Source organism: Monashia sp. NPDC004114 (assembly GCF_053603855.1).
The window spans coordinates 57,672-98,230 of record NZ_JBSGGK010000020.1 but is presented as its reverse complement, the minus strand read 5'-3'; the positions used below and the strand labels follow the sequence as shown (position 1 = coordinate 98,230).

Here is a 40,559-nt window from a genome sequence, read left to right as displayed (position 1 = left end):
TAACCCTACTGCGCCCGTGCTGACACGCTTCGCGGTGTCAGCACGGCCTCAGTCGGTTTCGTGCCCCCGAGGGATTCGGGAGGAGCGAGGTACGAGCGACGGCTCCTGCCGGCGCACCGACGGGGCGCGGTAGCGCGAGGTCCGCTGCTGCTCAGGGGGTTTCGGGGGCGACCTCGCGCCCGTCGGCTGCCTCGACCGGCCGGTTCTGCTCGATCCACGTGTCGATCTGCTCCCACCACGTGAAGAGCCAGTCGATCCGCTCCTCGCGTCCGGCCGGGATCTCCGCCCGGGGCACCCGCCACCATCGCATCACGATCTGCTTGTCCATCGGCAGCTCACGCCAGACATCGCTGACGGTGTCGAGGTGGTCCAGGCCGGTGTGGGCCACGAGCATGACGTCGGCGTCCGGTGCGGCGTCGAGCGCGGCGAGCACGCCACCGGGCCGGGGAGCGATGACGCTGGTCATCCGCTCAGCACGGTCGGCCATGGAGGCGAGCCCGAGCTTGCGCAACGACGCGATGGCCCTCTCGCGCCGGGCCTGGGTGAAGTTGCCGCCCTCGGGGAAGATGACGAACGCGTCGTTGTCGTCGAGGCTGGATGCCAGCTCGGCGATCTCCGACTCGACCTCGACGCGCGCGTCCTTCGAGCCCGGGTTCGGCGAGATGAAGCGTGCGGGAAGCCGGTGCAGGACAAGCCCGATGCCAGGGTCGAGGGCCATGGTGTTCTTGAGCACGACGCGCGGCTCGCGGCCGTACCACTGCAGCAGGGCATACATCACGGTGAAGGAGTCGCCCGGCCCGGCGTGCCGCGACAGGACCAGCACCGGCCCGGGGGCGCCCTGGTTGGGCGCCTGACCCTCGAGCACGACCTTGAGGTGGAGCACGCGAGAGGCCTCGTGGAACATCACCGCGAGGTAGGCGCGCACGAGCGCGTAGTGAGCCCTGGCGAACCATGGCCGCCGGATCGCCCACCCGAACCCGGAGAAGACCCAGAGGTCGAGCATCACGAGGATCATGATCGCCTCGAGGAAGATGTGCAGCAGCGCGATCCACATGACGCGCAGGGGCCGCAGACGCCCGGGCACCAAAGGCGACAGGGCCGCAGCGAGGACGACGATCAACGGCAGCCCGATGATGGCGAGGGCGGCCAGCGTGAGCATCGCCACGGCCAGGGCCATGCGACGCAGGAAGGCGATCACGCCGGCCCCTCGAGCCGCGAGAGGTATGCCGCCGAGGCCACGTGCGCCTGTTCGATCCGCCGGCGGACGGCACTGAAACTGCGGTACGCGAACAGCGAGTCCTCTTGGGCCTCAGCGGATCCTGTTGGCATCACGTGCATCTCGACCTCCGGGGGGACGGCAGCGAGCTCCCGCAGGTAGCGGTGCCGCCTCGAGATCTCGAACGAGACCCGCGCGACGTCCCAGGGCCGCGTCGGCACCGACAGGGGCTTGTCCACCCGGCCCACCTGCAGCACGAAGATCCGGCCGGCGCCGAGCTCCACCGCGCGCCCGAGCGGGATGGAGTTGACGATGCCGCCATCGAGGAAGTGCTCGTCGCCGACCTTGGCGGGCGGCAGCAGCCCCGGCACGGCGGCTGAAGCGACCACGGCGTCGACGACGCTGCCCGTGGTGAACCAGTGCTCGGTGGCCCGCTCGATGGACGCGGCACAGCACTGGAAAGGCACGACGAGGTCCTCGAAGGTGCGGTCGCCGAGCTCCTCGCGGATCCGGTCGCGCAGGGGCACGGCCGAGTGCAGGTGCGTGCCGGTCCGGAAGGCGCGGGCCGCCTGCCTCATCGGGCTGTCGCCGTAGATCTCCCGACCCTCGGACGCGCTGTGCCACAGCTCGACCAACCGCTCGACGACACCGGGGCCCGGGTCCGCGGCGACGAGCGCGCCGTTGAGCGCCCCGACCGACGTGCCGACCACCAGGTCCGGACGGATGCCCCGCTCGAACAGGGCGCGCAGCATTCCCACCTCGACAGCGCCGAGCAGGCCACCGCCGCCGAGCACGAAGGCGGTCCGTCGCTCCTCCACGTCCTGACGCTACCGCGCTGCGACTGCGACCGTATGCCGCCGTGCCGCTGGGTGCCCCCGTATGCCGTCGCGCCGCCGGGTGCGCCGTATGCCGTCGCACCGCGGAGCCGCGTGCCACGATGGGCCGGTGCTCATCTCGAAGCCGGTCGCCGATGCCATCCGGGCCGGTACGGTCACGCAGGCCTTCCGTCGGTGGGACGTGCCCCGGGTCAAGGTCGGCGCCACCCAGCTCACCCCAGCCGGCCTGGTGCGCTTCGACGCCGTGAGCCAGGTCCGCGACCCGTCGAAGCTGACCGAGCGAGATGCACGCAAGGCCGGGGTGAAGGACCTCGCGACACTGCAGAAGTTCCTCGCGCCGACGACCCGCAAGCCGTCGGCCCGTGGCGGGAAGGGAGGCGACAAGGTCTACCGCGTCCGGCTCAGCTGGGCCGGCGAGGACCCACGAGTCGCCCTGCGCAACAACCTCCCCGACGATGACGAGCTGGCCGACATCGGGGCCCGGCTCGCGCGGCTCGACGCCGCGAAGCCCTCGGGCCCATGGACCCGGCAGATCCTGGAGTGGATCCGTGACAACCCGCACGTCGTGTCCAAGGAGCTGGCGGTCCTCCTCGACCGCGACCTGCTCCCGATGAAGGTGGACATCCGCAAGCTGAAGGCGCACGGCCTGACCATCAGCCACGAGGTCGGCTACGAGCTCTCACCGCGCGGTGCGGCATACCTCGACTGGCTGGACCGCCAGCCCACCGCCTGACTCCAACCCGCTATGCCGTTGCGCCCCAAGGGCGCTCATCGCTGGGTAGTGTCCGTCACCTCACCGACGAGCTCCTCGAGGACGTCCTCGAGGAAGACGACACCCGAGACCTCGGCGTCGGCGTCGATGACGCGTGCGAGGTGGGCTCCGGTCAGCTGCATCGTGGCCAGGACATCCTCGATCTCGTCGTCCTCGCGGACCGTCGCGAGACGGCGGACGCGCTTGGGCGGGATGGGCTGCTCATGGCGGTGGTCGTCGGCATAGAGGATGTCCTTGAGGTGGATGTAGCCGGCGATCTCCCCAGCCGCGTCACGGACGGGGTAGCGCGAGAAGCCTTGTTTCGCAACGAGCCTCTCGATATCGGCCGGGGTTGCTCCCAGCTGGACGGTGGTCAGGGAGTCGACCCCGACGGCCACCTCGCGTGCCCTCTTGTCGGAGAACTCGAGGGTCTTGGCGACCAGCCCGTGCCGCTCCTCCTCGATGAGCCCCTCGCGGCGGGACTCGCCGACGATGTGCGCAACCTCCTCCGCGGTGAACGCCGAGGCGATCTCATCCTTCGGCTCGACCCGGAAGAGGCGCACGATCGCCTTGGCGATCGTCTCCATCGCGTGGACGATCGGTCGCAGGGTCGTGGCGATGACATAGAGCGGCGGGACGAGCACGAGCGCCGCGCGGTCGGGGCCGGCGATGGCGAGGTTCTTCGGGATCATCTCGCCGACGACGACGTGCAGGTAGCTGACGATGAGCAGCGCGACGGCCAGCGCGGCGCCGCGCGCCCACGCCTCCGACAGGCCCCACCCCGCGAAGACGGGCTCGAAGAGATGCTCGAGGGACGCCTCGGCGAGCGCACCCAGCCCGACCGAGCACAGCGTGATGCCGAGCTGCGCGGTCGCGAGCATCGACCCGAGCCGCTCCAGAGCCAGCAGGCACGAGGCCGCCCGCTTGCTCCCGGCGTCGGCGAGCGGCTCGAGCGTGGACCGGCGCACGGCCATCGCGGCGAACTCGGCGCCGACGAAGAAGGCGTTGCCGAACAGGAGCAGGACCGATACGAGGTACACCCACGCGCCGCTCATGCCCGGGACTCCCGTGGCTCGTCGGGCTCGCTGGAGGGCCGTCGCGGCGCCGTCTCGGGATCGGGCACGAAGCGCAGCCGGTCGACCCGGCGGCCCTCCATCCCGAGGACCCGGATGCGCCAGCCCGGCACGCGCACGACGTCGCCGACCACGGGCACCCGCCCGAGGCGGGCCATCACGTAGCCACCCATCGTCTCGTACTCCGGCCCGTCGGGGACGTCGGCGTCGAGCGCGTCGCGCACCTCGTCGGGCCGCCACAGGCCGGGGACGGTCCAGGAGCCGTCGAGCAGCTCGCGACCGCTCTGGCGGGTGCGGTCGTGCTCGTCGGCGACCTCGCCGACGATCTCCTCCACGACGTCCTCCAGGGTCACGATGCCGGAGGTGCCGCCGTACTCGTCGACGACCACGGCCATCTGGAACCCGCCCTCGCGCAGCTGTCGCAGCAGCGGGTCGAGGCGGATCGTCTCCGGGACCACGAGCCGGTCGGACATCAGGGCCGAGACCGGGACGTCCTTGCGGCGCTCGTGCGGCACGGCCATCGCCTTCTTCACGTGGACGACGCCGTCGATGTCGTCCCAGTCCTCACCGAGGACCGGGAAGCGCGAGTGACCGGTGCGGCGCGAAAGGCGCAGCACGTCGTCGGCCGTCTCGTCGCGGTGGATGCCGGTGCAGCGCACTCGCGGCGTCATGACATCGTCGGCCGTGCGCTCGCCGAAACCGAGCGACCGCGTGAGCATCCGGGCCGTGCTGACGTCGAGCGTGCCCGCCTCGGCCGAACGCCGGACCAGGCTCGAGAGCTCCTGTGGCGTCCGAGCCCCGGACAGCTCCTCCTGCGGCTCGATGCCGACCGATCGCAGGAACCAGTTGGCCGAGCCGTTGAGCACGACGATGAGCGGCTTGACCACCACGGCGAAGACCCGGACCGGCAGCGCGACGACCTTGGCCGCGGCGAGCGGCACGGAGATCCCGAGGAACTGCGGCACGAGCTCGCCGAAAACCATCGAGAACACCGTCGCGATCACGAGCGCCAGCGCGCTCGACAGGGCATCGACCGCGGACTGCCCCAGCCCGAGGGAGGCGAGCGGCCCCGACAGCAGGGCACCGATCGACGGCTGGGCCAGGTAGCCGACGACGAGCGTCGTGATCGTGATGCCCACCTGGGCCGCGGACAGCTGCGTCGAGAGCTGCTTGAGCGACTGGAGCACCACTCGCGCCCGTGAGTCGCCCTCGTCGATGGCCCGCTGGACGGTCGGGCGGTCGAGTGCGACGAGCGAGAACTCGGCCGCGACGAAGACCGCCGTGCCGACGGTGAGGATGACGGCACCGAGGACGAGCAGCCACTCGGTCATCGGAGCCGGCACCGCCGGTGGTCGCACAGGTCGCAGTGGGTGGTCATGGTGGGCCCAACTATAGGGAGCAGGACGAGCACCCGCCGGGGTGGACGAGCCCTGTTCGCCGACGGTATGCCGTGTGGTTGAGTTGGCCCCGACAGGGCGCAGTCGGGCAGCCGGCCGAGGGAGGGACCACATGGTGAGCGAGCGACCGGAGTTCACCGGACGGATCGAGGTGCGGGGGCTGACCAAGCGGTTCGGCTCGCTCGTCGCCGTCGACCACCTCGACTTCGACGTGGAGCCGGGCCGGATCACCGGCTTCCTCGGCCCGAACGGTGCCGGCAAGACGACCACCCTGCGGATGCTGCTCGGGCTGATCCACCCGACCGCGGGGACGGGCACGATCGACGGCCACCGCTACGCCGACATCCACAACCCGCTGACCGTCGTCGGCTCGGCCCTCGAGGCGACGAACTTCCACCCCGGCCGCACCGGACGCAACCACCTGCGCGTGCTGGCCTCCGTGGCCGGGATCCCCGACCAGCGCGTCGACGAGCTGCTCGAGCTGGTCGGCATCCCGGCGGCCGCCCGCAAGCGCGCAGGCGGCTACTCGATGGGCATGCGCCAGCGGCTCGGGCTCGCAGCCGCGCTGCTCGGCGACCCGAAGGTCCTCATCCTCGACGAGCCCGCCAACGGGCTAGACCCGGAGGGCATCCGCTGGCTGCGCGGCTTCCTGCGGCACCTGGCCGGCGAGGGCCGCACCCTGCTCATCTCGAGCCACATGCTCTCCGAGGTCGAGCAGACCGTCGACGACGTCGTCATCATCGCCAACGGCAAGCGCGTCGCCCAGGGCACCGTCGAGGAGCTCCGCGGCGACCCCACGGCATACGTCCGCACGTCCGACCCCGACCGCCTCTCCGAGGCACTCCGCCGGCGTGGCCTCCAGGTCACGACGAAGGACCGCGGCCTGCGCGTCACGACGGAGGACCTCGCCGTCGTCGGCGACGTCGCTCACGCCAACGACGTCGCAATCCACGAGCTGCGCACGGAGCAGACGCACCTCGAGGAGCTCTTCTTCAACCTGACCGAGAGCGAGGAGCACCGCAACCGCAACCGCGGCGACCTTGCCGGCCAGCCGCCGACCGGGGCACCTGCGGAGCTCCCGCCACCGAGCGGGCCGCCCCTCGACCCGGCCTTGCTGGCCGACCCGACGACCTCCGGCGACGCCGGGCGTGAGGACGGTGCCCGATGACCCCGGCGATCCGGTCGGAGTTCCGCAAGTTCTTCACGACACGACTCTGGTGGGGGATGGCCATCGCCATCGTCGTCGTCGGCGCCGCCTTCGCCGTGCTCTTCGCGTTCATCTTCACCAGCGACAACGTCCAGGGCGCCGCTGCGGGCGTGGCGCCGCGCACCGACGTGGCGCTCGCCAAGTCGGTCTTCACGAGCGGCATCCAGGTCGGCTACCTGCTGACCCTGGCCATCGGCATCATGACCATCGGCTCCGAGTACCGCCACAAGACCATCAGCGCGACGTTCCTCGGCACGCCACGCCGAGGCCGCGTCATGGGCGCCAAGGTCGTCTCGCTGCTCGTCATCGGCGCCTTCTACGGCGTCCTGTCGCTCGCCGGGGCCGTCGCCGCCGGCACGATCGTGCTCCAGTCCAAGGGTCACCACCCGTTCGCCGACCCGTCGATCTGGCGGACGCTGGCGCTGGCGCTGCTCGCTCTGGGCCTCTGGGGCCTGATCGGCCTGGGCGCCGGCATCCTCATCCCGAACCAGGTCGCCGCGCTGCTCATCGCGGTCGGTGTCGCCTGGATCGTCGAGCCGATCCTCAGCATCGTGCTCACCCTCACCGACGTGGGCGAGAACATCTCGCCCTACCTGCCGAGCCGCGCCACCGGCGCGATGCTCGACACCGCCGCGGGCGGCTTCAACGGCGAGGCGCTCCAGCAGCTGTCCTGGTGGGCGGGTGCGCTCGTTCTCGCCGGCTACGCGGCCTTCATGGCCGGCCTCGGCACGGTCCGCACCATCCGCGCCGACATCTCCTGACCCGCCAGGCCGGGTCGCCCAGCCACAGTCGAGTGAGCGTGATGAACACCTCGTCCCGTCGCCGGCTCGACATCCGGCGGCGTGTCGGGTAAGGGTCCGTTCGGGGCTACGCTTGGGCGCGTATAGGCATCGACGCACCCAAGCCAACGAAAGAGGCGCATTCGCCGTGTCCGATCAGTCCACGTCCGGTGACCCGATGGCAGCATTCGGGCCGAACGAATGGCTCGTCGACGAGCTCTACCAGCGGTTCCTGACCGACAAGCAGTCGGTCGACAAGGCCTGGTGGGGGTTCTTCGAGGACTACGGGAAGGGTGACGCGGACGCGAACGGTGCCACGATGGCCCCGGCCCGCACGCAGACGGCTACCGCGACCCAGACGCCTGGCTCCAACGCTGCTCCCGCCCCGGCGACGACCCCGGCTCCCGGCGGCACCAACGGCTCCCCCGCCCCAACGACGCCCACGACCCCCACGATCCCTCCAGCCCCAGCCGCCACGGCTCCCGCCGCCTCCGCCCCTGCTCCCGCGGCCCCCGCGGCCGCTCCTGCGGCACCTGCCCCGGCCGCCCCGGCACCTGCCCCGACCGCCCCGGCACCTGCCCCTGCTGCCGCCGAGGCGCCCAAGCCGCGCGACATCCCGGCCGTCAAGGAGACCGGACCGGTCAACGACGACATCGTGACGCCGCTGCGCGGCGCGCCCTCGCGCGTCGTGGCCAACATGGAGACCTCGCTGACGGTCCCGACCGCCACCAGCGTCCGTGCGGTCCCCGCCAAGCTGCTCATCGACAACCGCGTCGTCATCAACAACCACCTGGCCCGCTCGCGCGGCGGCAAGGTCAGCTTCACGCACATCATCGGCTACGCCATGGTCAAGGCCCTGGCGATCATGCCGGAGATGAACAACGGCTTCACCGAGCAGGACGGCAAGCCCGCGCTGATCCGGCCGGCGCACGTCAACTTCGGCCTCGCCATCGATCTGCAGAAGGACGACGGCACCCGCACCCTCGTGGTGCCCTCGATCAAGTCGGCCGAGGAGATGGACTTCGTCCACTTCTGGACCGCCTACGAGGACATGGTCAAGAAGGCCCGCACCAACAAGCTCACCGTCGAGGACTTCCAGGGCACGACGATCTCGCTGACCAACCCCGGCGGCATCGGCACCGTCCACTCGGTGCCGCGGCTCATGCGGGGCCAGGGCGCGATCATCGGCGTGGGGGCCCTCGACTACCCCGCCGAGTGGCAGGGCGCGAGCAACGAGACCCTCAACCGCAACGCGGTGAGCAAGATCCTCACGCTCACCTCGACCTACGACCACCGGATCATCCAGGGCGCCCAGAGCGGCGACTTCCTCCGGATCATCCACGAGCTGCTGCTCGGCAAGAACAACTTCTTCGACGAGATCTTCGAGTCGCTGCGCATCCCTTACGAGCCGGTCCGGTGGATCCAGGACATCGACAGCTCGCACGACGACGACATCAACAAGGTCGCGCGCGTCCAGGAGCTCATCCACGCCTACCGGGTGCGCGGCCACCTCATGGCCGACACCGACCCGCTGGAGTACAAGCAGCGCCGGCACCACGACCTCGACGTCACCACGCACGGCCTGACCCTGTGGGACCTCGACCGGACCTTCGCCACGGGCGGGTTCGGCGGCCAGCCGTTCCTCAAGCTCCGCAAGATCCTCGGTATCCTGCGCGACTCGTACTGCCGCACCGTCGGTATCGAGTACATGCACATCCAGGACCCCGAGCAGCGCAAGTGGATCCAGGACAAGGTCGAGAAGCCCTACGAGAAGGCCAACCGCGAGGAGCAGCTGCGCATCATGCGCCGGCTCAACGCGGCCGAGGCCTTCGAGACCTTCCTGCAGACCAAGTTTGTCGGCCAGAAGCGTTTCTCCCTCGAAGGTGGCGAGTCGGTCATCGCGCTGCTCGACCGGATCCTGTGCCGGGCCGCGGGCGAGGGCCTCGACGAGGTCTGCATCGGTATGCCGCACCGCGGGCGCCTCAACGTGCTGGCCAACATCGCCGGCAAGTCCTACGGCCAGATCTTCCGTGAGTTCGAGGGCACCCAGGACCCCAAGTCGGTCCAGGGCTCGGGCGATGTGAAGTACCACCTCGGCACCGAGGGTGAGTTCGTGTCGGAGGACGGCAGCAAGACCAAGGTCTACCTCGCGGCCAACCCGTCGCACCTCGAGGCGGTCAACCCGGTTCTCGAGGGCATCGTCCGGGCCAAGCAGGACCGCCTCAACCTCGCCGGCGAGTCCTTCACCGTGCTCCCGGTCCTCATGCACGGGGACGCCGCGTTCGCCGGGCAGGGTGTGGTCGCCGAGACGCTGAACCTGTCACAGCTGCGTGGCTACCGCACCGGCGGCACGATCCATGTCGTCATCAACAACCAGGTCGGCTTCACCACGTCGCCGAGCTCCTCGCGCTCCTCGGTCTACTCGACGGACGTCGCCCGGATGATCCAGGCGCCGATCTTCCACGTGAACGGCGACGACCCGGAGGCCTGCGTCCGCGTGGCCGAGCTCGCCTACGAGTTCCGCCAGGAGTTCAACAAGGACGTCGTCGTCGACATGGTGTGCTACCGGCGGCGCGGTCACAACGAGGGTGACGACCCCTCGATGACGCAGCCGCTCATGTACAACCTCATCGAGGCCAAGCGCTCGGTCCGCAAGCTCTACACCGAGTCGCTCATCGGCCGCGGGGACATCTCGGTCGAGGACGCCGAGGCGGCGCTGCGGGACTACCAGCAGCAGCTCGAGCGGGTCTTCGTCGAGACGCGCGAGGCCAAGAAGGCCGCCGCGGCTCCCGTCGCGACCACCTACGACCACGAGTCCGACGCTCCCGACAATGCCGGCCTCGAGCGACCGACCGCACAGGTCCAGGACGACAAGGCTCCCGCCACGCGCTCGGCCACGCAGACGGGCGTTCCGGCGAGCGAGCTGGTGCACATCGGCGACACCTTCGCCAGCCCGCCGGAGGGCTTCACGATCCACCCGAAGCTCAAGCAGCTCATGGACCGTCGCGCCCAGATGGTCCGCGAGGGCGGGATCGACTGGCCGATGGCCGAGCTCCTCGCGTTCGGCACCCTCCTCAAGGAGGGCACCCCCGTCCGGCTGGCCGGTCAGGACAGCCGCCGCGGCACGTTCGTCCAGCGCCACGCGGTGCTCATCGACAAGAACAACGCCGAGGAATGGACCCCGTTGCTGTACCTCGGTGAGGGCCAGGCGCGGTTCTGGGTCTACGACTCGCTCCTGTCCGAGTACGCCGCGATGGGCTTCGAGTACGGCTACTCCGTCGAGCGCCCGGACGCCCTCGTGCTGTGGGAGGCCCAGTTCGGTGACTTCGCCAACGGTGCCCAGACGATCGTCGACGAGTTCATCAGCAGCTCCGAGCAGAAGTGGGGCCAGCGCAGCTCGGTCGTGCTCCTGCTCCCCCACGGCTTCGAGGGCCAGGGTCCCGACCACAGCTCGGCGCGTATCGAGCGCTACCTGCAGCTGTGCGCGGAGAACAACATGACCGTCGCCTACCCTTCGACCGCGGCGAGCTACTTCCACCTGCTGCGCCGGCAGGCCATCCAGCGGCCGCGCACGCCGCTGATCGTCTTCACCCCGAAGTCGATGCTGCGCAGCAAGGCCGCCGCCAGCGACGTCGAGGCGTTCACGCAGGGCGGCTTCCGTCCGGTCCTGCCCGACCACGAGGGCGTGACGACCAACGTCGACCGCGTCATCCTCGCCTCGGGCAAGGTCGTGCACGAGCTCGACGCCGAGCGCGAGAAGCGCGGCGACACCTCGACGGCGATCATCCGCGTGGAGCAGCTGTACCCGATCCCGGAGCAGGAGATCCGCGACGCGGTGGCGAAGTACCCCGGCGCCGAGCTCGTCTGGGTCCAGGACGAGCCGCGCAACCAGGGTGCGTGGCCGCTCATGGCCCAGTGGCTGCACGAGGACCTGTGCGAGATGGGCGAGACCCGGCCGTGGCGCGTCCTGGCCCGCAAGGCGTCGGCGTCGCCGGCGACCGGGTCCTCCAAGAAGCACGCGGCAGAGCAGGCCGAGCTCATGGAGCGCGCCTTCACGCGCTGACCGCCGAACACCGCTCGAGGGCCCTGTCACGCTGCGTGGCGGGGCCCTCGCGCTGCCTGACGGCCCGCCTCCGCAGCCCGGCCCGGCGCACGCGGTAACCTCCCCACGTGTACTTCACCGACCGGGGAATCGAGGAGCTCGCAGCCCGTCGCGGCGAGGAAGAGGTCACCCTCGAGTGGCTTGCCGAGCAGCTGCGCACCTTCGTCGACCTCAACCCGGAGTTCGAGGTGCCGGTCGAGCGCTTCGCTACGTGGCTCGCCCGGCTGGACGACGACGAGGACTGAGCACGTGAACAACGGCACCGACAGCGCTGACCGCCCCCGACCGCCCTACGGCGTCGGCCCGGCATATCCCTCGTCCCACACGCAGTTCACCGACGACGCGACGCGGTATGCCGCAGCGCCTCCCCCCGAGGTGAGCTCGGACTCGGTCGAGGAGCCCTACTTCGCCCCCTCGACGGAGTTCACCGTCGCGGACGGGGTGCGCGACGTGGGCATGGTCTTCATCGGCGCGTCCATGACCGCCGGCTACGGTGACCCCAAGGGCCTGGGCTGGGTCGGTCGCGTCGTGGCCCGCACCCAGCACCCCGACCTCGACCTGACGGCATACAACCTCGGGGTGCGGGGCAACACCTCCGGTGACATCGTCACCCGCTGGGGAGCCGAGTGCTACCCGCGCTGGAAGGGCCGCTCGGAGCGCCGCCTCGTCGTCTCCGTGGGGATGAACGACGTCGTGTCCGGGATGACGATGGCTCGCTCGCGGCTCAACCTGGCGAACGTCCTCGACGAGGCGACCAACGCCGGCATCGGGGTGTTCGTCGTCGGCCTCACCCCGACCCTCGACGACGACCTCAACCGGCGGGTCGCCGCGCTGGCCGAGGCCCAGGCCGACGTGTGCGCCCGGCGGGGCATCACCTACGTCGACTGCTTCCGGCCGCTGGCCACGCACGACCAGTGGATGGCGGACCTCGCGGCAAGCCCAGACCGCGCCCACCCCGGGCAGGCCGGCTACGGCCTGATCGCCTGGCTCGTGCTGCACAACGGCTGGAACGACTGGCTGGCGCTCAGCTGACGTCCCGCACGTGCCGCTCCCCTGCGTCGGTCAGGCGACCGGTCGGTCGACGCGGCGTCCGGGGGCCGCCACGGCCGCGACGATCGTCGCCACGGCAACCACCGCTATCGGCAGCGCCAGGTCCGTGCGGCCGGCGTCGTGCAGGGACCACGCGACCGGGACCAGGAGCGCGTTGAGCAGGATCGTCGGCGTCCGGGGCCAGGTCGCACCGCGCCACCACCCGAAGGCCAGCGCAGCGAAGCCGGCGGCGAAGCACACGATGAGGACCCCGAGCGTCGAGGCGGTGACCACGCTCTCGCTCGCACCCAAGACGATCTCGACGACGAAGAAGACCGCGAAGCCGAGCAGCACGAGCGCTTCGACGAGCGTGAGCGCTGCCGCGGTGCGCTGGGCGCCGCGCAACGGCGGGCGGGAGGGCGTGGGATCCGTCACGTCTGAAGCGTAGCGAGCGGCCACCCGCGCACCTGCGTGGCGGGTACGACCGTCCGTGGGGGTGGGTATGGGCGAGATGCGCGCCGGTTGACTTCCGCTGGGGTCTGGAACTGGGAGCCGACTGCCGATAAGATCACTCCTTGGTGTGACCTTCGGCGAGACCGTTGAATACCCACGTGGATCCTGGTCACACTGGTTCATGGCCACGACGCGTACGGAACATTTTCGTGCGCGTTTCCGTTGGTTCAGGGGGCAATCCCCTCATGAGCGACATCAACCATGACCTGGCTCCGACAATGACGATGGCGCCGAGACAGCACCACTGCCCGCACAGGCCTGTGGTGCCGAACACTACTTGACTGAAGGAGCACGACCCACATGGATTGGCGCGACCGCGCTGCCTGCCTGGAAGCCGACCCGGAGCTGTTCTTCCCCATCGGGAACACCGGACCGGCCATCCTGCAGATCGAGGAAGCCAAGGCAGTGTGCCGGACCTGCCCCGTCATCGACACGTGCCTCAAGTGGGCGCTGGAGACCGGCCAGGATGCCGGCGTCTGGGGTGGCCTGTCCGAGGACGAGCGCCGCGCGCTCAAGCGCCGCAACGCGCGAGCGCGCCGAGCCGGCTGAGCCTGCCCACGACCCGAACGCGGCCCGGTGACCACGGTCACCGGGCTTTTGGCATTCAGGCCCTGCTCAGCCGAGGGGACGCAGACTCGCGGTGAAACGTGCACGCGTCCCGCGCGGCACCACCGGCTCCCAGCTGATCCGGCCCTGAAGGTCGGCGACGAGCGACTGCACGATCTGGGTGCCCAGGCCCGACCCCGGCCGGCGCGCAGGGTCGATCCCCTTGCCGTCGTCCTCGATCGACACGACGACCATGGGCTGGCCCCGCTCGTCGGCCAGCCGCTCCACCGAGATCCTCACCTGGCCGCCGGTGTCGCCGAGGCCATGCTCGATGGCGTTCTGCACGAGCTCGCTCATGATCATGGCCAGGGCCGTCGCGTCCTCCGCGCGCAGCCTCCCGAACGAGCCCTGCGTCACGGTCTGCACGGGGGCGCCGTTCGCGGCGACCTCGACCACCGCGCCGAGCCCGCGCTGGGCGATCGCGTCGAAGTCGACCGTCTCGTCGAAACCCTGGCTCAGCTGGTCGTGGACCATGGCGATGGTGCCGACCCGCCGCTCCGCCTCCTCCAGGGCGACCCTCGCCTCCCCGTCCGGGACCCGGCGGGCCTGGAGCCGCAGCAGGGCCGCAACCGATTGGAGGTTGTTCTTGACGCGGTGGTGGATCTCGCGGATCGTCGCGTCCTTGGTCATCAGCTCGCGCTCTCGCCGCCGCAGCTCGCCGACGTCGCGCATGAGCACGATCGCACCGAAACGCTGACCCGCCTCGGTCAGCGGGATCGCCCGCATGGACACGGTCGTCCCGCCTGCGACGACCTCGGTGCGCCACGGCTGGCGCCCGGTCACCACGAGGGGTAGACCCTCGTCGACGGGGTACGACTCGCGGACGTTGTCGGTGACGATCTGGGCCAGGCTCGCGCCGACGACCTCGCCGAGGTGGCCGAGGCGGTGCAGCGCCGAGACGGCGTTCGGGCTGGCGTACGTGACGATGCCGTCGACATCGAGGCGGACCACACCGTCGCCCACCCGCGGGGCGCCGCGGCGCAGCCCGGTGGGTGCCGTGCTGTGCGGGAACTCTCCGCCCGTGACCATGCGGCACAGCGCGTCTGCCGTCGCGAGGTAGGTGAGCTCGAGGCGGCTCGGCGTCCGTGTGGTCCAGAGGTTCGTATGCCGCGTCATCACCGCCACGACGTGACCCTCACGCACGACCGGGATGTACTCCTCGCGGACGGACTGGTCCGGCCCGTGCTCGTGCGGCACGACGACCTGGCGCACCCGAAGGATTCGCTGCTCGGCAGCGGCCTCGTCGAGCAGGTCCCGCGTCCGCCCCGGTTCGGCGACCCGCCCGACCTGGTCCTCGACGAACACCAGCTGCCCGGTTGTCGGACGCACGTGCGCCACCGCCTCCCAGCGGTCGCTGATCGACCGGACCCAGAGGACGAGGTCCGCGAAGGACAGGTCGGCCACGAGCTGCCAGTCACCGACGAGCAGGTGCAACCACTCGACGTCGTGGACCGGCAGGTCGGTCCGGCCGCGCAGGAGCTCGCTCAGGGTTGCCACGGGACGAGCCTATTGCGCGCGGATGGCCACCTCAGGACCGGTCCGAGACGCATCACGCCGGCCCTACACCCCGGTGCTCGGCCCTGTCAGGCTGACCACTCGACGTGGGACTCGCCACGTCGAGTGGTCAGCCTGATACGGCTCAGCCGCGTGCGCTCGTGGCGGCCTTGCGGGCCGACTGCTTGGTCGTCTTGACGGCATTCGCCGTCGACTTCGCCGTGGACTTCGCGGTCGACTTCGCAGTCGACGTGGCAGTGGACTTGGCGGTGGACTTGGCGGTCGACTTCGCCGTGGGCTTTGCGCGGGACGTCGTCGACTCGGTCGCAGTCCTGGTGGCAGTCCTGGTGGCCGCCTTCGCCGCTGACTTCGCCGGCGGCGCGTTCCGCTTCGAGGCCCCGGTGGCGGTCTTGGCCGCCCGCTGGGCCGTCGCTCCCGCGCGTGTGGCCGCGGAGATCGAGGCGGCGGCGGCCCGGCTCGCCGAGCGGCCGGCCGCCTTCGCGTCGTTCACCGCCGCGGCCGCCGCGGGTGCAGCTGCCCGGGACCGCTTGCTGGCCGCCGCCCCGGCCGCTGCCACCTTGCGCGGCGCCACCTTCGAGGCCGTCTTCGAGGTCGCCTTCGAGGTCGCCTTCGCAGGTGTGCGCCCCGGAGCGCCGTCGGGGCTCGCCGCTGCCGGCCCGGCCGCCTCGGCCAGGGCGGCGGGCAGCTCCACTGCGGTGGGCGGTGCCGACGACGCGGGCCTCGTCACGGTGCGCAGGGTGCGCAGGGCGACGGACAGCGCGGCGATGCCGGCGTGGCTCATCCGCTCAATGCCACCCAGGGCGGCGCGGGCCCGGCTCAGCGCGTCGGCGTTGAGCTCGGCCCACTCGGCGAGCCGCTCCGGCGCGTCGTGGCGGGCGTGGCTGACCTCGAGCACGGACCTGGTCAGACTCTCGAGCACGGCATAGAGGTCGTCTCGAAGGGCACCGCGCGCGAGGGCATCCCACCGGTCCTCGCGAGGCAGCGCCGTGACACGCGTGAGCATCGCGTCGATCGAGAACGTCTCGGACGTCAGGTAGTACACGCCGACGACGTCGTCGAGCCGCTCGCCGGTGTCCTCGGCGATCTCGACGCAGTCGAGCAGCGAGTAGCAGTCGAGCAGCGACGCAGCAGTGAGAGCGAGGTCCTCGGGAACTCCCTTGCCCTGCAAGTCCTTTGCGCGACGCATGAGGCGCGCACGCTCACTGCCCTGGAGCAGCTCGGGGATCCGGCCGGCATACCGCTCGATGCCAGGACGGAACCGCGCGACCTCCGCCGCGATGTCGAGCGTCGCGGGCCGCGACGTGAGGAACCAGCGGACGGCACGGTCGAGAAGACGGCGGAACTCGAGGTAGACCGCGGTCTGGGCACCGGTGCTGACGACGTTGTCCGTGGCCTCGACGCGGCGCACGAAGCTGGCCAGGTCGAAGATCTCACGGCACACCACGTAGGCGCGCGCCACCTGCTCCGGCGTCGCGCCCGTCTCCTCGACCGCACGGAACGCGAAGGTGATGCCACCGCGGTTGACCATCGAGTTCGCCACCGCGTTGGTGATGATCTCGCGGCGCAGCGGGTGGGCCGCGATCTGCTCGGCGTACTTGCCACGTAGCGCCTTCGGGAAGTACTCCGAGAGCGTCGCCGCGAACCACGGGTCGTCCGGCAGCGACGTCGCGATCAGCTTCCCCTTGAGGTACAGCTTCGCGTAGGCCACCAGCACCGAGAACTCCGGCGACGACAGCCCCAGGCCGTCCTTCTGGCGGCGGGAGATCTCGGCGTCGCTCGGCAGGAACTCCAGCCCCCGGTCGAGGTCGCCGTGCTCCTCGAGGAACTGGATCAGCCGCTCGTGCACGGTGAGCATCTGGTGCTGCTGGGCCCGCGCGTTGCCGAGCAGGACGTTCTGCTCGTAGTTGTCGCGCAGCACCTGGTCGGCGACGTCGTCCGTCATCGACGCGAGCAGGGTGTTGCGCCGCTTCATCGTCAGCTCGCCCGAGCGGGTCAGCTCGGTCAGGGTGATCTTGATGTTGACCTCGTGGTCGGAGGTGTCGACGCCCGCGCTGTTGTCGATCGCATCCGTGTTGACGCGGACGCCGGCCAGGGCCGCCTCGATGCGCCCGAGCTGGCTCGCCCCGAGGTTGCCGCCCTCGCCGACGACCTTGCAGCGCAGCTCGCCTCCGTTGACGCGGATCGCGTCGTTGGCCCGGTCACCGATCTCGGAGTTCGTCTCGGAGGCGGCCTTGATGTAGGTGCCGATGCCGCCGTTCCAGAACAGGTCGACGGGTGCGAGCAGGATCGCCTTCATCAGCTCGGCCGGGGTCAGGCTCTTGGTGTTGGAGCGCAGGCCGAGCGCGGTGATCATCTCGGGCGTCACCGGCACCGACTTGGCCGAGCGGGGGAAGACGCCGCCACCCGTGCTGACCAGCGCGGTGTCGTAGTCGGCCCACGACGAGCCCGGCAGGTCGAACAGCCGGCGGCGCTCGGCATACGAGCTGGCCGCATCGGGGGTGGGGTCCACGAAGATGTGGCGGTGGTCGAAGGCGGCCACGAGCCGGATGTGCTCCGACAGGAGCATGCCGTTGCCGAAGACGTCGCCGCTCATGTCGCCGACGCCGACGACGGTGAAGTCCTCGGTCTGCGTGTCGACGCCGAGCTCGCGGAAGTGCCGCTTGACCGACTCCCACGCGCCGCGGGCGGTGATGCCCATCGCCTTGTGGTCATAGCCAGCCGACCCACCGGAGGCGAAGGCGTCGTCGAGCCAGAAGCCGTAGTCCGACGAGATGCCGTTGGCGATGTCGGAGAACTTCGCGGTGCCCTTGTCTGCCGCGACGACGAGGTAGGTGTCGTGCTCGTCGTGACGCACGACACGGTGCGGCGGGACCGCCGTCCCCGACACGCGGTTGTCCGTCAGGTCGAGCAGGCCCGAGATGAAGACCTTGTAGGACGCGATGCCCTCGTCCATCCAGGCGGCACGGTCGACCGCCGGGTCGGGCAGCTGCTTGGCATAGAACCCGCCCTTGCTGCCGGTCGGCACGATGACGGCGTTCTTGACCATCTGTGCCTTGACCAACCCGAGGATCTCGGTGCGGAAGTCCTCCCGGCGGTCGGACCAGCGCAGACCGCCGCGAGCGACCTTGCCGAACCGCAGGTGCACGCCCTCGACGCGGGGGCTGTAGACCCAGATCTCGAACATCGGCCGCGGCGCGGGGAGGTCAGGGACCTTCTTCGGGTTGAGCTTGAGCGAGACGTAGGACTTGTCGAGGCCACGCTCGTCGGGCTGGTAGAAGTTCGTGCGGAGGCTCGCCTGGATGACGCCGAGCAGCGCGCGCACGATGCGGTCGTGGTCGAGGCTGGCGACGTCGTCGAGGGCCTCGCGGATCCGGGTGACGATCGCCTTCTCGCGCGAGGCGCGCTTGTCGGAGCCTGCATCGGTGTCGGGGAAGGCGTCGGGGTCAAAGCGCGTCTCGAAGAGCTCGACGAGGCTGCGCGCGAGGCCGGTGTGGGCCACGAGGGCCGACTCGACGTAGTCCTGCGAGAACGTCGACCCGGTCTGGCGGAGGTACTTCGCGACCGTGCGCAGGATGACGACCTGTCGCCAGGTCAAGCCGGCCCCGAGGACGAGGGCGTTGAAGCCGTCGGACTCCGCCCGGCCGTCCCACACGGCGCGGAAGGCGTCCTCGAAACGCTGGCGGATGTCCGCCTCCGCGGCTGCGCGACCCCACGCGTCAGCATCCGCACGCAGTCCGAAGTCGAAGATGTGCAGGACCCGACCGTCTGCGCCGGGCACCTCGTACGGGCGCTCGTCCGTCACCTCGACGCCGAGGTGGGTGAACAGCGGCAGCACCTGGGTCAGCGACAGGTCGGCGCGCCGGTAGAGCTTGAACCGCCGCTCTTGCGCGCTCTCGCAGGTCGGGTCGTCATAGAGGTGCAACGCCGTCGTGCGGTCACCGTCGCCGATGGCGTCGATGCGGTCGAGGTCGTCGACCGCGGTCTCGACGTCGAAGTCCTCCTTGTACGCCTCCGGAAGCGCCTTGGCGTATGCCGCCATGGTGCGGGCGGCGCCCTCGGCGCCGCGCGCCTGCTCCAGCGCCTCGGACAGGTCCTCGTCCCAGGTCCGCGTCGCGTCGATGACTCGCTGCTCGAGGGCCTCCTCGTCGACCTCCGGGATGTCCACGCCGGCCGGCATACGGACCACGAAGTGCAGGCGGGCGAGGATGGACTCGCTGACGCGCGTGGTGTTGTCGATGTTCGCGCCGCCGAACGTGTCGAGCAGGATCGACTCGATGCGCAGCCGAACCGTGGTGTTGTAACGGTCACGCGGAAGGTAGACGAGGCACGACACGAAGCGGCCGAACTCGTCGCGGCGCAGGAACAGCTTGGTCTTGCGGCGCTCCTGCAGGTGCAGCACGCTCGTGGCGATGTCGGCCAGCTGCGCCGGGCTCGTCTGGAACAGCTCGTCGCGGGGGTAGGTCTCGAGGATCTGCAGGATGTCCTTGCCCGAGTGGCTGTCCGAGCTGAGACCCGTGCGTCGCAGCACCTCCTCGGCGCGGACGTCGAGCAGGGGGATGTCGTGGATCGTGTCGTTGTAGGCCGCCGAGGCGTAGAGGCCGAGGAAGCGCTGCTCGCCGATGCACTCGCCGCGGGCGTTGAACTTCTTGACCGAGATGTAGTCGAGGTAGACGTCACGGTGGACGGTCGCGCGCGAGTTGGCCTTGGTGATGATGAGGATCGTCGAGTCGCGAGCGGCCCGGCTCGCGGCCGGGGTCAGCACGACGCCCTTGGCTGCCTGCGGCCGGTCGTAGCGCAGCAGGCCCAGGCCCGTGCCGGGAACCTGCCGCGAGAGGTCGTGACCCTTCTCACTCGTCAGGGAGTACTCGCGGTAGCCGAGGAAGGTGAAGTTGTTGTGGGCGAGCCACTCGAGGAAGCGAGCCGCCTCGCGGGCCTGCCGCGGGTCGGTGCCGGGGGGCGTGGCCGCCTTGAGCTCGCTGGCGATCGTCAAGGCGTGGGCGCGCATCTTCGGCCAGTCCTCGACCGAGTCGCGCACGTTGTCGAGGACATGGGCCAGGCGGGCCTCGACGTCGGCGAGCGCCTCGGACGGCAGCCGGTCGATCTCGAGGTGCATCCAGGACTCGTTGACGAGGCCGAGCGAGCCGTTGTCGACGGTGGTGGAGCCGTCGGTCACGACCGTCTTGAGCTCGCCGGTGATGCTGCGCGACACGGTCATCTGCGGATGGACGATGAGGTGCACCCCGCGGTCGAAGCCGCCGAGGGCCGCGACGACAGAGTCGACGAGGAAGGGCATGTCGTCGACGACGATCTGCACGACGGTGTGGCCGGTCGACCAGCCTTCGTCGTCGGCGGTCGGGTTGAAGGCACGGACGTTGTGGGTGCCGATGGGTCGCTGTTGCGCGAACTCCTTGTGCTGCAAGGCGATCGTCGCCAGCTCACGAGCGGGTCGGGCGAGGAGGTCCTCGGTGGCCACGAGCCGGTAGTAGGCGAGCAGGAACTGCTCCAGCTCCTCCGTCGCCCGGTCGGGGGCGCCTCCACCTCCGCGGTGGGCGGGTGCGACGGCCGCTGCAGCAGCCTTCAGGACGTCGATTCGAGACTGTTCGAGTGACGTTGACATGCGGTTGTAAGTTTCCTCACCGTGTAGCCCGTGCCGGCACGTCGTTGTGCCGCGCATCTCACCATGTGAGCCTATCGCCGTTCCGGGGGTGCCCCGAACCACCTGAGGGGCACCGGTGGAGAACTCCCAGGAGCCGCGCGGAACTTCCCTAGAGTTGACTCATGACCGGTGGGAGGCGGGCGGCAGCGCCGTGGTGGACGGGATGACGCCTGCCCGCCCGGCGCCCGGCGTGTCCGGCTCCGCAGGCCGCGGTGACCTCGCCACCCAGCGTTCCCTCGCGGCAACGCGGGCGGCCGCGAGGGACCAGGCCGACGAGCTGCTCGTCCACGTGCCCGTGCTCGGTGACCGCGCGGTCCAGCGCCTGCTCGACAGCTGGGTCGAGCAGGCTGCCGACACGCTGCGGGCGATCTCCGAGGCTGCCGAGGAGCGGCTGCTCGACGCCGGTCCGGCGCAGGCAGGCCACCGGGCCGCTGCGCCGGGGACCCCACCTCGAGGAGCGCGGAGATGAGCTCGCCGGCCGGGGACCCGGCCTCCACCTCCGCCCTCGGGGGCGCCCTGCGCACCCAGGCCGCCCATCTCGCCACGCTGGTGGACGACCTCGGGCGACCGGCCGCAGCCGCCGAGCGTGCCGGCCTCGCCGACCCCACCGCCCATGAGCGCGACCTGCTCACCCGCGCGGCGACCGAGCTCGACCGGGTCGGCGGGCTGCTCCAGTCCTGGACGACGACCGAGGTCGAGACCGCGGCTCGGGTGCGCGCCCTCGAGCCCGACCTCGACCGGTGGGACCTGCTGGTCGACGGCCACCTGGTCCTCGACCGGCCGGGGCCGAGCCGCGTGGACCCCGACCGGAGGCTGGCCGAGCGGGAGCGTCTCCAGGAGCTGCTCAACCGGGCGACGGCCGCCCGCTCGCGCGAGCTCGCCCGGCTGGCGCGGGAGCTGGAGCGGTCCACCGCGACGCTGGCGACGGTGTCCAGCCGCGCGCGCTCGGGACGCTGACCGCGCCGACACCCACCGGCATACCAGGCCCGACGGCATAGCGGGCCGGACGGCATACCCGCCCGGGCGACATCGTGCCCGGGCGGCCTACGCGTGCCATAGCGTGTCCGCCATGAGGATCTCCGAGACGATCACGTATGCCGCCGCGCCCGACGCGGTGTACGCCATGGTCACCGACCCCGACTTCCAGGTGCGCAAGTGCGTCGACGCCGGAGCCCAGGAGCACGAGTCGGCAGTGAGCCCGGCCGGCGCCGGCGCTCGCGTCGTGACCAGGCGCGACCTGCCCGCCGACGGGCTGCCGGACTTCGCCAGGTCGATCATCGGCTCCACCCTCAGGGTCACGGAGACGTACGAGTGGGGGGCCGTGCAGGACGGCGGGACCCGGTCGGGCACCCTCGTCGTGGAGGTGCAGGGCGCGCCCGTGGCACTGCGCTCGGCCGTCCGGCTCGCGGCGCAGGGCGCCGGCACCACGATCAGCATCGACGGCGACCTCAAGGCCTCGATCCCGCTGCTCGGCGGCAAGGTCGAGCGAGCCGCGGCGCCGGCCGTGGTGCACGCGATCCGACAGGAGCAGGAGACCGGCGAGCGCTGGCTCGCCGAGCGTGCCTGACGCCCCGCGACCGCCCCAGGCCGCGCCCCAGTGAAATGACCACTCGACCGGGGCTGCCCCCGGTCGAGTGGTCCTTCCATGCCTGTCAGCGGCCCGCCTCAGCCCATGTGGGGATAGGCGTGGCTGGTCGGCGGCACGAACGTCTCCTTGATCGAGCGGACACTGGTCCACCGGAGCAGGTTCTGAGCGGCGCCGGCCTTGTCGTTGGTGCCGCTGGCGCGGCCGCCGCCGAACGGCTGCTGGCCCACGACGGCGCCGGTCGGCTTGTCGTTGATGTAGAAGTTGCCGGCCGCGAAGCGCAGGCGGCTGGTCGCGTCGGCGATGGCTCGGCGGTCCTGGGCGATGATCGAGCCGGTCAGGCCGTAGGGCGCGAACCGCTCCATCTGGTCGACCACCTGGTCGTAGTCGCCGTCCGGGAAGACGTGCACGGACAGGATCGGCCCGAAGTACTCGGTGCGGAACGACTCGTCAGCGGCGTCCTTGATCTCCAGGACCGTCGGCCGGACGAACCATCCCACCGAGTCGTCGTAGGAACCGCCCGCGATGACGTCGATGCCCGCCTCGGCGTGGGCCCGGTCGATGGCGTCCCGGTGCTTGGAGAAGGCCCGCTCGTCGATGACCGCACCCATGAAGTTGTGCAGGTCGGTCACATCGCCCTGGGGCAGGGAGTTGGTGATGTCCACGAGATCGGACTTGATCCGGTCCCACACGGAGGCCGGGACATAGGCGCGCGAGGCGGCCGAGCACTTCTGGCCCTGGAACTCGAAGGCGCCGCGGATCATCGCCGTGCGCAGCACGTCCGCATCGGCGCTCGGGTGCGCGACGATGAAGTCCTTGCCACCGGTCTCGCCGACGAGGCGTGGGTAGGTGCGGTACCGCTCGAGGTTCGCACCGACCTCGGCCCACAAGTGCTTGAACGTGGGGGTCGAGCCGGTGAAGTGGATGCCGGCCAGGTCCTCGTCGTGCAGGGCCACCTTGCTGACGTCGAGGCCGTCGCCGGTGACCATGTTGATCACGCCCGGCGGCATACCGGCCTCCTCGAGCAGCTGCATCGTCAGTGACGCGGCGAACTGCTGGGTCGGGCTCGGCTTCCACACCACGGTGTTGCCCATGAGCGCGGGAGCGGTCGGCAGGTTGCCGGCGATGGCCGTGAAGTTGAAGGGCGTGATCGCGTAGACGAAGCCCTCGAGCGAGCGGTAGTCCGACCGGTTCCAGATGCCCCTGGCGTTCAGGGGCGGCTGCTGCTCGAGGATCTGCCGGGCGAAGTGGACGTTGATCCGCCAGAAGTCGATCAGCTCGCACGCGCTGTCGATCTCGGCCTGGTATGCCGTCTTGCTCTGTCCCAGCATCGTCGCGGCGTTGAGGCGCGCCCGCCACGGGCCAGCGAGCAGCTCGGCAGCCTTGAGCAGGATGGCGGCACGGTCGTCGAACGACAGCTCACGCCACATCGGCGCGGCGGCCTTGGCGGCGCTGACGGCCGCCTCCGCATCGGCAACGGTGGCGTTGCGCATCGTGCCCAGGACCTTGGCGTGCGCGTGCGGCTGTCGCACCTGGATCTGCGCTCCGGCGCCGGTGACCCACTCCCCGTCGATGGAGTGGGGCAGGTCGACCTGGGTGCTGCCCAGCTCGGCGAGCGCGACCTCGAGCGCAGCGCGCTCGGGCGATCCCGGCGCGTAGTCGAGCACCGGCTCGTTCGCCGGCGCGGGCACATGGGTCACTGCGTCCATCAAAGGTCTCCTGCTGTTGCACGGTGGTGCGCCCAAAGGGCGATGGGGTGGCCGCCTTGTGAGCGACCACCCCATCGTTCCACGTCTCGGGCAGCGCCCGTCAGCGCAGGATCGTGATGCCCCACGGGTAGCGGTAGGACTGTCCACGGTTCGCGGCGAGAGCGGCCTTGATGTGGAAGACCAGTGCCGCGACGATCGCCACGATCCAGACGATGACCGCGACCGGGATCAGCAGGACGGTGAAGAACATCAGCCAGCCGACGATGATCGCGGCCCAGATCGCGAGGTTGAAGTTGAAGGCGCCCGCCGCGGCCTGCCGCACGAACTGGCTCTTGTCCTTGTAGAACACCCAGATGAGCAGGGGGCCCACGAAGCTGAGCCAGCCGGCGGAGATGACGGCGGCGATGATGGCGGCTAGGTGCCCGAGGACCGCCCACGTGCGCTCTTCACCCGTGGTTGCCTGGAGCCCCTGACCGTACGGGTTGGGGATCGGTTGTGTCATGGCTCCATCGTCACCCACGCAGGCCCTCCCGCGCTGCTGGGGTGTGCCCTGACTGGACCCTGACTCGTCCCTGACCCCGTCAGGCGGAGCACTCCACCGCGTCGTGCACCTCGAGCGAGCACATCGCACTGGCGGAGTCCTCGATCCCGAGGGCCGCGAGCAGCGTCCGGGCCAGCTCGTGGTGGCCCTGAGCGCCGGGGTGGAACGCGTCATCGAGCCACCCGTCCGGCGCGACCTCGCCAGGCTGGACCGCGGCAGCCCAGTGCGCGGCGTGGTCGACGACCAGCACGCCGAGGTCCGAACCCACCTGGCGGACGGCGTCGCCATAGAGCGTGATGAGCTCGGGCCGGCGGTCGCCCTCGGAGAGCACCGGGGGCGGCGTCTGCAGGACCACCGTCGCCCCCACGTCGCGGGACCGCTGGACGATCTGGTCGAGGCGGAAGCGGAAGCCGCGGACGCCGTGCTCGCCGGCGAGGATGTCGTTGGTGCCGAACATCACGAACACCACGTCAGGGGCGAACCGCCCTGCGCGCCAGTGGAACTCGGGCAGGAGGTCCTCGGTGGTGGTGCCCGCGACGCCGGAGTTGACGACAGCGTCTCCGCGCCGGCCGAGCTCGCCCCGGACGCGCTCGGCGAAGTGCTCGACGTAGCTGCGCCACCCGTGGGTGTGGGTCACGCCCTGGGTGATGCTGTCGCCGAGGAACACCCAGGTGACGGGGGGACCCGTGAGGATCTCCTTGAGCCGGTCACTGTCGCGGCGGGCGTACTCGTCAGGGGTGAAGTCCATCCGCGCAAGGTAACAAGCGATCCACGGGTGGCGACTCCCCCGGCCCACCACGTGGGACGGTCACGCCACCGCGGCGCGCTGGGACGAGCCGGTGGCAGCGTCGGCCGGGTCGGCCGCGCGGGGGAACGGCGCCGGGCGGTCCTCGCCGTGCAGCGTCGGCTCGACCGGCAGGCGGTCGGCGAACCGGCTCAGGGCACCGGCCACGGCGGCGTCCGCGAGCACCCGGCGGTGGCCCAGGCCCGCCGTGGAGATCAGCTCGGCGCCCGGCCAGCCACGGACCAGCTCGACCGACGCTGCGTGGTCGGCCTCCCGGTCCAGCAGGTCGTGGACCACGAGCAGGTCCGGCCGGTCGATCTGGCGCGCCACCACTGCGACGTCGAGGCCGTCGACGGGATACCCGGTGCGTCGCTCGGCGCGGCGGACGAGCCGGCGCTCGGTCCGGCCGCCGAAGCCCAGCTCCTCTCGGAACCTCCCCAGCAGGGCCGGAATGCCTGGTGCCGGTGCGATGAGAACGAGGCGCTCGGTGGTCAGCCATCCGTCGCGCAGGGCGAGCACCGCCGACAGCGCGCCCATCGAGTGCGCGACGACGACCCGCGCGGGCCCGAAGCGTGCCGCGACGGCGTCGAGGGAGCGCCCGAGCTCGATCGCGTCACTCGAGCTCGGCCCGTGCTCACCGGGATCGGAGTGCCCATGGCTGAGGCCGTCGAACGCCACGACGGTGAAGCCGCGGTCGAGCAGGGGCGCCACGAGCGGTGTCAGCTGTTCGCCAGTTCCGCCCCAGCCGTGGACGAGATAGGCCACCGGCCCGGAGCCCCAGACCCACCCGCGGACCGTGCGGCCGCGCAGCTCGACCTCGAAGGGGGCGCCGAGCAGCTCGCGGATGGCGGGCCGGTCGATGCCGGCGACCCGGTGTGCGCTGCCCGGGAGCCGGAACCAGCTCCGCTCGGCGATCCAGGCGCCGAGGGCCGGTGCAAGGACCTCGAGCGTGCGGAAGGTCCATCGTGAAACAGACCGAACGTTCGTGCTTTTCTGAATTGAAATGGTAGCCATGATGTTCTCCGTCGATGCGGGCGTGGGTCGGTGATGGCGAGCCTGAGGCTCGAGTCTGGTGGCGAAATTCGTTTCGGGAGTCGCCGCCGCCTGGGTCGGCGCCGGTCAGGCGGAGCGGGCCGCCGGTCGGCAGCTGTCGACGAGCCGCTCGAACGCGAGCCGGGCGCGCGCGTCGGCCTGGCCGTCGCGCATGAGCCGGCGCGCGTGGTGGTGGGCGAGCAGGACGCCCTCGAGCTCGTAGGCGAACTGGGCGACGTCGACGTCGGGACGGAAGTGCCCTTCGCTGACGGCGGTGCCCACGATGAGCCCGATCGACTCCATCTTGTCGCGCTCGGCGCGCACGAGCTCGTCGCGAACCGCACCTTCCTGGTCGTCGAACTCGCTTGCCGCGTCGACGAAGATGCAGCCCCCGCCGTATGCCGCCGACTGCCAGAGCAGCCACCGCTCGAAGAACGCGCGGATCCGGGGCTCGCCGCGAGGGGCGGCCACGGTCGGACGCATGACGACGTCGGTGAACCGGTCGCGCGCATGCTGGAGCACCTCGACCTGGAGCGCCTCCTTCGAGGTGAAGTGCGCGTAGAGCCCGCTCTTGCTCAGCTTGGTCGCCGCGGCCAGGGTGCCGATGGTGAGGCCGCCCAGGCCGACGAGCGACGCCAGCTCGGTGGCTTCGTCGAGGACGGCCGTCTTGGTGGTCTCACCCTTGCCCATGCAAAAATAAAAGCACGATCGTTCGGTCAGTTCAAGAGGTTCAGGCTGGCGAGTTCGGGGATCCGTGTGACGGGGCGCTCACTCACACGGGAGGGGCACGGTCACGCGCTGAGTCGGCGCCGGGGCCCCGACATCGTCATTCAGCGTCAGGATGGGGTCGGCGCGGCCCACCCGCGCACCGTGTCGCCCCACACGCTGACGCTGTCGGGCACGATCGTGTCGGTCTCCTCGTCGAGCCGCCGCACGAGCTCCTCGACCGTGACCCACTCGCCCCAGGACACCTCCTCCGGCTGCCACCGGATCGGGCCCTCGAAGATCACGACGAACCGGTAGGCGACATACCGCGTCGCGTCGTCCGCGTAGGACGTCACCCCGAACGGCTCGAGCGGGACGCCCGTGACACCGAGCTCCTCCTCCGCTTCCCGGACGGCGCCCAGGACCGGGTCCTCCCCCGCCTGCACGACCCCACCTGCGGCGAAGTCGAGCAGACCCGGGTACACGTCCTTGGTCGTCGTGCGCCGATGCAGGTAGATCCGGCCGCGTCGATCCCGTACGACCACCGACGAGGCCGCGTGGCGAAGGTTCTGCCGCCGCATGACCGACCGGGGAGCCGACCCGATCACCTCGCCGTCGTCGCCGTACAGCGCCACCTGCTCCTCGGTCATCACGCGCCCGTGCCGACCAGCGACCGCACGTCGTCGAGCTCGGTGACGTCGTACCAGAGCAGCTCGTCCGCCTCGTCGTCCGGGCCTGCACCCTCCTCGTCGATGTGGAAGGACGCCACCCGCGAGAGAGGCAACGGCGAGGTCAGCACCACACGCGAGACCGGCTGGCCGCCACTCGGGGCAACCCAGGACCTGTCGGCATCGGCGGCCGCGACCACGCGCCGGTGGCCGACCGCGCTGCGGACCGCCGCGGAGGCCGCCACCGCGTCGCTGAAGGCGGCGTACTCGAGGTCCTCCACGTCGAGACCCGGCGCGGCCTGCTCCAGACCGGGCGTCACGGCATACGCAATGCGTGGGGCTCCCGGCCCGGCGGGCAGCGCGCCGGTCGTCGCGAGCTCGTCGAGGTCGGACCGGCCCACCGGCACGTAGACGCGCACGACCGGCATCAGGACTCCCTTCCGCTCGTCAGCTCCGCGAGCGACTCGACGATCGACTGGCCGAGCACGTCCACGTCCGGCATCGCGTCGCGATCGGCGTTGAGGCCGTAGTAGACGCCGCCGTCGTACGACGTGATGCCGATGGACAGAGCCTGGCCCTTGGCCAGGGGTGTCACCGGGAACGTCGACAGCATCTTCGCGTCGCCGGCATAGAGCGGCGTCTGAGGTCCAGGCACGTTGGTGATCATGACGTTGTAGAGCCGGCGCGACATCGCCGAGCCGAGCCGAGCGCCGAGCGCGTGCAGCGTCGGCGGGGCGAAGCCGGCGAGGTTGGCCAGCGACGTCGCCCCCACGGCCTGGCCGCCCTCCATCTGCTGCCGCATCGCGAAGGCGATCTGGTGGAGCCGCATCGAGGCCCCCGGCTCGCCCACCGGCAGGTTGACCACGCATGCCATGACCTGGTTGGCATACATCCCCGCGGGGTCGTCGCCGTAGATGCTGACCGGGACCATCGCGCGGACCACCGTGCCACCGCTCACCGGCTCACCGCGACCGAGCAGCCAGGTGCGGAAGCCACCCGCGATGGTCGCGAGCACGACGTCGTTGATCGCGACGTCCTCGGCGTAGGCGCCCCGGGCCAAGCGCTTTCGCACCGTGCGGTAGTCGTCGAGATCCGTCGAGATCATGATCCAGCGGCGGGCTGACCCGATCTCGGCGTTGAGCGGCATGTGCGGCGCCGGCCGGGCCGCCGTGCGCGCGACCGTCGAGAGCACCTGCCCCGCCGACTCGAGCGCGCGAAGTCCGACGTTGAGGGCGTCGTTGATGCCGCCTCGTACCAGGTCGACGACCTGCGTCGGGCGACGGACCACGTCGACGAGGGCGTCCGTGACCAGCTCGACCGAAGACGGGGGTCTGCTTGGCTCCCAAGGGATTTGGTCGACGTCGAAGTCGTGCCCCTTGACGGAGTCGACGATGACGTGGGCGATGTCGAGGGCGTTGACGCCGTCGATGAGCGCCTGGTGCGTCTTTGTGACGACCGCGAACCGGCCCTCGCTCATGCCCTCGACGAGATAGACCTCCCAGAGTGGTCGGGTCCGGTCGAGTCGGCGTGGCTGCACGCGCGCGACAAAGTCCTGCAGCTGGGAGTCGGTGCCCGGGCGAGGGAGCCCGGCGCGGCGGACGTGATAGCTCATGTCGAAGGCCTCGTCGTCGACCCAGATCGGGTTGCCGATCCGGCCCGGGACGTCGCGCACCTTCTGCCGGAAGCGCGGGATGGCACCGATCCGTGCCTCGATGATCCGCACGAGCTGGTCGTAGTCGAAGCCCTCTCGGGGAGGCCGGAAGATCATCACCGACCCCACGTGCATGGCGGTGGTCGACTCCTCGAGATACAGGAACGACGCGTCCAGCGACGTCAGGCGGTCGGACATGGTCACACTCTGCCAGAAGGCGTTACGTAGGATCTGGGCCATGCGTGCGATTCGTGCCCTGCCGTATGCCGTTGCCGTCCTCGCGTTGTCGGGCGTAGTCGCGTGCTCGTCGAGCGCTCCGGACTCGTCGGCGGGCTCCACCGTGTCGGCGAGCACCGGCGCGGTCAAGCGGCTCGCCGTGACCATCACAGGCTCCACGGTGACCCCGGCACCGGCCCAGGTGGACGTCCCGGTCGGCGACACCCTGGAGCTGGTCGTGACCAGCGACCACGACGACGAGCTGCACGCCCATGGCTTCGACCAGGAGGCCACGCTCAAGGCCGGCGTGCCCACGACCTTGCGCCTGACGGCCAAGGAGCCGGGGCTGTACGAGGTCGAGACGCACGAGCCGCCGCTCACCCTGCTCACCGTCGCGGTGCGCTAGGCCGATGAACGCCGGTGAACGCGTCGTGAGCGCATCGTGAGCGCCAGATGAGTGCGGTCGGGCCGGTGCCGCTGCACGTCCTCGCGGCGCCCGCCCACGGCGTCGGCAGCCGCTCGGACCTCCCGCTGCCCTTCACGGCCCTGGTGATCGGGGCGCTCGCGGCGCTCGTGATCTCGTTCGTCGCCATCGGGACCCTGTGGCGCGAGCCCCGGCTGCACAGCACCGACGGCATCCTCCTTCCGTCGTGGCTCGCCGCGACACTCGACTCCCGCTGGCTGCGTCTCGTCGCCCGGATCCTCGCGGTGGCGCTGACCCTGTGGACGCTCGCGGCGCTCGTCTTCGGACCGGACTCGGCGCTCAACCCGGTGCCGAACGTGATCTACGTGTGGCTGTGGGTCGGCCTGGCGTTCGTCTCGATGGTGCTCGGCCCCGTGTGGCGCGTCATCAACCCGGTGCGCATGGTGCACTCGGGGGTCCTGCGGCTCGCGCGGATCTCGCCGGAGATGTCGGTGCTGCCATACCGGTTCGGGCTGTGGCCCGCGGCCCTGGGGCTCGCCGCCTTCACCTGGGTCGAGCTGGTTGCCCAGGACAACACGTCTCTCGGCTTCCTGCGCGCCCTCGTCGCGGGGTTCTTCGTGATCTCGCTCCTCGGTGCCTTCGTCTTCGGGCGCGTCTGGTTCGACAAGGCCGACCCGTTCGAGATCTGGTCGGCGATGTTCGGCCGCCTCTCGCCCCTGGGCCGCAGGGCTGACGGCCGGTGGGTCCTGCGCACGCCGCTGCACGGGGTCAACGAGCTGCGCGCCCAGCGGGGGTTGGTGGCCACGGTGTCGGTGATGCTCGGCAGCACGGCATACGACGGCTTCTCGGCCAACTTGTCGTGGGCGACGTTCGTGCAGACGTCGGCGCTGCCCACGCAGCTGCTCAAGACGGCGACGATGCTCGCGTTCTTCGGCATCGTAGCGCTGACGATCTGGGTCGCATCGGCCGTATCGGTGCGCCTTGCGGGGCAGCCGCTGCGGTCGTCGGTCGAGTTCGTCAGCGACATCGCGCCATCGCTCATCCCGATCGCCGGGGGCTATGTCATCGCGCACTACTGGTCGCTCTGGGTCTACCAGGGTCAGTACGCCTGGCGATTCATGACCGACCCGCTCGGCACCGGGGCGGACCTGCTCGGCACCGCGAACCTCACCCCCAACGACCTGCTGATCCAGCCGACCCTCGTGGCGACGGTTCAGGCCGTGAGCATCGTCATCGGGCACCTGCTCGGCGTGCTCGCGGCTCACGAGCGGGCGATCACGGTGCTGGACCGGCGGGCCGCGGTGATCGGACAGATCCCGCTCATGGTCGTCATGATCTTCTACACCGTCAGCGGCCTGACGATCCTCTTCACGCCCTGACCCGACGAGACCGCTTCGAACCGGTCGGGCTTCGCGATCCGCTCCGGGTGCTCGGGGCGTCGGCGGCTTGGTCAGGTTGTGGTCCTGCGGGGTTGGTGGCTCCGCGCTTGCCGGTGAGTGCCTGGCCCGGCGTCCTGAGGCGCCACCCCCGCGGCCCCCCGGCCAGAGGCGACCCCGGGGACCGGCCTTCGGCCGGGTCCGCGGCACGGTCCACGGCGCCAGGGCCGTCGCCAGCTCGCTCACGGCGGCGTGGACCTTCGAACCCGGTGCCTGCTCCGTGACCGAGCGTCCGGCGAGGACCGCGGCGTCAAGCGTTGCCGGGTCGAACGGGACGAAGTGCGCCACCTCGACTCCGGCGAACCGGCGGAGCGAGTCGGCGATCCGTGACTCCGGCCTGCTCCCGACCGCGGACGCGCGCACTCGGTTGACAACGGGAACAGGGCGTCCGGATGGAACCGTGCCCAGCTCCTGAACGCCCCGGACGAACCGCTGGATCCCGACCGGGTCGGCCGCAGCGACGGCAACCACGACATCGGATGCGGCCAGTGCGGTGAGCGTGGCCTCGTTGCGCCGGGGTGCGAGCGTGTCGTAGCTGAGCTCCTCGTCGTCCTCGAGGCAGAAACCGCAGTCGACGACGACGACCTGGACGAGACGACGGGTCAGCTCGAGCACCCGCTCGAGCGCAGCGCCTCTGACCTCCGGCCAGCGGTCCGCCCGGGGCAGGCCCGTGAGCACGCGGAGCCCGGACATCACCTCCGGCGCCAGGCCGGCCAGTGCCGGGACATCGAGCGTCCCGAGCTCGGCTGCGCGGCACGCCGCCGCCACGCCGGGTGCCTCGTCGAGCACGCCGAGAGCCTGGGCGACCGACCCGCCGTAGGTGTCGGCGTCGACCAGCAGGACGTCGGCGCCACGGCGCGCGAGCTCGACGGCGAGGGTCGTCGCTATCGTCGTCCGCCCCGGCGCGCCGGTCGGACCCCAGACCGCCAGGACCGGTGCGCGCTCGGGTGGGCCTGATTGGCCGTTCTGGTCAGTCTGATCCCACGTCCCGTCCGTGGGATCACCTGCACCTGAGGGGATCCCGTCCGGCGGCCGGCGGCCCACCATCGGCCGGCCGTCCTCACCGGTCATCCAGCCGCCGCCGGTCGTGCCGCCTCCACCGGTTGCGCCGCCTCCACCGGTTGCGCCGCCTCCGCCGGTCGTGCCGTCCGCAGCACCCGGCAGGAACATGTCGACGTCAGCCGCTCCGAAGTCCTGTGGCCGGCGGTGCTCGGGCCGGTTCTCCGCGAGCGCGGTAGCGAGCTCGTCAGCAGAGGCGTCGAGGTGGGCAGTCGCATCGACTCCCAGCTGGCGAAGCCGTCGCTCTGCTGCCTCGTCCTCTGCGGGGTGCAGCCCAAGCACGCGAACTCGCCTGTCCTGCAAGCCCCTCACGACGTCAAGATCCAGATCACGCAGATCGACGGAGACCACCGCGACGTCGCCGAGCCCGGCCTCCGCCACGGACAGCAGCTCGGCCACGTCGGCACACCGTCTGGCGATGGTCGCTCCCGGCACGTGCTCGAGCGTTGTCGCGACGATGGCCTCCCACGCCGGGCTCACTGCAGTGAGGACATCACTCACGACGCACCCGCCCCCAACGCACCGACTGCCGGGACGAGCGTGATCTTCGAGTCGGCGTCGACAGCCTCGACAAGGTCCTGCACGTGGTCCGTGGGGACGTAGATCTGCACCGAGCTCGTCTCGGCGGTCCCGAAGCCCGACCCACCGTTCAGCACCGCCGCTACCGCCGCGGAACGCAGGAGCCGAGTGGTCGCGCCGGCTGCCCCGGTGGACCCGGTATGCGACTGCGGGGTGACGTAGACGTCGACCCTGCTGCCCCGGCTGAGGCCTGCGGCCACCTGAGCCTCGGAACGGATGGTGACCCGTTGCACCTGAACAGCGTCTGCGCCGCCCAGGGCCGATGACGGCACCAGCTCCCCGGCACGGACATCACGGACCACCATCGAGCCGATCGGTGGCGGCGAGGCGGCCTCGAGGTAGCGAGCCATCCCGTCGGCGAGCCGGACGTCTGCGCGCGCGAGGGAGGCCGCCTCGATCCGGTCACCGGCGACGAGGTCGGTCGAGGCGACCCACACCGGCATCCGGTCATCGGCGCTCGCCACCGCCTTGGCCCCGAGCGCGGCGGCGACCACGACGAGCAAGAGACCGACGACGAGTCGGCTGTCGCGCCACGACGGGCGCTGCAGGCGCTTGGCGATGGGTCGTGCGTGCTCCGGCATCCTGGGCCCCTGACGGTCTGCGAATTTTGGAGAGCGAACTGAGAGAGCGCACCGGACGAGTCCGCCACCGATGCGACGGGTGCCCGCCCCCAGGGGCCATCCTGCACCAGGTGCAGCCAAACCAGGTCTGGTCACCCACAGCTGTGGATAACGTGCCTCTTCGCATGCATTCGCACGTATGATGAAGGGGCAGCCCCTCTTGCACTGATGTCCCCGCATGCCCACACGCGTGCGTAATTCGGACAAGCCGGGTAAGGGTGGGTCGAAGCGTCTCGACGGTGCCGAAGAGGTGCCGAAGAAGGAGAGAAACGTGGCCCAGCGGTTCCTGCAGCTTGCCGAAGTGTCCGAGGTCCTGAACATCTCGTCCGCCCAGGCATACGCCCTCGTCCGGTCCGGTGAGCTCCCGGCCATCAAGATCGGCGGTCGTGGGCAGTGGCGCGTCGAGGCGACGGAGCTCGAGAACTACATCCAGCGGATGTACGCCGAGACCCGCACGTTCGTCGAGGCCCATCCCTTCGGCGGCGCCGGGGACGAGTGATCCCGGCCGCAGCCGGGTCACAGACGTCGCACCGAGCCGAGGGACCACAACGGCACGACGACCCGCCCTGCCAGGTGCTCGGGCCGACGTGGCGCGTCTGCGGCGTGCATGACCAGCTCGATATGGTCGGCGCCGACTGAGTCGATGGTGCCGATCAGCGACCGGCCTTCGAGATCGACGACCTCGACACGTGACCGGTCGCGGCTGACCCCACGGAGCACCGCAGCGAGCGAGAAGCTCCGGGCCACGACTGTCGGGATGCGGGCGCCACTCGCCAGTCCTGTCAGCGCGCGGACCGCCGCGAGCGCAATGACGACCGAGCGCCCGCGAGACTCGAGGAGCGCCCAGTCGGGTCCCACGTCGACCACCCGTCCCGAGACGCTCCCCGCGCGAAGCCGGCATGACACGGCGTCGTTGCCGAGGTTGGCGAGCATGCGCGACTGGAGGTCGAGCTGGCCCCGCTCGCGCCTGGTTCGGTCGGCGACCTCACCATGGCGCTCGCGAGCGCGCTCAGCCGCCGCGACTGCCTCGAGATCGTCGAACAGCCGGTCCCAACGCATCAAGCCACCTCCGTGGTGTCGGACCGGCGATCGGCTGGCTCGCGATGACTCGTGAGGGTTATCCACCGGCTATCGACAGCTTACTTGACCAAACTTAGTCAAACTGCGTTCAATTGCCGCATGCACAGGGTATCGCGAGGCAATCAGGTACGCACCAGCCGAGACGACGGCGCCCGCTCGGTGCCCATCGCTGCGTTGATCGGCCGCGGGCTGGGCCTTGCCGCAGCCATGGCGACACTTCGGACCCTGCTGCCTTCTGGCAGCCAGGCAGCTGCCGGGTCCGCGATCGCCGGGGGCGCGCCGATGCGACTGGACGACGTGCTGATGCTCGGGCTCACGTGGCTGGGAGCCGGGCTTGCGCTCTGGCTCGCGCTCGGGTCGGCTCTGGGGCTGCTGTCGCTACTACCGGGCGCGCTCGGGCGCCTCGCGGCGACGGCCGTGGAACGGGTGACGCCGGCGGTGGTGCGCAGGTCCCTGACCGTGCTGCTCGGGGCCTCGCTCGGCTCGGCGGCACTCCCTCTGCCTGCGTTCGCGTCGAGCACGCAGCGCGCCCCTTCCAGCGTTGGGACCGTCACCACGTCCGCCGAGGCCATCGCCCGTTCGTCAGGCACCGTCCGGAGCTCCCTCGGCGCAGACCCGACCAGCACGGCCGTCCGTTCAGGTGGGACGGGTAGGAGCGTGGGCTTCGCCGAGTCACGACAGCCACGAGAGACGCACGCGCAGCGCGCTGTCGGTCCGCCTGCTGGCGCTGGCTCCCGCGCACCCGAGCGCGTTCCCGAGTCCGCGCGTCGGGCGCGAGTCGGGGTGCTGGAGCAACCCAGCGTCGCCTACCGCCCTACTCCTCCGCCCCCGGCGGCCGATGCGAGCCGCTCCCGCCTGCTCGCACCGACGCCGCGGGTGGCCGCCTCGGCACACGACCTCGTGACCGTCCACCGGGGCGACACACTGTGGTCGATCGCGTGGCGTCACCTCGGCCACGCCGCCACCGACGCGGAGATCGCGCATGAGTGGCCGCGATGGTATGCCGCGAACCGCGACGTCATCGGCAGCGACCCGAACGCCCTCAGGCCGGGTCAGCTGCTCAGTCCACCCCGCCCGGTGCAAGACCAAGCGAGGTCAGCGGCCAAGCCGAGGTCCGTGGCCGAACCAGGGTCGGGGGACCAGCCCAGCTCAACGGCGGAGAAAGGGCCGGCGTTCGGCCCGACCGAGCCGAGGTCGGCGGCCGAGCACGGGCCGGCGTTCGGCCCGACCGAGCCGCCCATGAATGACACCGGGCACGCCGGCGAGGCACTTCCGTGATGGCGCCCGAGCGCGGCTCATCGCGCACAACCGTTCCATCGAGCGGCTCGAGCGGCTCATCGCGCACAACCGTTCCATCGAGCGGCTCGACCGCCTCCATCGCCGCGACCACCGCGACCGGCTCGAACATCTCGACCGCCCCGCTTGGCTCGGGCGGATTCACGGTGCGGCGCATCCCGGAGACGGCGCCTCGGGTCATCAGCGCCGACGAGGCCTGGAGCTACGAGCAGCCGTATGCGCAGGACACGCTCGCACTGGACTTCTTCGGAGCCCGTGACGACGATGACTTCGGTCGCCGGCCGACGCGAAGGCAGCTGCTTCCAGACCCCACGCCGTTGGTCGCCAAGCTGTCGCAGGCGATCATCGAGGTGGTGTCGGGCCAGCGCCCGGCCCCGCAGCTGATCCGGCACGCGTCGCCGACCGTCTACTCCGTCATCGCCCGCCAGGCACTCGTGGCGGCGAGGCGGCGCACCCCTGGTCCCAGACGCCCCGCCGTCGTGCGGCGCATCCGGCTGTGCGAGCCCGCGGACGGTGTCGTCGAGGCGTGCGCCGTCGTCGTGTCACACGGTCGGGTCCGGGCGCTGGCGCTCAGGCTGGACGGACTGGACGGTCGCTGGCTCATCACCGCCCTGACCATCGGCTGACTGCTCGGTGAAGCGGCGCTGCACCACACCTGTTGCGGAGACGGCGGCCCCGACCCGTCGAGGAACACCGCGACCCGTCGAGGAACACCGCGACCCGTCGAGGAACACCGCGACCCGTCGAGGAACGCGTTTGACACTGCGCGACCCGGACGCGAAGCGGCCCGGGCATCCAGTGGATCCCCGGGCCGCTGACGTGCTCAGCGCTGTCCCAGCGTGACAGCGGGTCAGCGCCGCTTGCGCTTGACCTTCTTGCCACGGCGGTCGGCAGCGCGCTCGACCGGCTGGTTCGTGCTCTCCACGGCCTGACCGTCCTCGCCCGGCGCCGAGTACCGCAACGCGCGCTCGCGACGCGAGTCCTCGGCGATGCCGACGCCCGAGACTCGGAGCCCGGACCCGAACGCTCGCCCGCCGTTGGGACCCGCGACAGGGGCATGCTCACCCGGCGACGGTGCGGCGGCGGCATACGGCTCCTCGTCGGCTGCCGCGGCGCCCGTCACGTCGTCGGGCGCGCCTTCGGACATGGCGCCGAGGAGCTCCCCGACCGCCATCGGGGCGACCCCCACCGGAGCCTCGGCCGGCGTCACCTGCACCTCGACCGAGAAGAGGTTGGAGACCGACTCCTCCTTGATGGCGTCCATCATCGCCTCGAAGAGCTGGAACCCCTCGCGCTGGTACTCGATGAGCGGGTCACGCTGGGCCATGGCGCGCAGGCCGATGCCCTCCTGGAGGTAGTCCATCTCGTAGAGGTGCTCGCGCCACTTGCGGTCCAGGACCGACAGCACGACTCGACGCTCGACCTCCCGCATCGTCTCGCTGCCGAGAGTCTCCTCACGGCGGTCGTAGGCCTCGTGGGCGTCGGACATGAGCTGCTCACGCAGGAGGGTCGCGGTGATGGCCTGGCGGCCGCCCGCCATGTCCTCGACCTCGTCGATCGTCAGCGACACGGGGTACACCTGACGCATCGCCTCCCAGAGCTTCTCGAGGTCCCAGTCTCCGGCGAAGCCCTCGGCGGTGGCGGCATCGACGTAGCTCGCCACGACGTCGTTGACGAAGTGCCGCAGCTGCTCGTGCAGGTCCTCACCCATGAGCACCGCGCGCCGCTCGTCGTAGATGACCTGGCGCTGGCGGTTCATGACGTCGTCGTACTTGAGGACGTTCTTGCGGATCTCGTAGTTCTGGGCCTCGACCGCGCCCTGGGCCTTCTGGATCGAGTTGGTGACCATCTTCGACTCGATCGGGACCTCGTCCTCCATGCCTGCCGTCTGCATGAAGCGGTCCACGATGCCGGCGTTGAAGAGCCGCATCAGGTCGTCGTTGAGCGAGAGGTAGAAGCGGGACTCACCAGGGTCGCCCTGGCGTCCCGAGCGGCCGCGGAGCTGGTTGTCGATGCGCCGAGACTCGTGGCGCTCGGTGCCGAGCACGTAGAGCCCACCAAGGTCGGTGACCTCTTCGTGCTCGGCCGCGACAGCCTCTTCCTCCGAGGCAAGTGCCGAGTCCCACGCCGCTTCGTAGTCCTCCGGCGTCTCCTCGGGGTCCAGGCCGCGCCGCTTCAGCTCTGCCACCGCGCGGAACTCGGAGTTGCCGCCGAGCATGATGTCGGTGCCGCGGCCGGCCATGTTCGTCGCGACGGTGACGGCGCCCTTGCGCCCGGCCTCCGCGACGATCGCGGCCTCCCGCTCGTGCTGCTTGGCGTTGAGCACCTCGTGCTTGATGCCCTTCTTGCGCAGCTGCTGCGAGAGGTACTCGCTCTTCTCGACCGACGTCGTGCCGACGAGGACCGGCTGCCCGACCGTGTGGCGCTCGACGATGTCGTCGACGACCGCGTCGAACTTCGCAATCTCGGTGCGGTACACCAGGTCCGCCTGGTCCATCCGGATCATCGGCCGGTTGGTCGGGATCGGGATGACACCGAGCTTGTAGATCGAGTTGAGCTCGGCGGCCTCGGTCTGGGCGGTGCCCGTCATGCCCGAGAGCTTGTCGTACATGCGGAAGTAGTTCTGGAGGGTGATCGTCGCGAGGGTCTGGTTCTCGTTCTTGATCTCGACGCCCTCCTTCGCCTCGATGGCCTGGTGCATGCCCTCGTTGTAGCGGCGCCCGGGCAGCATGCGGCCGGTGTGCTCGTCGACGATGAGGATCTCGCCGTTCATGACGACGTAGTCCTTGTCGCGCTTGAACAGCTCCTTGGCCTTGATCGAGTTGTTGAGGTACCCGATCAGCGGCGTGTTGACGGTGTCGTAGAGGTTCTCGATGCCCAGGAGGTCCTCGACCTTGGCGATGCCCGACTCGAGCACGCCGACGGTGCGCTTCTTCTCGTCGACCTCGTAGTCGCCGCGGCCGTCCTCACCGCGGGCGAGTCGCTTGGCGATCCGGGCGAACTCGACGTACCACTTGGTCGCGAGGTCGGCCGGCCCGGAGATGATCAGCGGCGTGCGCGCCTCGTCGATGAGGATCGAGTCGACCTCGTCGACGATCGCGAAGTTGTGGCCGCGCTGGACCAGCTCGGAGGGCTCCCATGCCATGTTGTCGCGCAGGTAGTCGAAGCCGAACTCGTTGTTCGTGCCGTAGGTGATGTCCTTGGCGTACTCGGCGCGACGCTGCTCCGGCGTCATCGAGGCGAGGATGCAGCCGGTCTCCATCCCGAGAGCGCGGTGGACGCGGCCCATCAGCTCGGACTGGTACTCGGCGAGGAAGTCGTTGACGGTGATGACGTGCACGCCCTTGCCCGTCAGGGCGTTGAGGTACGACGGCAACGTCGCGACGAGTGTCTTGCCCTCACCGGTCTTCATCTCGGCGACGTTGCCCATGTGCAGCGCCGCGCCGCCCATGAGCTGGACATCGAAGTGCCGCTTGCCGAGGGTGCGCTTGCTGGCCTCCCGGACCGCTGCGAACGCCTCCGGCAGGAGCATCTCGAGCGTCTCGCCGTTCTCGAGGCGCTCGCGGAACCCGTTGGTCTCCTCGCGCAGCTCCTCGTCGGTGAGCTTCTCGAAGTCGGCCTCGAGGGCATTGACCTGCTTGGCGATGCCCTGAAGCTTCTTCAGGATCCGGCCCTCACCGGCGCGAAGCAGCTTGTCGATGACCATGTGTTGATCTCACTCCCGACTGAACGTGTGGATCCCGCGTCGTACGGACTACGTGGGCGGGCGCCATCGCCCGTGCTGACTCACGGGGTCCCGCCTAGGCTATCCGGCAACCCGACTCTGGGACCAACGCACCGGCTCGCCCGCGGGTTCCACGGCCACTCCCCTGTCGGGTTCGGGCAGCTTCCCCGGCCTCTGGGACGGTTTCGTCACTCCAGCTGGGCATCGACGTTCTCGAGCCCGAGCCAGTGCGCCAGGGACTCGAGGTTGCGCATCAGCGCGGCCCGCGCCTCGGCCGGGACAGCCGGCTCCCAGGTCACCTTCAAGCAACGCAGGGTCCCGGCGGCCCGGTCAGCCTTGAGGTCACACCGGGCCACCAGGGCGTCGCCGAACAGGAAGGGCAGCACGTAGTACCCGTGCACCCGCTTGTGTGCCGGGGTGTAGATCTCGATGCGGTAGTAGAAGTCCCACAGGTCGTGGATCCGCTCGCGCTGCCAGACCAGCGAGTCGAACGGGCTGAGCAGCGCCTCAGCGTGCACCCGGCGGGGCACCCTGGCCTCCGCATGCAGCCAAGCCGGCCGCCAGCCGGGGACGGTGACGGGGATGAGCTCGCCCTCCGCGACGAGCCGGGCGATCGCGGGACGGGCGTCCTCACGCTTGATCCGGAAGTAGTCGGCGAGGCACAGCTCGGTGCCGATCCCGTGGGCCCGCGAAGCGATGCGGACCAGCTCGACGTAGCGGTCCGGGTCGGCCTCGGCCCCTGGCCGGTGGGTCCAGGCGTCGCGCAGGGG

The 40,559-nt window shown here is 70.6% G+C and carries 34 protein-coding genes and 1 pseudogene (1 of these 35 only partly in view); 15 read left to right on the top strand and 20 right to left on the bottom strand.

Annotation, left to right across the window (positions count from 1 at the left end; translation table 11 throughout):
- Positions 1-151: 151 nt before the first annotated feature.
- The gene (locus tag ACWEOW_RS21160; protein ID WP_452271220.1) at positions 152-1,198 is read right to left on the bottom strand and encodes a 1-acyl-sn-glycerol-3-phosphate acyltransferase; all 1,047 of its coding nucleotides are present in this window, start codon (positions 1,196-1,198) and stop codon (positions 152-154) included.
- Positions 1,195-2,034, bottom strand: coding sequence for a patatin-like phospholipase family protein (locus ACWEOW_RS21155; protein WP_452271219.1), 840 nt, complete (start codon positions 2,032-2,034; stop codon positions 1,195-1,197). Before ACWEOW_RS21155 ends, ACWEOW_RS21160 begins: the two co-directional genes overlap by 4 nt.
- A 127-nt stretch (positions 2,035-2,161) precedes the next feature.
- On the opposite strand from ACWEOW_RS21155, the gene ACWEOW_RS21150 reads away from it, so the two are divergent.
- A complete protein-coding gene (locus ACWEOW_RS21150) occupies positions 2,162-2,785 on the top strand; it encodes an ASCH domain-containing protein (RefSeq protein WP_452271218.1) in 624 nt (207 codons plus the stop codon).
- Positions 2,786-2,820: 35 nt separating this feature from the next.
- Here ACWEOW_RS21150 and ACWEOW_RS21145 read toward each other — a convergent pair whose 3' ends face one another.
- The gene (locus tag ACWEOW_RS21145; RefSeq protein ID WP_452271217.1) at positions 2,821-3,858 is read right to left on the bottom strand and encodes a hemolysin family protein; all 1,038 of its coding nucleotides are present in this window, start codon (positions 3,856-3,858) and stop codon (positions 2,821-2,823) included.
- Positions 3,855-5,207 (bottom strand): hemolysin family protein, encoded by a 1,353-nt coding sequence (locus ACWEOW_RS21140; RefSeq protein ID WP_452271216.1) that lies wholly within the window; start codon positions 5,205-5,207, stop codon positions 3,855-3,857. Before ACWEOW_RS21140 ends, ACWEOW_RS21145 begins: the two co-directional genes overlap by 4 nt.
- Positions 5,208-5,385: 178 nt before the next feature.
- Here ACWEOW_RS21140 and ACWEOW_RS21135 point away from each other — a divergent pair, with 178 nt between their 5' ends.
- The 5 genes from ACWEOW_RS21135 (at position 5,386) to ACWEOW_RS21115 (ending at position 12,393) form a co-directional block, all read left to right on the top strand.
- Positions 5,386-6,441, top strand: a complete 1,056-nt coding sequence (locus tag ACWEOW_RS21135) for an ABC transporter ATP-binding protein (protein ID WP_452271215.1) — start codon at positions 5,386-5,388, stop codon at positions 6,439-6,441.
- Positions 6,438-7,241, top strand: coding sequence for an ABC transporter permease subunit (locus ACWEOW_RS21130; RefSeq protein ID WP_452271214.1), 804 nt, complete (start codon positions 6,438-6,440; stop codon positions 7,239-7,241). The genes ACWEOW_RS21135 and ACWEOW_RS21130 overlap by 4 nt, the downstream gene beginning before the upstream one ends.
- A gap of 166 nt (positions 7,242-7,407) precedes the next feature.
- On the top strand, positions 7,408-11,322 hold the full coding sequence (locus ACWEOW_RS21125; protein ID WP_452271213.1) for a multifunctional oxoglutarate decarboxylase/oxoglutarate dehydrogenase thiamine pyrophosphate-binding subunit/dihydrolipoyllysine-residue succinyltransferase subunit: 3,915 nt from the start codon (positions 7,408-7,410) through the stop codon (positions 11,320-11,322).
- A 107-nt stretch (positions 11,323-11,429) separates the two neighbouring features.
- Positions 11,430-11,606 (top strand): DUF6104 family protein, encoded by a 177-nt coding sequence (locus ACWEOW_RS21120; protein WP_452271212.1) that lies wholly within the window; start codon positions 11,430-11,432, stop codon positions 11,604-11,606.
- Between the two features lie 4 nt (positions 11,607-11,610).
- The gene (locus ACWEOW_RS21115) at positions 11,611-12,393 is read left to right on the top strand and encodes a GDSL-type esterase/lipase family protein (protein WP_452271211.1); all 783 of its coding nucleotides are present in this window, start codon (positions 11,611-11,613) and stop codon (positions 12,391-12,393) included.
- Positions 12,394-12,423: 30 nt separating this feature from the next.
- On the opposite strand, the gene ACWEOW_RS21110 is transcribed toward ACWEOW_RS21115, so the two are convergent.
- Positions 12,424-12,825: a hypothetical protein gene (locus ACWEOW_RS21110; RefSeq protein ID WP_452271210.1), complete on the bottom strand. Its 402-nt coding sequence runs from the start codon at positions 12,823-12,825 to the stop codon at positions 12,424-12,426.
- Positions 12,826-13,203: 378 nt separating this feature from the next.
- On the opposite strand from ACWEOW_RS21110, the gene ACWEOW_RS21105 reads away from it, so the two are divergent.
- The gene (locus ACWEOW_RS21105) at positions 13,204-13,452 is read left to right on the top strand and encodes a WhiB family transcriptional regulator (RefSeq protein ID WP_030194844.1); all 249 of its coding nucleotides are present in this window, start codon (positions 13,204-13,206) and stop codon (positions 13,450-13,452) included.
- Positions 13,453-13,518: 66 nt separating this feature from the next.
- Here the strand turns inward: ACWEOW_RS21105 and ACWEOW_RS21100 are convergent, their stop codons facing one another.
- Both ACWEOW_RS21100 and ACWEOW_RS21095 read right to left on the bottom strand, forming a co-directional pair.
- Positions 13,519-15,006, bottom strand: a complete 1,488-nt coding sequence (locus tag ACWEOW_RS21100; RefSeq protein WP_452271209.1) for a sensor histidine kinase — start codon at positions 15,004-15,006, stop codon at positions 13,519-13,521.
- A 142-nt stretch (positions 15,007-15,148) separates the two neighbouring features.
- Positions 15,149-20,641 (bottom strand): NAD-glutamate dehydrogenase domain-containing protein, encoded by a 5,493-nt coding sequence (locus ACWEOW_RS21095; protein WP_452271208.1) that lies wholly within the window; start codon positions 20,639-20,641, stop codon positions 15,149-15,151.
- A 202-nt stretch (positions 20,642-20,843) separates the two neighbouring features.
- Between ACWEOW_RS21095 and ACWEOW_RS21090 the strand changes: the two genes are divergently transcribed.
- From ACWEOW_RS21090 to ACWEOW_RS21080, 3 genes are all read left to right on the top strand, one after another.
- Entirely contained in the window at positions 20,844-21,149 is a 306-nt protein-coding gene (locus ACWEOW_RS21090) for a hypothetical protein (RefSeq protein WP_452271207.1), read from the top strand.
- On the top strand, positions 21,146-21,637 hold the full coding sequence (locus ACWEOW_RS21085; protein ID WP_452271206.1) for a hypothetical protein: 492 nt from the start codon (positions 21,146-21,148) through the stop codon (positions 21,635-21,637). The genes ACWEOW_RS21090 and ACWEOW_RS21085 overlap by 4 nt, the downstream gene beginning before the upstream one ends.
- A 112-nt stretch (positions 21,638-21,749) precedes the next feature.
- A complete protein-coding gene (locus tag ACWEOW_RS21080) occupies positions 21,750-22,247 on the top strand; it encodes a DUF2505 domain-containing protein (RefSeq protein WP_452271205.1) in 498 nt (165 codons plus the stop codon).
- Positions 22,248-22,345: 98 nt separating this feature from the next.
- On the opposite strand, the gene pruA is transcribed toward ACWEOW_RS21080, so the two are convergent.
- From pruA to ACWEOW_RS21040, 8 genes are all read right to left on the bottom strand, one after another.
- Complete coding sequence (pruA, locus tag ACWEOW_RS21075) at positions 22,346-23,974, bottom strand: L-glutamate gamma-semialdehyde dehydrogenase (RefSeq protein ID WP_452271204.1); 1,629 nt, start codon at positions 23,972-23,974, stop codon at positions 22,346-22,348.
- Positions 23,975-24,074: 100 nt separating this feature from the next.
- Entirely contained in the window at positions 24,075-24,476 is a 402-nt protein-coding gene (locus ACWEOW_RS21070) for a DUF4870 domain-containing protein (RefSeq protein WP_452271203.1), read from the bottom strand.
- Between the two features lie 79 nt (positions 24,477-24,555).
- Complete coding sequence (locus tag ACWEOW_RS21065) at positions 24,556-25,263, bottom strand: SGNH/GDSL hydrolase family protein (RefSeq protein WP_452271202.1); 708 nt, start codon at positions 25,261-25,263, stop codon at positions 24,556-24,558.
- Between the two features lie 60 nt (positions 25,264-25,323).
- On the bottom strand, positions 25,324-26,313 hold the full coding sequence (locus ACWEOW_RS21060; protein WP_452271201.1) for an alpha/beta hydrolase: 990 nt from the start codon (positions 26,311-26,313) through the stop codon (positions 25,324-25,326).
- A gap of 105 nt (positions 26,314-26,418) precedes the next feature.
- Complete coding sequence (locus ACWEOW_RS21055; protein WP_452271200.1) at positions 26,419-27,021, bottom strand: TetR/AcrR family transcriptional regulator; 603 nt, start codon at positions 27,019-27,021, stop codon at positions 26,419-26,421.
- A 146-nt stretch (positions 27,022-27,167) separates the two neighbouring features.
- Positions 27,168-27,686 (bottom strand): NUDIX hydrolase, encoded by a 519-nt coding sequence (locus ACWEOW_RS21050; protein ID WP_452271199.1) that lies wholly within the window; start codon positions 27,684-27,686, stop codon positions 27,168-27,170.
- Complete coding sequence (locus tag ACWEOW_RS21045; RefSeq protein ID WP_452271198.1) at positions 27,686-28,132, bottom strand: DUF6912 family protein; 447 nt, start codon at positions 28,130-28,132, stop codon at positions 27,686-27,688. The genes ACWEOW_RS21050 and ACWEOW_RS21045 overlap by 1 nt, the downstream gene beginning before the upstream one ends.
- Positions 28,132-29,553: a WS/DGAT/MGAT family O-acyltransferase gene (locus ACWEOW_RS21040; protein WP_452271197.1), complete on the bottom strand. Its 1,422-nt coding sequence runs from the start codon at positions 29,551-29,553 to the stop codon at positions 28,132-28,134. Before ACWEOW_RS21040 ends, ACWEOW_RS21045 begins: the two co-directional genes overlap by 1 nt.
- A 40-nt stretch (positions 29,554-29,593) precedes the next feature.
- Here ACWEOW_RS21040 and ACWEOW_RS21035 point away from each other — a divergent pair, with 40 nt between their 5' ends.
- The gene (locus tag ACWEOW_RS21035; RefSeq protein ID WP_452271196.1) at positions 29,594-29,977 is read left to right on the top strand and encodes a hypothetical protein; all 384 of its coding nucleotides are present in this window, start codon (positions 29,594-29,596) and stop codon (positions 29,975-29,977) included.
- A 47-nt stretch (positions 29,978-30,024) separates the two neighbouring features.
- Positions 30,025-31,374 carry a hypothetical protein gene (locus ACWEOW_RS21030; RefSeq protein WP_452271195.1) on the top strand — a complete coding sequence of 450 codons (1,350 nt, stop codon included), beginning with the start codon at positions 30,025-30,027 and terminating at the stop codon, positions 31,372-31,374.
- A 321-nt stretch (positions 31,375-31,695) separates the two neighbouring features.
- Here the strand turns inward: ACWEOW_RS21030 and ACWEOW_RS21025 are convergent.
- Positions 31,696-32,478, bottom strand: a pseudogene (locus ACWEOW_RS21025) (AAA family ATPase); the annotation flags it as partial.
- A gap of 509 nt (positions 32,479-32,987) precedes the next feature.
- Positions 32,988-33,650, bottom strand: a complete 663-nt coding sequence (locus ACWEOW_RS21020; protein ID WP_452271194.1) for an SAF domain-containing protein — start codon at positions 33,648-33,650, stop codon at positions 32,988-32,990.
- Between the two features lie 310 nt (positions 33,651-33,960).
- Between ACWEOW_RS21020 and ACWEOW_RS21015 the strand changes: the two genes are divergently transcribed.
- Positions 33,961-34,188, top strand: a complete 228-nt coding sequence (locus ACWEOW_RS21015; protein ID WP_452271193.1) for a helix-turn-helix domain-containing protein — start codon at positions 33,961-33,963, stop codon at positions 34,186-34,188.
- A 17-nt stretch (positions 34,189-34,205) separates the two neighbouring features.
- On the opposite strand, the gene ACWEOW_RS21010 is transcribed toward ACWEOW_RS21015, so the two are convergent.
- Positions 34,206-34,748: a hypothetical protein gene (locus ACWEOW_RS21010; RefSeq protein WP_452271192.1), complete on the bottom strand. Its 543-nt coding sequence runs from the start codon at positions 34,746-34,748 to the stop codon at positions 34,206-34,208.
- 120 nt (positions 34,749-34,868) lie between these two features.
- On the opposite strand from ACWEOW_RS21010, the gene ACWEOW_RS21005 reads away from it, so the two are divergent.
- Complete coding sequence (locus ACWEOW_RS21005) at positions 34,869-36,047, top strand: hypothetical protein (RefSeq protein ID WP_452271191.1); 1,179 nt, start codon at positions 34,869-34,871, stop codon at positions 36,045-36,047.
- Positions 36,047-36,691, top strand: a complete 645-nt coding sequence (locus tag ACWEOW_RS21000) for an Rv3235 family protein (protein WP_452271190.1) — start codon at positions 36,047-36,049, stop codon at positions 36,689-36,691. The genes ACWEOW_RS21005 and ACWEOW_RS21000 overlap by 1 nt, the downstream gene beginning before the upstream one ends.
- Before the next feature lie 224 nt (positions 36,692-36,915).
- On the opposite strand, the gene secA is transcribed toward ACWEOW_RS21000, so the two are convergent.
- Positions 36,916-39,771, bottom strand: coding sequence for a preprotein translocase subunit SecA (gene secA / locus ACWEOW_RS20995; RefSeq protein WP_452271189.1), 2,856 nt, complete (start codon positions 39,769-39,771; stop codon positions 36,916-36,918).
- Between the two features lie 206 nt (positions 39,772-39,977).
- Positions 39,978-40,559: the final stretch of a winged helix-turn-helix domain-containing protein gene (locus ACWEOW_RS20990; protein WP_452271223.1), read on the bottom strand. The gene runs 600 nt beyond the window's last position; 582 of the gene's 1,182 nt are visible here — the last part of the coding sequence; the start codon falls outside the window, past its right edge — the gene reads right to left on this strand; its stop codon occupies positions 39,978-39,980.

Excerpts from the sequence above, each read along its gene's own strand:
- ACWEOW_RS21145 (WP_452271217.1), bottom strand. The coding sequence starts at position 3,858 with ATGAGCGGCGCGTGGGTGTACCTCGTATCGGTCCTGCTCCTGTTCGGC.
- ACWEOW_RS21140 (WP_452271216.1), bottom strand. The coding sequence starts at position 5,207 with ATGACCGAGTGGCTGCTCGTCCTCGGTGCCGTCATCCTCACCGTCGGC.
- ACWEOW_RS21135 (WP_452271215.1), top strand. The coding sequence starts at position 5,386 with ATGGTGAGCGAGCGACCGGAGTTCACCGGACGGATCGAGGTGCGGGGG.
- ACWEOW_RS21130 (WP_452271214.1), top strand. The coding sequence starts at position 6,438 with ATGACCCCGGCGATCCGGTCGGAGTTCCGCAAGTTCTTCACGACACGA.
- ACWEOW_RS21105 (WP_030194844.1), top strand. The coding sequence starts at position 13,204 with ATGGATTGGCGCGACCGCGCTGCCTGCCTGGAAGCCGACCCGGAGCTG.
- ACWEOW_RS21095 (WP_452271208.1), bottom strand. The coding sequence starts at position 20,641 with ATGTCAACGTCACTCGAACAGTCTCGAATCGACGTCCTGAAGGCTGCT.
- ACWEOW_RS21090 (WP_452271207.1), top strand. The coding sequence starts at position 20,844 with ATGACGCCTGCCCGCCCGGCGCCCGGCGTGTCCGGCTCCGCAGGCCGC.
- ACWEOW_RS21085 (WP_452271206.1), top strand. The coding sequence starts at position 21,146 with ATGAGCTCGCCGGCCGGGGACCCGGCCTCCACCTCCGCCCTCGGGGGC.
- ACWEOW_RS21080 (WP_452271205.1), top strand. The coding sequence starts at position 21,750 with ATGAGGATCTCCGAGACGATCACGTATGCCGCCGCGCCCGACGCGGTG.
- pruA (WP_452271204.1), bottom strand. The coding sequence starts at position 23,974 with ATGGACGCAGTGACCCATGTGCCCGCGCCGGCGAACGAGCCGGTGCTC.
- ACWEOW_RS21070 (WP_452271203.1), bottom strand. The coding sequence starts at position 24,476 with ATGACACAACCGATCCCCAACCCGTACGGTCAGGGGCTCCAGGCAACC.
- ACWEOW_RS21065 (WP_452271202.1), bottom strand. The coding sequence starts at position 25,263 with ATGGACTTCACCCCTGACGAGTACGCCCGCCGCGACAGTGACCGGCTC.
- ACWEOW_RS21060 (WP_452271201.1), bottom strand. The coding sequence starts at position 26,313 with ATGGCTACCATTTCAATTCAGAAAAGCACGAACGTTCGGTCTGTTTCA.
- ACWEOW_RS21055 (WP_452271200.1), bottom strand. The coding sequence starts at position 27,021 with ATGGGCAAGGGTGAGACCACCAAGACGGCCGTCCTCGACGAAGCCACC.
- ACWEOW_RS21050 (WP_452271199.1), bottom strand. The coding sequence starts at position 27,686 with ATGACCGAGGAGCAGGTGGCGCTGTACGGCGACGACGGCGAGGTGATC.
- ACWEOW_RS21045 (WP_452271198.1), bottom strand. The coding sequence starts at position 28,132 with ATGCCGGTCGTGCGCGTCTACGTGCCGGTGGGCCGGTCCGACCTCGAC.
- ACWEOW_RS21040 (WP_452271197.1), bottom strand. The coding sequence starts at position 29,553 with ATGTCCGACCGCCTGACGTCGCTGGACGCGTCGTTCCTGTATCTCGAG.
- ACWEOW_RS21035 (WP_452271196.1), top strand. The coding sequence starts at position 29,594 with ATGCGTGCGATTCGTGCCCTGCCGTATGCCGTTGCCGTCCTCGCGTTG.
- ACWEOW_RS21030 (WP_452271195.1), top strand. The coding sequence starts at position 30,025 with ATGAGTGCGGTCGGGCCGGTGCCGCTGCACGTCCTCGCGGCGCCCGCC.
- ACWEOW_RS21020 (WP_452271194.1), bottom strand. The coding sequence starts at position 33,650 with ATGCCGGAGCACGCACGACCCATCGCCAAGCGCCTGCAGCGCCCGTCG.
- ACWEOW_RS21010 (WP_452271192.1), bottom strand. The coding sequence starts at position 34,748 with ATGCGTTGGGACCGGCTGTTCGACGATCTCGAGGCAGTCGCGGCGGCT.
- ACWEOW_RS21005 (WP_452271191.1), top strand. The coding sequence starts at position 34,869 with ATGCACAGGGTATCGCGAGGCAATCAGGTACGCACCAGCCGAGACGAC.
- ACWEOW_RS21000 (WP_452271190.1), top strand. The coding sequence starts at position 36,047 with ATGGCGCCCGAGCGCGGCTCATCGCGCACAACCGTTCCATCGAGCGGC.
- secA (WP_452271189.1), bottom strand. The coding sequence starts at position 39,771 with ATGGTCATCGACAAGCTGCTTCGCGCCGGTGAGGGCCGGATCCTGAAG.